The sequence below is a fragment of the Rhizobium azibense genome (assembly GCF_004342325.1).
Lineage (GTDB): Bacteria > Pseudomonadota > Alphaproteobacteria > Rhizobiales > Rhizobiaceae > Rhizobium > Rhizobium etli_B.
The window spans coordinates 1-43468 of record NZ_SMBJ01000020.1; the positions used below are offsets into that span (position 1 = coordinate 1).

43 protein-coding genes and 3 pseudogenes are annotated in these 43468 nt (G+C 58.7%); 30 read left to right on the plus strand and 16 right to left on the minus strand.

Going from position 1 to position 43468, the window contains the following annotated elements:
- A partial coding sequence (locus EV130_RS30580) for a 4Fe-4S dicluster domain-containing protein (protein WP_132554266.1) occupies nt 1–108 on the plus strand: 108 nt, incomplete at its 5' end.
- Nucleotides 109–147: 39 nt separating this feature from the next.
- The gene (locus tag EV130_RS30585) at nt 148–1293 is read left to right on the plus strand and encodes a CaiB/BaiF CoA transferase family protein (RefSeq protein ID WP_132554268.1); all 1146 of its coding nucleotides are present in this window, start codon (nt 148–150) and stop codon (nt 1291–1293) included.
- Between the two features lie 304 nt (nt 1294–1597).
- On the opposite strand, the gene EV130_RS30590 is transcribed toward EV130_RS30585, so the two are convergent.
- Both EV130_RS30590 and EV130_RS30595 read right to left on the minus strand, forming a co-directional pair.
- Nucleotides 1598–1945, minus strand: a complete 348-nt coding sequence (locus EV130_RS30590; protein WP_132554270.1) for a hypothetical protein — start codon at nt 1943–1945, stop codon at nt 1598–1600.
- Nucleotides 1935–2210, minus strand: a complete 276-nt coding sequence (locus EV130_RS30595; RefSeq protein WP_245520146.1) for a hypothetical protein — start codon at nt 2208–2210, stop codon at nt 1935–1937. Before EV130_RS30595 ends, EV130_RS30590 begins: the two co-directional genes overlap by 11 nt.
- A 746-nt stretch (nt 2211–2956) precedes the next feature.
- Here EV130_RS30595 and EV130_RS30600 point away from each other — a divergent pair.
- A complete protein-coding gene (locus EV130_RS30600; protein WP_132662506.1) occupies nt 2957–3340 on the plus strand; it encodes an ester cyclase in 384 nt (127 codons plus the stop codon).
- 202 nt (nt 3341–3542) lie between these two features.
- On the opposite strand, the gene EV130_RS30605 is transcribed toward EV130_RS30600, so the two are convergent.
- Nucleotides 3543–4490, minus strand: a complete 948-nt coding sequence (locus tag EV130_RS30605) for a LysR family transcriptional regulator (RefSeq protein WP_132554274.1) — start codon at nt 4488–4490, stop codon at nt 3543–3545.
- A 98-nt stretch (nt 4491–4588) separates the two neighbouring features.
- Between EV130_RS30605 and EV130_RS30610 the strand changes: the two genes are divergently transcribed.
- The 11 genes from EV130_RS30610 (at nt 4589) to EV130_RS30660 (ending at nt 14907) form a co-directional block, all read left to right on the plus strand.
- Nucleotides 4589–5746 carry a muconate/chloromuconate family cycloisomerase gene (locus tag EV130_RS30610; protein ID WP_132662507.1) on the plus strand — a complete coding sequence of 386 codons (1158 nt, stop codon included), beginning with the start codon at nt 4589–4591 and terminating at the stop codon, nt 5744–5746.
- Between the two features lie 2 nt (nt 5747–5748).
- Nucleotides 5749–6039 carry a muconolactone Delta-isomerase gene (gene catC / locus EV130_RS30615; protein ID WP_132662508.1) on the plus strand — a complete coding sequence of 97 codons (291 nt, stop codon included), beginning with the start codon at nt 5749–5751 and terminating at the stop codon, nt 6037–6039.
- 57 nt (nt 6040–6096) lie between these two features.
- Nucleotides 6097–7035 carry a catechol 1,2-dioxygenase gene (catA, locus tag EV130_RS30620; RefSeq protein ID WP_132662509.1) on the plus strand — a complete coding sequence of 313 codons (939 nt, stop codon included), beginning with the start codon at nt 6097–6099 and terminating at the stop codon, nt 7033–7035.
- Between the two features lie 109 nt (nt 7036–7144).
- The gene (locus EV130_RS30625; protein WP_074065326.1) at nt 7145–8503 is read left to right on the plus strand and encodes a Rieske 2Fe-2S domain-containing protein; all 1359 of its coding nucleotides are present in this window, start codon (nt 7145–7147) and stop codon (nt 8501–8503) included.
- Complete coding sequence (gene benB / locus EV130_RS30630) at nt 8500–8988, plus strand: benzoate 1,2-dioxygenase small subunit (RefSeq protein ID WP_074065325.1); 489 nt, start codon at nt 8500–8502, stop codon at nt 8986–8988. The genes EV130_RS30625 and benB overlap by 4 nt, the downstream gene beginning before the upstream one ends.
- Nucleotides 8989–9025: 37 nt before the next feature.
- On the plus strand, nt 9026–10048 hold the full coding sequence (gene benC, locus EV130_RS30635) for a benzoate 1,2-dioxygenase electron transfer component BenC (RefSeq protein ID WP_132662510.1): 1023 nt from the start codon (nt 9026–9028) through the stop codon (nt 10046–10048).
- Nucleotides 10045–10833, plus strand: coding sequence for a benzoate diol dehydrogenase BenD (gene benD / locus EV130_RS30640; protein WP_132554280.1), 789 nt, complete (start codon nt 10045–10047; stop codon nt 10831–10833). Before benC ends, benD begins: the two co-directional genes overlap by 4 nt.
- Before the next feature lie 40 nt (nt 10834–10873).
- On the plus strand, nt 10874–12208 hold the full coding sequence (locus EV130_RS30645; protein WP_207900915.1) for an MFS transporter: 1335 nt from the start codon (nt 10874–10876) through the stop codon (nt 12206–12208).
- 129 nt (nt 12209–12337) lie between these two features.
- On the plus strand, nt 12338–13135 hold the full coding sequence (pcaD, locus tag EV130_RS30650; RefSeq protein WP_132662512.1) for a 3-oxoadipate enol-lactonase: 798 nt from the start codon (nt 12338–12340) through the stop codon (nt 13133–13135).
- Between the two features lie 133 nt (nt 13136–13268).
- Nucleotides 13269–13454 carry a hypothetical protein gene (locus EV130_RS30655; protein ID WP_132662513.1) on the plus strand — a complete coding sequence of 62 codons (186 nt, stop codon included), beginning with the start codon at nt 13269–13271 and terminating at the stop codon, nt 13452–13454.
- Between the two features lie 70 nt (nt 13455–13524).
- Nucleotides 13525–14907: an adenylate/guanylate cyclase domain-containing protein gene (locus EV130_RS30660; RefSeq protein ID WP_132554284.1), complete on the plus strand. Its 1383-nt coding sequence runs from the start codon at nt 13525–13527 to the stop codon at nt 14905–14907.
- 230 nt (nt 14908–15137) lie between these two features.
- On the opposite strand, the gene EV130_RS30665 is transcribed toward EV130_RS30660, so the two are convergent.
- The 3 genes from EV130_RS30665 to dinB form a co-directional block, all read right to left on the minus strand.
- Nucleotides 15138–16346, minus strand: coding sequence for an MFS transporter (locus EV130_RS30665; protein ID WP_132554286.1), 1209 nt, complete (start codon nt 16344–16346; stop codon nt 15138–15140).
- 60 nt (nt 16347–16406) lie between these two features.
- Nucleotides 16407–17396 carry an AraC family transcriptional regulator gene (locus tag EV130_RS30670; RefSeq protein ID WP_132662514.1) on the minus strand — a complete coding sequence of 330 codons (990 nt, stop codon included), beginning with the start codon at nt 17394–17396 and terminating at the stop codon, nt 16407–16409.
- A gap of 116 nt (nt 17397–17512) precedes the next feature.
- Nucleotides 17513–18601 carry a DNA polymerase IV gene (gene dinB / locus EV130_RS30675; RefSeq protein WP_483475594.1) on the minus strand — a complete coding sequence of 363 codons (1089 nt, stop codon included), beginning with the start codon at nt 18599–18601 and terminating at the stop codon, nt 17513–17515.
- A 129-nt stretch (nt 18602–18730) separates the two neighbouring features.
- On the opposite strand from dinB, the pseudogene EV130_RS34095 reads away from it, so the two are divergent.
- From EV130_RS34095 to EV130_RS30690, 3 genes and pseudogenes are all read left to right on the plus strand, one after another.
- Nucleotides 18731–18897 (plus strand): annotated as a pseudogene (locus EV130_RS34095) (DNA polymerase ligase N-terminal domain-containing protein); the annotation flags it as partial.
- 143 nt (nt 18898–19040) lie between these two features.
- Nucleotides 19041–19631, plus strand: a complete 591-nt coding sequence (locus tag EV130_RS30685; protein ID WP_132554292.1) for a helix-turn-helix domain-containing protein — start codon at nt 19041–19043, stop codon at nt 19629–19631.
- The gene (locus EV130_RS30690; protein WP_132662516.1) at nt 19624–20850 is read left to right on the plus strand and encodes a type II toxin-antitoxin system HipA family toxin; all 1227 of its coding nucleotides are present in this window, start codon (nt 19624–19626) and stop codon (nt 20848–20850) included. The genes EV130_RS30685 and EV130_RS30690 overlap by 8 nt, the downstream gene beginning before the upstream one ends.
- Before the next feature lie 64 nt (nt 20851–20914).
- On the opposite strand, the pseudogene EV130_RS34100 reads toward EV130_RS30690, so the two are convergent.
- Nucleotides 20915–21043, minus strand: a pseudogene (locus EV130_RS34100) (ABC transporter ATP-binding protein); the annotation flags it as partial.
- A gap of 50 nt (nt 21044–21093) precedes the next feature.
- On the opposite strand from EV130_RS34100, the gene EV130_RS30700 reads away from it, so the two are divergent.
- Nucleotides 21094–21417 carry a type 2 periplasmic-binding domain-containing protein gene (locus EV130_RS30700; protein ID WP_132662517.1) on the plus strand — a complete coding sequence of 108 codons (324 nt, stop codon included), beginning with the start codon at nt 21094–21096 and terminating at the stop codon, nt 21415–21417.
- 96 nt (nt 21418–21513) lie between these two features.
- Here EV130_RS30700 and EV130_RS30705 read toward each other — a convergent pair whose 3' ends face one another.
- Nucleotides 21514–21858 (minus strand): winged helix-turn-helix domain-containing protein, encoded by a 345-nt coding sequence (locus EV130_RS30705; RefSeq protein WP_132662518.1) that lies wholly within the window; start codon nt 21856–21858, stop codon nt 21514–21516.
- A 107-nt stretch (nt 21859–21965) separates the two neighbouring features.
- Here EV130_RS30705 and EV130_RS30710 point away from each other — a divergent pair, with 107 nt between their 5' ends.
- Nucleotides 21966–22712 carry a glucose 1-dehydrogenase gene (locus EV130_RS30710; RefSeq protein ID WP_132554300.1) on the plus strand — a complete coding sequence of 249 codons (747 nt, stop codon included), beginning with the start codon at nt 21966–21968 and terminating at the stop codon, nt 22710–22712.
- Nucleotides 22713–22964: 252 nt separating this feature from the next.
- Here the strand turns inward: EV130_RS30710 and EV130_RS30715 are convergent, their stop codons facing one another.
- Nucleotides 22965–23858: a LysR family transcriptional regulator gene (locus tag EV130_RS30715; protein ID WP_074065286.1), complete on the minus strand. Its 894-nt coding sequence runs from the start codon at nt 23856–23858 to the stop codon at nt 22965–22967.
- A gap of 129 nt (nt 23859–23987) precedes the next feature.
- Here EV130_RS30715 and EV130_RS30720 point away from each other — a divergent pair, with 129 nt between their 5' ends.
- The 3 genes from EV130_RS30720 to EV130_RS30730 are packed head-to-tail and all read left to right on the plus strand — an operon-like array spanning nt 23988 to nt 26745.
- Complete coding sequence (locus EV130_RS30720) at nt 23988–25175, plus strand: MFS transporter (protein ID WP_132662519.1); 1188 nt, start codon at nt 23988–23990, stop codon at nt 25173–25175.
- A gap of 47 nt (nt 25176–25222) precedes the next feature.
- The gene (locus EV130_RS30725; protein ID WP_425375549.1) at nt 25223–25639 is read left to right on the plus strand and encodes a cyclophilin-like fold protein; all 417 of its coding nucleotides are present in this window, start codon (nt 25223–25225) and stop codon (nt 25637–25639) included.
- Between the two features lie 26 nt (nt 25640–25665).
- Nucleotides 25666–26745, plus strand: coding sequence for an alpha/beta hydrolase (locus tag EV130_RS30730; RefSeq protein ID WP_132662520.1), 1080 nt, complete (start codon nt 25666–25668; stop codon nt 26743–26745).
- Nucleotides 26746–27307: 562 nt separating this feature from the next.
- On the opposite strand, the gene EV130_RS30735 is transcribed toward EV130_RS30730, so the two are convergent.
- A complete protein-coding gene (locus EV130_RS30735; protein WP_132662521.1) occupies nt 27308–27574 on the minus strand; it encodes a hypothetical protein in 267 nt (88 codons plus the stop codon).
- A gap of 440 nt (nt 27575–28014) precedes the next feature.
- Between EV130_RS30735 and EV130_RS30740 the strand changes: the two genes are divergently transcribed.
- The 5 genes from EV130_RS30740 (at nt 28015) to EV130_RS30760 (ending at nt 34297) form a co-directional block, all read left to right on the plus strand.
- Nucleotides 28015–28896: a helix-turn-helix domain-containing protein gene (locus EV130_RS30740; protein ID WP_132662522.1), complete on the plus strand. Its 882-nt coding sequence runs from the start codon at nt 28015–28017 to the stop codon at nt 28894–28896.
- Nucleotides 28897–29029: 133 nt separating this feature from the next.
- On the plus strand, nt 29030–29686 hold the full coding sequence (locus EV130_RS30745; protein WP_132662523.1) for a 2Fe-2S iron-sulfur cluster-binding protein: 657 nt from the start codon (nt 29030–29032) through the stop codon (nt 29684–29686).
- 5 nt (nt 29687–29691) lie between these two features.
- A complete protein-coding gene (locus EV130_RS30750; RefSeq protein ID WP_132662524.1) occupies nt 29692–30678 on the plus strand; it encodes an FAD binding domain-containing protein in 987 nt (328 codons plus the stop codon).
- 9 nt (nt 30679–30687) lie between these two features.
- Nucleotides 30688–32970 (plus strand): xanthine dehydrogenase family protein molybdopterin-binding subunit, encoded by a 2283-nt coding sequence (locus EV130_RS30755; RefSeq protein WP_132662525.1) that lies wholly within the window; start codon nt 30688–30690, stop codon nt 32968–32970.
- 982 nt (nt 32971–33952) lie between these two features.
- A complete protein-coding gene (locus EV130_RS30760; protein ID WP_132662526.1) occupies nt 33953–34297 on the plus strand; it encodes a hypothetical protein in 345 nt (114 codons plus the stop codon).
- Nucleotides 34298–34695: 398 nt separating this feature from the next.
- On the opposite strand, the gene EV130_RS30770 is transcribed toward EV130_RS30760, so the two are convergent.
- Both EV130_RS30770 and EV130_RS34105 read right to left on the minus strand, forming a co-directional pair.
- Nucleotides 34696–36270 (minus strand): calcium-binding protein, encoded by a 1575-nt coding sequence (locus EV130_RS30770; RefSeq protein ID WP_132662527.1) that lies wholly within the window; start codon nt 36268–36270, stop codon nt 34696–34698.
- Between the two features lie 203 nt (nt 36271–36473).
- Nucleotides 36474–36869 carry a cupin domain-containing protein gene (locus EV130_RS34105; RefSeq protein ID WP_342635863.1) on the minus strand — a complete coding sequence of 132 codons (396 nt, stop codon included), beginning with the start codon at nt 36867–36869 and terminating at the stop codon, nt 36474–36476.
- A 336-nt stretch (nt 36870–37205) separates the two neighbouring features.
- Between EV130_RS34105 and EV130_RS30775 the strand changes: the two genes are divergently transcribed.
- The gene (locus EV130_RS30775; RefSeq protein ID WP_132662528.1) at nt 37206–37700 is read left to right on the plus strand and encodes a hypothetical protein; all 495 of its coding nucleotides are present in this window, start codon (nt 37206–37208) and stop codon (nt 37698–37700) included.
- Nucleotides 37701–38080: 380 nt separating this feature from the next.
- Here EV130_RS30775 and EV130_RS32800 read toward each other — a convergent pair whose 3' ends face one another.
- The 4 genes and pseudogenes from EV130_RS32800 to EV130_RS30790 all read right to left on the minus strand — a co-directional run bounded on the left by EV130_RS32800 (nt 38081) and on the right by EV130_RS30790 (nt 40657).
- Nucleotides 38081–38227, minus strand: a complete 147-nt coding sequence (locus tag EV130_RS32800; RefSeq protein WP_165918596.1) for a hypothetical protein — start codon at nt 38225–38227, stop codon at nt 38081–38083.
- 294 nt (nt 38228–38521) lie between these two features.
- Nucleotides 38522–39019: pseudogene (locus EV130_RS30780) on the minus strand (ParB N-terminal domain-containing protein); the annotation flags it as partial.
- Nucleotides 39020–39295: 276 nt separating this feature from the next.
- Entirely contained in the window at nt 39296–39841 is a 546-nt protein-coding gene (locus EV130_RS30785) for a hypothetical protein (RefSeq protein ID WP_132554322.1), read from the minus strand.
- Between the two features lie 288 nt (nt 39842–40129).
- Nucleotides 40130–40657, minus strand: a complete 528-nt coding sequence (locus tag EV130_RS30790; protein WP_132662529.1) for a hypothetical protein — start codon at nt 40655–40657, stop codon at nt 40130–40132.
- Between the two features lie 655 nt (nt 40658–41312).
- Between EV130_RS30790 and EV130_RS33910 the strand changes: the two genes are divergently transcribed.
- Entirely contained in the window at nt 41313–41444 is a 132-nt protein-coding gene (locus EV130_RS33910; protein WP_281032215.1) for a hypothetical protein, read from the plus strand.
- 1491 nt (nt 41445–42935) lie between these two features.
- On the plus strand, nt 42936–43268 hold the full coding sequence (locus EV130_RS30795; protein ID WP_132662530.1) for a hypothetical protein: 333 nt from the start codon (nt 42936–42938) through the stop codon (nt 43266–43268).
- The last annotated feature ends 200 nt before the right edge of the window (nt 43269–43468 follow it).

Here is a 43468-nt window from a genome sequence, read left to right on the forward strand (position 1 = left end):
GCCCAGAACTGCGTCCACTGCAAGACCTGCGACATCAAGGACCCGAACCAGAACATCAACTGGGTGCCGCCGCAGGGCGGCGAGGGGCCGGTCTATCAGAATATGTGAGGCGGATCGGCGAGCTTAGCAATGATCAGGGAGTTACCGATGCAATTTCCGCTTGAAGGCGTTCGGGTGGTGGAGCTGGCCCGTATCCTGGCCGGTCCGTGGGCTGGACAGACACTTGCCGACCTGGGAGCGACCGTCATCAAGGTGGAAAGCCCGGAGGGCGACGATACGCGCCGCTGGGGGCCTCCCTTCATCGAGGATGGGGAGGATGTCGCGGCAGCCTACTTCCATAGCTGCAATCGCGGAAAACTGGGCATCACGGCGGATTTCAAGTCGGCGGAAGACGTCGAAAGGGTTCGTGCACTGATCGCGAACGCGGACGTCGTCATCGAGAACTTCAAGGTAGGCGGACTGAAGAAGTTCGGTCTCGATTACGAGAGCCTGAAGGCGATCAATCCCACGCTGATCTACTGCTCGATTACCGGCTTTGGCCAAACCGGCCCATATGCCGGCCGGGCAGGATATGATTTCATCGTTCAGGGCATGGCGGGCATCATGGATTTGACTGGTGAGCCAGACCGCGAGCCGCAGAAAATCGGCGTGGCGTTCGGTGATATCTTCACCGGCCTCTATTCGGTCATCGCTATCCAGGCCGCATTGATCCTCCGCAACAGCACAGGTGAGGGGCAGCATATCGATATGGCCCTGCTGGACAGTACTGTCGCGGTGCTGGCCAACCAGGCGATGAATTTTCTGGCCTCGGGAAAGGCGCCGACGCGGCTCGGCAATGCGCATCCCAACATCGCGCCATATCAGGTATTCCCGGTATCCGACGGCAACATCATTATCGCCTGCGGAAACGACAGTCAGTTCGCACGCATATGCGATGTTCTCCGGCTTTTCGCTGTGGCCGCCGACGCCCGTTTCAAGACAAACGCGGACAGAGTGCGTCATCGAGAGGAACTGACATCGGTGATGGAAGCGCAGACAAAGCTTTTCAAACGGACGGATTTGCTGGCCGACCTCGCGCGTGTGGGCGTTCCCGCCGGGCCGATCAATACTGTGGAAGACGTATTCGCCGACCCGCAAGTCGCGCATAGGAAGATGGCGGTGGACAATGAAGGAATACCGGGTATCCGGACGCCAATCATCTTTTCAGGGGCGCCACTGACCTCGCATCACAAGTCGCCTAGGCTGGGCGAACACAACGGCATGGTGCGATCAGACTGGTCTCTAGCGGACTGATGCTTTGAGCGAGTAAAACGAAAAGCGATCTGTCCTTGTTGCAATGGGCCTCACTGCTATGAGAAACAGCATCAGATAGGAGTGGAGGGCGTGGTCGCTGTCGATCCAGCATCAGCTCTTTGGGAATTCTGTTGATCAGTCGATGAGGGTTTTCGAGTTGAACGACTTGAAACGGCGGAACAGCCAATCCGATCAAGGCTCGGCAGCTCGGCAGCTCGGCAGCTCGGCAGCTCGGCCGCAACATCGCTTGTTCGTCACGGGCTCGGCCGTCGCGTCGAGAGCACTCGCCATCCCAGCTTACACTTCAATGCACGGTAGCCTCCGGCTGGACCAAGAGTTTCAAGGCCAGTTTGATAATCTTGCGGAGCTGGCGCCAGTGGGGAAGATCCCGTTCGTTCACCCGCTCCTGGATGGCAGTCATTATCCAGCCGACGCAGGCGATGTCCTCGACCGCGCGATAGGTATCTGACCGTTCAATGCAGGCGACGATCCGCCTGCGGGCGTCACCGCCCTCGAGCGGGATGCCGGCGATCAGGGTTTGGGCTTGCCTATAGGCGGCCGCGATCCGCTGTCGCTCCTCGGGGTCGCTTTGCGCGATCACGCCGCATGTCCAGGCAAGTGTTTTCGACAGGGCTTCGACTTCACTCTCCATGGCCGATCGGACTCCCCATCATCAGAAAGCGGGTGTGGAGGAACGTTGGGGATAGGTCGAACTGCCAGGCGTGCCGCGCTTCATCGAAATTTTCTCCATATCCTTTGATCAGAAGACCTCTTTGCGCAAGCAATCCGACGGTCTGACGGATAGCGCCCCTGCCAAGGCGGGTCATTTCGGCGACACGCGGCATGGCGATTTGCCTGAGGCGGGCTGCTGGCGTTTCCCATTCGAGGGGGTTGGCCAGGACCTGGTTGAGGGTCATGGAATGCCTGCTCAAACTGGATTGGACGTAGTGCAGCAGCGCTTTTTTTCGCGCCCATGCGATCGACTTCCTCAGACATAGCACTGCCTCCTGATGAAGCGCCGCCGGCGGCGCGCCATACAATCATCGCGCAAGATGCGCTCGTCGATGCAATCGAACCGCATTCCGGCGCCATCGAAACTGCGGGGTTGCGACCGCCTTTCGTACGGTGTTGATCCTCAGCTGGGTTGCGACACTGCCAGCTGCGTCTCCCCATATTTCAGCTATAGGTAGCATTTTACAGGCTAGAAAGCAAGTGAAGCAAGATCTTTCAAAGTCTCTGCGGCGCTAGTGTTTGCAGGATTTTTCGCTTTCCCGCGTCCAACTTTCTCAGCGTCGGTCCTGCCAAACCGTCCCACCGATGGTTGTTCGTGGTAGGCACCTCTGAAACCGGAAGTGCTGTTGGAACCAAAACGCTCGCCGGGTGATCACGTTTTGTGCATCGCTGACGCGATACTGCTCGGTGCCTTCGGCACGAAGCCAGCAGAAACCGGTCCTTGCCCCCACGGGCAATGATCAGTTGAAGAGGAGTCGCTTCGCCGGCTTCGGAACACCAACTAAATGCAAGCGACAGATAAGCTCCTACGGGAAGAACCATGCTGCCCAATAGAGGCGCGAACCGCCGCATATGCGGAAGAGGGCAGTGCGCTATCTCTTGACGTTGAAAATCGGGTAGCTTTTGGGCCTTTCGGCAAAAGGAGACGTCTATGACCGGAGACCTCGTCGATATATATCGTGCCTACTTGGATTGCCTCAACCGGCAAGCCTGGGACGGGCTTGGCCGTTTCGTTGAGAACGACGTACAGCATAACGGTCGGCTGCTAAGGCTATCGGGCTACCGGGAAATGCTGGTGAAGGACTTCGTAGACATTCCGGATTTGCAGTTCAACGTCCAGCTGCTTGTCTGTGAGCCGCCGCGCCTTGCAGCCCGCCTTTTCTTCGATTGCTCCCCGAAAGGCGAGTTCTTGGGCCTGCGCGTCAATGGACGTCGAGCCTTTACGGAGCACGTTTTCTACGAGTTCGTAGGATCGAAGATCAGCTCAGTTTGGTCAGTAATAGACAAGTCGGCAATCGAGGCCCAGCTCCCATAGTAGGAGAGAGTTGATCAACGACCGCTTTCGGGCCGAAACAGCCTGCGTCCGGCGTCATCGCACAGCGGCAGCAACATTACGAGCCCTGTGCACGGCTTGTTGCGGAGGATGTTCGCGTTCTGGGCTAAAACGATCGCGTAATGTATCGTCGGGAACGACAGCGTCACGGCGGGCATTCGAATATTAATCCATCGATGGTTGTCTATTTTCTTCCGCTCTCGAGGGCGTCCAGACGAACACTGGAGAGCTGCAGCCAGGGTGGATTGTCGGCATACATTTCGCGGATAATCTGTTTTATCTCGTCGATCCGATCGCCCGCTTCGTTACGCCGATAGCTCATGATAACGGGCGAGGTGGCCTTCTCGTCGGCAATCATACGATAGCAGACATCGTCCGGCCGTTGGCGCTGCGAGGCCGCGGGGATGATGCACAGGCCGGCACCGGCCGCGACCATACCGAGCGCGGTCTGAATCTCACGAACTTCCTCGACATGGCTTGGATGGACGCTGATCTCACCGAGCAGGTTCAGTGTCTCGTCCGCGAAGCTTGGCCGGGGGGCCGAGGGATAGATGATCAGCGATTCGCCTTCGAGTTCGGAAAGGTCGATGGGCTCCTTGCTGAGAGATTTCGGATGGCCCTTCGGAAAGGCTACGACCAGTCGCTCCTCTCGCAGCGTCAGCCGTTCCACTTCCCTGTCGTTGAACCGTACTCTGCCGAAACCCAGATCGATGCGGCGTTCCTTAAGCGCAGTCATCTGTTCGGTTGACATCATTTCCAGAATCTCAATGTCGAGGTCGGGCCAGCGCTGACGCATGCGCCGGACGAGGTCCGGCATGCCTCCATAGAGGGTGGAGCCGACGCAGCCGATGATGAACCGTTCGCGCTGGGCCTTTCCTATTCTTTGGGTCTGTTCGCGGACATGTTCGAGCCGCGCCATGATTTGCGAGGCCTGCTCGAAGAAAAACCGTCCGGCTTCCGTCAAGCTCAGCGGCCGCTTGGACCGGTCGATCAGGTGGACGCCCATTTCCTCCTCCAACTGCTGGATCTGCCGACTGAGCGGCGGTTGGGCAATATGGAGGATTTCCGCGGCGCGTGAAAAATTGCGCTCGGTGGCGACCGCCACGAAGTAGCGGAGTTGGCGTAATTCCATTCCTACTATACCTCCCGGGTATAAAGTTCGACTTATATAGTTTTGGACCCGACACTAATAGGACGCTAGCCTTCCTGCAAATAAAGGGAGGAAGTGCGGTGTCCGTGGAAGTTCGTATCGTCTCGATCGAGGCTATTATACTCGATCTGCCGACTATCCGGCCGCACAGACTATCGATGGTCACCATGAGCGGCCAGAGCATGATGATCGTGCGCCTGCGCTGCTCGGACGGGGTCGAGGGCCTGGGCGAGGGCACCACCATTGGCGGGCTCGCCTATGGACCGGAGAGCCCGGAAGGCATGAAGCTTACGATTGACGAATACATCGCGCCCCTGCTTTTGGGTTTCGATCCGACGCGGGTGCAGGTTGCCATGGACCGCGTGCGCAAGGCAGTGAAGGGCAATCATTTCGCCAAATGCGCCGTCGAAGCCGCATTGCTCGATTGCCAGGCCCGCCGCCTCGGCGTCTCGATGTCCGAGTTGCTCGGGGGTCGCCGTCACAAGAGCCTGCCGATTGCCTGGACGCTGGCATCCGGTGATACCGCAAGGGACATCGACGAGGCGCAGGCGATGCTCGACCGGCGCCGCCACAAGGATTTCAAGCTGAAGATCGGCCTCAAGTCGATCGAGGAAGACATCCGTCACGTGGCTGCCATCCGCAAGGCGCTGCCGGACATGGCGTCAATCCGCGTCGACGCGAACATGGCCTGGCGGGAGCGGGAGGCACGCAATGCGATCGCGGCACTCGCCGAGGCGGGTTGCGTACTGGTGGAGCAGCCGGTCTGCGGCATCGCGCCGCTTGCCCGGCTGACACGGGTGTCATCGATCGCCATGATGGCCGATGAAGTGCTTGTCGGTCCGGAAAGTGCGCTCGAAGCGGTGACGGTGCACGCAGCCGACGTGTTCTCGATCAAGATCGAGCAGGCGGGCGGCCTGTTCGCCGCCGCCAAGGTCATCGCCATCGCGGAGACCGGAGGAATCAGTGTCTATGGCGGCACCATGCTGGAGGGGCCGATCGGCACGATCGCGGCTGCGCAGTTGATGGCCGGTGTAAAGGATCTGCGATGGGGCACGGAGTTCTTTGGCCCGCTGCTGCTGACGGAAGAGATCCTCGCCACGCCATTGGATTACAGCGATTTTGAGCTGACCGTTCCCGACGGACCCGGTCTGGGGATCGAACTGGACGAAGACTGCCTGGCATTTTTTGTTCGGGGCGGAATGCGCAAGACAATCAGCATTGCCGGGCAAAGAGGCTGACCATGCTCTTTCATGTAAGGATGAACGTGAACCTTCCCCATGACCTGCCGGCGGCGGAAACCGCCGACATCCTGGCCCGGGAAAAGGCCTATTCGCAGGAGCTGCAGAAGAGCGGCAAGTGGCGGCACATCTGGCGGATCGCCGGCCAGTACGCGAACTACAGCGTCTTCGACGTGCCGGACAATACGCAACTCCACGAGATCCTGTCCGGTCTGCCGTTGTTCAAATTCATGGATATCGAGGTGACACCGCTGCTGCGGCATCCTTCCGCGATCCGCGAGGACGACACATAGCGCGTGGATCGGCGGAGGACGAGATCCGCATCAACTTTCAATCAAGAGGAGGAAAAAATGAACGTGAAGATCTTCGACAGGCCCGACATCCAGGACTTTCTCGAGGTCCTGAGCGGCTTGGACAAGGACGGCGGCAATCCGCGCGTCAAGCAGATCGTCCATCGGATCATGTCAGACCTGTTCAAGGCGATCGATGATCTGGACATTACCCCCGATGAATATTGGACGGGCATCGCCTGGCTCAACGAGATCGGCGCCGCCGGCCAGGCCGGACTGATTTCGCCCGGTCTCGGTCTCGATCATTTCCTGGACGAGCGCCTCGACGCGATCGATGAGGCTCTCGGCATCGACAACCCGACCCCGCGCACGATCGAGGGGCCGCTTTATGTAGCCGGCGCACCAGTCGCGAAAGGCTTTGCCCGACTCGACGACGGCACCGATGCCAACGGTCACACCCTGATCATGCACGGCACCGTCTATGGTTCTGACGGCAGGCCGCTGCCGGATGCCACCGTCGAAGTCTGGCACTGCGATACGCGCGGGTTCTACTCGCACTTCGACCCGACCGGCAAGCAGGCGCCGTTCAATATGCGCCGCACGATCGTCACCGACGAAAACGGCTGTTACAAATTCCGCAGCATCGTGCCGCACGGCTATGGCGTGCCGCCCGGCAGCCCGACCGAGCAGCTATTGTCTGCGCTCGGACGGCACGGCCAGCGACCGGCCCATATCCATTTCTTCGTCAGCGCCGACGGTCACCGCAAGCTGACGACCCAGATCAACATCGAAGGTGATCCGTTGGTCAATGACGATTTCGCTTACGCAACCCGCGCCGGATTAGTTCCTGCCGTCATTGAACGCACCGACGAGGCGAGTATCTACGCCAACGGGCTGAATGGTCCGTTTGCCGAGATCGAATTCGATATCCGCCTGACCGCGTTAGTGGACGGTGTCGACAACCAGATCAACGAGTTGCGCAAGCGGGCGGCTGCATAAGCTGCAAGGGCGGCAGTCCGAACGGGCCGCACCTTTGAACACCATCGTTATCATGGAAATTGGCAAAGACTGCGCTCATGAACAGCGTGCTCTTTGCGGGAGAACCGCTATGTCTGCGATTATCGACAAGGCACGAGACCTCGATCATCTCCTCGCCACTGCCGTGCAGGACGACAAGGAAGCTGGCGTATTCCGTTGCCGCAGGGACATCTTCACCGATGAGGATCTGTTCGATCTGGAGATGAAGCATATCTTCGAAGGCAATTGGGTCTATCTGGCGCACGAAAGCCAGATCCCCAACAACAACGACTACTACACGACCTATATCGGCCGCCAGCCGATCGTGATCACCCGTGACAAAAACGGCGACCTGCATGCGGTGATCAACGCCTGCGCGCATCGCGGGGCAATGCTATGCCGGCGCAAACACGGCAACAAGGGAAGCTTCACCTGTCCCTTCCACGGCTGGACATTCTCGAACAGCGGCAAGCTGCTCAAGGTCAAGGACGAGAAGACCACGCAGTATCCTCCTCAATTCGCGCAGGACGGCTCGCATGACCTCAAGCGCGTGCCACGTTTCGAAAGCTACCAGGGTTTCCTGTTCGGCAGCCTCAAGGAAGACGTCTCCCCGCTTGGGGAATATCTTGGCGAAACAAAGATCATCATCGACCAGATCGTCGACCAGGCGCCGAACGGGCTGGAAGTGCTGCGCGGAAATTCCTCCTACGTCTATGACGGCAATTGGAAACTGCAGATGGAAAACGGCTGCGATGGTTATCACGTCAGCTCTGTCCACTGGAACTACGCCGCGACGATGGGCCGGCGCAAGGAGGAGGGCACGAAGGCGGTCGATGCCAATAGCTGGAGCAGGTCGATTGCCGGCGTTTATGGTTTCGAGAATGGCCACATCCTGTTGTGGACCAACACCATGAACCCGGAAGTCCGTCCGGTTTATAATCGCCGCGACGAGATCAAGGCTCGCGTCGGCGACATCAAGGCAGACTTTATCGTCAACCAGACCCGAAATCTTTGCATCTATCCAAACGTGTTCCTGATGGACCAGTTCAGCACCCAGATCCGGGTGACGCGCCCGATCAGTGTCGACAAGACCGAAATCAGCATCTTCTGCTTTGCACCGAAGGGCGAAAGCCAGGCGGATCGCACACTGAGGATCCGTCAATACGAGGATTTCTTCAACGTGTCCGGAATGGGCACGGCCGACGATCTGGAGGAGTTCCGCGCCTGCCAGTCCGGCTATGCCGGTACGGCGGCGCCGTGGAACGACCTGTCGCGCGGCGCGCCGCTTTGGATAGACGGACCAGATGAAAACGCGAAGCGGATGGGCATGAAGCCTCTCCTGTCAGGAGAGCGGAGCGAAGATGAGGGCCTGTTCGTCCGCCAGCATGAATACTGGGCGAAGGCGATGCGCGAAGCGCTGTCCGCTGAAAAAAGCGGAGTTGTCGCATGAGCATTTCCTATGGATCCATCTGCGCCTTCCTCTATCGGGAAGCGCGCCTGCTGGACGATCGGCAGTGGGACGAATGGCTGACCTGCTACGCGTCCGACGTCACCTACTGGATGCCAGCATGGGATGACGACGACCAGATCACTGAAGATCCCCAATCCCAGATCTCGCTGATCTTCTACCCGAACCGCGATGGACTGGAAGACCGCGTGTTTCGCATCAAGACCGAACGGTCCGGCGCTTCCACGCCGGAGCCGCGCACCAGCCACAACGTGACCAATGTCGAGGTGGTGGCCGATCGGAACGAGGAGGTGGACGTGCGCTACAACTTCCACACGCTGAACCACCGCTACAAGGTCACCGACCAGTTCTTCGGCACAATGTTCGTCACTCTGCGCAAGGATGGTGAGACCCTTCTGGTCGCAAACAAGAAAATCGTGCTGAAGAACGACTACATCCGCCAGGTCATCGACATCTACCACATCTGAAGGCCGGCTGGTGCAGTCGAGACCTTGAGGAGGACTCATGTGCTACAAGATCGCATTGAATTTTGAGGACGGCGTAACCCGGTTTATCGGGTGCAAGAGCGGCGAGAAGCTTCTCGACGCGGCCTATCGCGCCAAGATCAACCTGCCGATGGATTGTTCCGACGGCGTGTGCGGCACCTGCAAGTGCCGGGCCGAGAGCGGCAGCTATGACCTCGGCGACGACTTCATCGACGATGCGCTGAGTGCCGACGAGGCCGAGGGCGGACTTGTCCTGACCTGTCAGATGAAGCCGAAATCAGATTGCGTGATCGCCGTGCCGACAACATCAGTGGCCTGCAAGACGGGACAGCAGAAATTCGTCGCCACGGTCGCGAATATAGTGCCGCACAATGACACCGCGATCGTGCTCGAACTGGACGTGGATACCGATCCACCCGCATTCTTGCCCGGGCAGTACGTCAACATTGGTGTCCCCGACAGCGGTCAATACCGGTCCTATTCCTTCAGCACCGCGCCGGGCGAACAGAAGATCGCTTTTCTGATCAAGAAGATCCCCGACGGTCTGATGAGCACCTGGCTGGAGCGTGCCGAGGTCGGGGCAGAGCTCGAACTGACGGGACCGCTCGGCAGTTTCTACCTTCGGGAGGTGCAGCGCCCTCTATTGTTCCTGGCCGGCGGTACGGGCCTTGCGCCCTTCCTGTCGATGTTGGAAGTGCTGGCTCGCGAAAAGTCGCAACAGCAGGTTCATCTCATCTATGGCGTGACGCGGGATCTGGACTTGGTCCTCGCTGACGAGATCGAAGCCTACGCGGGGCGACTTGCCAATTTCACCTACAGCACCGTGGTAGCCGACGAAGCCTCCAGCCATCGGCGCAAGGGGTGGGTGACCCAGCACATTCCGCAAAAGGCGCTCAATGGCGGCGATGTCGACCTCTACTTGTGCGGGCCGCCGCCGATGGTCGATGCGGTGCGCAGATATTTTGACGACAACGGGATAAAGCCCAACAGCTTCCATTACGAAAAGTTCACACCCAATGTGGCCGTGAGGGAAGCAGCATGAGTTCGGCGCACTTCGCAGGCCGTTTTGCGGGCAAGGTGCTTGTCGTCACAGGCGCCGCCCAGGGCATCGGGCGGGCGGTTGCGCTGCGAGCAGCGCAAGAGGGCGGCGAAGTACTGTTCGTGGACCGCGCCGACTTCGTCACCGAAGTCGCCGCGGAAGCCGCCAGCGCCGATACCGCGGCCATTACGGTCGATCTGGAAACCTATGAGGGTGCGGCTGCTGCGATGTCATTCGCTGCCGAGAGATTCGGGGGCGTCGACATCCTGATCAACAATGTCGGCGGCGCAATCCGAATGCGTCCCTATGCCGAATTTGAGGCGCCACAGATCGACGCTGAAATCCGCCGGTCATTGATGCCGACGCTCTACTGTTGCCATGCGGTTCTGCCGCATCTCTTCGCGCGTGGCGGCGGCACAATCGTGAATGTCTCGTCAAACGCCACGCGAGGCATTCACCGCGTACCCTATTCGGCGGCGAAAGGCGGTGTGAACGCCGTCACGCAATCGCTGGCAATGGAATTGGCCGATCACAATATCCGCGTGGTTGCGACAGCGCCCGGTGGCACCGAGGCGCCGCCGCGCCGCATTCCGCGCAATGGCCAAGGCGATACCCAGGCGGAGGAGGCGTGGATGGCCGATGTCGTACGCCAGGTTAAGGCAACCAGTTTCATGAAGCGCTACGGCAGCATCGAAGAACAGACGGCGCCAATCCTATTCCTGGCGTCGGACGAAGCTTCCTACATCACGGGCAGCGTGCTGCCCGTCGCCGGTGGCGATACCGGCTGAAATTTCCTGACGGATTTGCGTAGTAACTCGAGGAGGAGCGATGATGCGCAGTATAGACGTGAATGAAACGATAGATACCAGCCCGTTCGGCGGCTTTCAGTGGATGGTGGTCGCCCTGTGTGGGTTGCTGCTGATCGTCGACGGTTATGATGTATTCGTGGCCGGAACGGTTCTGCCGACGCTGATCACGGAATGGGGCTTGAGCAAGCCACAGGCTGGCACGTTGCAGGCCTGGGCGTTGTTCGGAATGATGTTCGGCGCCCTGATTTTTGGCTCGCTGGCGGACAGGATTGGCCGAAAGAAGGGTATCGCGATCAGCTTCCTGCTGTTCACCATTTCCACGATGTTGACCGGCTTCGCCAGCTCACCCACTCAATTCATGATCTTCCGATTCTTTGCCGGTCTCGGTTGCGGCGGGTTGATGCCCAATGCCGTGGCGCTCATGAACGAATATGCACCCAAGCGCCTTAGAGGCACGATGGTGGCGCTGATGTTTTCCGGCTATTCGGTCGGGGGCATGGTGGCCGCGGGTCTGGGCATTGGAGTGATCCCTCAATTCGGCTGGAAGCCAATGTTCTTCGTTGCCGCAATCCCGCTGCTGATGTTGCCGGCCATTCTATGGAAACTGCCGGAATCGCTGGGCTTCCTTATCCGTCAGGGGCGACAGGAACAGGCGAAAGCGATCTATGCGAAGATTTCGCCTTCCTTTGCTCTCGCCAGCGACGACAGGCTGATCTTCTCCGAAATCAAGGGTGCCTCGGCGTCGGTTTTGGAATTGTTTCGGCATCAGCGCACCGTGCGCACCGTAATGCTCTGGGTGGCGTTCTTTTGCTGCCTGCTGCTGGTGTATCTGCTTTCTTCCTGGTTGCCGAAAGTTCTGCAGGAAGCCGGTTACGCTGAAAGGGCAAGTCTGCTTAGCCTCTTCTCGCTCAATTTCGGTGGCATGGTCGGTGCGATCGCCGGCGGTTGGCTCGGAGACCGCTTCGGTCTGCCCAAAGTGGTGATTGCCTTCTTCATGGTGGCTGCCGTATCAATCGCGCTGATCGGTTACAATCCACCATCGGGCATTCTGTTCCTGCTGGTCTTCGTGGCTGGCGCCACTTCGATTGGAACGCAGATCCTGCTCTATGCCAGCGTCGCACAGCTCTATAATCTCTCTGTGCGTTCAACAGGACTTGGTTGGGCATCGGGCGTTGGCCGCATCGGAGCAATCGTCGGCCCGACGCTCGGTGGCTTCCTTCTCGCGCAGCAACTGCCGCTGCAGCAGAACTTTCTGATCTTCGCCGTTCCCGCGGCCGTGTCGGCTCTGGCAATGCTGGTCTTCGCCGTCAGCAATGCGCGCCGATCAAGCGGCGCGCAGCTTGTCCCGGCGTAAAAATGGCGATCGGCAGCGGTCGCGAGCCACCTGGCGCGACCGCTGATAAATCCGATCAAAGCCAGATGTCCGCAATACTTACCAGAAAAGCCGGTGTCATATCGGCTTTCGACATCGAAGGCATCTCACATGGCTTATCTTGAACTTGCCGGACACCGTCTTCACTACCGTATCGATGGCGAAGGGATCGGTAGCCAGGAAAAGCCCTGGCTGATGTTTTGCAATTCACTCGGGACCGATCTCCATATGTGGGATGGCCAGATTTCCGAGCTTTCACGGGGTTTCCGCATATTGCGGTATGACAGCAGGGGTCACGGTCGATCCTCGGCTCCTTCCGGCCCTTATGCGTTATCGGACCTCGGGAATGACGCTATCGCGCTCCTGGATGGGCTGAATATAGATCAGGCGCATTTCTGTGGGCTGTCGATCGGGGGACTGACGGGGCAGTGGTTGGGTATCCATGCCGGGACGCGCCTTGGCAGCATCGCCGTCTGTGCGACAGCCGCGAAAATCGGCACCGCCGAAAGCTGGGCTGCACGCATCGATTTTGTCCGGGCCAACGGCCTTGCTGCCCTCAAGGACGCGACGGTCGAACGCTGGTTCACTCCTCAGTTCCAAGCCGCTCGGCCGGACACGGTTGCTGCCGTGATCGACAGTTTCGTCGCAACCTCGATCGAAGGTTACATTGGCTGCTGTGCAGCCCTTGCCGAGGCAGATCTACGCGAAAATCTCAGACAGATCGTCAATCCCGTGCTCGCCGTTTCCGGAGACTGCGACCCGGTATGCCCGCCAAATGATCTCGAAGACATCGCTGCGTGCGTGCAGCGCGGGACTCATCTGTCGTTGTCGGGTCGGCACATCGTCAATATGGCGTCGGAGCAGGCGTTCAACACTGCACTGATAAGGTTTCTTGACGATCGGACCTGACGGTAGAGCGGCGATGCCCGGAATAGCTCCCGAGATGGCCATGACGAGGTCCCATCGATCATCCGCAGGCCCCTGATGAACTCAGGCAGCGACTCCGCCATTGTCGCGACACCGCCTGTGACCCAACCACCAGATGCGCCTGCATGATCTCACCAACCTCGCCGCCCGCTTGAAGGTGAAAACCATCGTCACCAACGACGTGCTGTTCCATGAACCATCTCGCCACGAAGCATCAACAGCAACCCTGGACAAGGCATTGCGTGGTCATCAATGCCAGTCCGTTGTTGACGGGAACGGCCGGGAGCAATTCGCTTCGTGAAGCGAGTTCAGAGTCGATTGCCTGCGCCATATCGTGCTAAACTGACGTGGTGTGAGCCGTGTTCTGTACCATGATCAAAGTAACCGCTCTACCTGACCAGATGAATTTCGAGGTTGCCGCCGGCGAGACGTTGCTCGAGGCTGCTTTGAGGTCGGGTGTGCCGTTTGCACATGCCTGCGGCGGCCGGGCGAAATGCTCGACCTGCCGCGTCTGGGTTCTGGATGGCGTTGCGGGTTGCCCGAACCGGAATCGAGACGAGAGCTCGATGGCGCAACGACTGAGGCTGGCGGATGAGGTTCGACTGGCCTGTCAGCTCAAGCCGGAGGGCGAGCTTCGCGTCCGACGCCTGGTGCTGGACGAGACTGACTTGATAATAACCAGCCAGCTTCTCAGTTCTGCCGAGACGCGTTCCGGCGAGTCGAAAGAGGTTGCGGTCTTCTTCAGCGATGTCGCCGATTTCACGAAACTGTCCGAGCAGCTTTCGCCCTATGATGTGATGTATCTGCTCAACCGCTACTTCGCCCAGGTTGGCGACATCATAGAGCGAAATGGCGGGTTCATCGACAATCTCATCGGCGACGGGCTGATGGCGATCTTCGGAATCGACGATCAGCGGGACGCTCCGCTTCGAGCCGTCAACGCGGCGATTCAGACCATTGCCACAGTCGATCGCTTGAAGCCGTTCTTTGCCTCCATGTACGGCATCGATTTCGACATTCGTATCGGTCTTCATTATGGCGAAGCCGTTATCGGCACATTGGGCTTCGGCGGAAACCAACGCCTCACGGCAGTCGGGAACGTCGTGAACCTTGCCAGCCGGATCGAAGCCGCGAACAAGGATGCCGGGACACGATTGCTGATTTCCGAGGCGCTTCACGGCCAGATCGCCGACAAGGTGGAGGTCGGCGATTTTGTCAGGGTACGCCTAAGGGGTTCCTGCGAACGGACGAGCTTGTACGAAGTCATCAGGCTCAAGCCCGAATGCGACGCTGAACTGAACGCCAGGCAACCCCGCGAAACCATCCGCCATGCCGGCAGGAGGTGGGTCCGCGCATTTCCCGAGGACGAGCTCCAGCCCCACGAACGACGGATTCTCGATTTCGAGGATTACGATATCGTCGTCGTTCGCGGAACCGACAGTTACTGCGCCTTCAACAACGCCTGCCCGCATCTTCATCTGCCGTTCTACGAACGTCGAAAACCTGCCGAGGTCAAGACGCTCAATCTCCCACACACGGAGAGCACGATCACCAGTGATCACGGCCTCGTCTGCCGTTGGCATCAAAGCTGTTTCGACCTGTTTTCGGGCGAAATCAGGAACTGGGCGCAATTGCAGCAGGATGGTACTGCGCCGGGTTACGAACATACAGGCGACATCTCGAAAAATCCCACCAGGCTGACCGTATACCCCTGCCGAATACAGGACGGATACCTGTGGATCGGCCTCGACTGACAAGGAACGGTTAGGTTTCTTCGGCGGATTCGTTTCGCTCCAAGCGTCTGCCCGCTCGGAAGTTGCGACCGACTTCAGCCGCAGACTGTTCAGCTTGGGGATGGGAGCGCGCCCGCCGACAAGCAAACCAGTGTCGCGAACCGGACTGGCAACCAGATCGTACTTGTTTCCCATGGATACGGCGGAGGAACTGGCGGCCTTTTGACGCAACATAAGCCGCCAGAGCAATATCAACCGCGTGGCTGGAGCAGCGCCAGTGCGACCGTCGATGCGGCAAGGACGGCGGTAAGGATCAATGGGCCCGTAGCGCCATAGTTGTCCACGGCGTAGCCGCCGAACACCGCGCCGATACTGATGGCGACCTGGAAAGAGACGACCATCAGACTGCCCACTGCTTCAAGCGCGTCGGGCGCCCCGCGCGACAGATTGGTAGGCAGCACCACCGGCGCCATGCCAAAAGCGAAGCCCCAAAGCATAGCGAAACTGAAGGCGACGACGATATGCGCGCCCCAAAGCACCAAAGCTAAGGTAGCAAACGCCATTAACGCTGCGGTGGCCATGAGGGCAACTCGGATATCAGCGTCAGCCATTCGGCCACCGGCAATATTGCCGATCACAGAGGCAATGCCAAACCCGAGCAGCGCCAGGGCAATCGGCCAGGTTTCAAGGAGCGTCACTTGTTCGAGGAAGGGACGCACATAGACCGAGCCGGCAAAATGCCCCGTCATCAGCAAAAGAATAGCAAGCATTCCCAGTTGAACAGCACGCCGCCGTGTCAGCCGCAAGACGTCGCTCAGACTGTTGCTGGCGCTTGCGGGCAGCGTCGGCAGACTGAGCAACTGCAGCAGCATGGCTAGCGCGGCGAGCCCCGCCGTCATGGCCATTGCGCTGCGCCAGCCCAGCCAGTCGCTGATCAACGCGCCCATCGAAGGCGCAGCAATGGTGGCGAGCGAGACGCCGAGGGTGACGATAGCCATGCCCCGACCTGTCGCATTGGCGCCAACCAGCCTTGCCACGACGGCGACTGAAAGGGCCCAGAAACCACTGAGCGCGACGCCCAATCCGGCGCGGCCCAACAGCAACAGCCAGAAATCTGTCGCTAACGCCGCAAGAATATTGGAGCCGATCGCCAAGGCACTGAGACCGACCAGCACTGCCTTGCGGTTCAATCTGCCGATGAGAACATTGCTCAACAAGGCTGTCACGGCGCCGACGGAAGCGGTGGCGGTTACGACCTGTCCGGCCGTTCCTTCACTAATGCCGAGATCACTCGCCATTGGCGTCAGCAGACCTGCCGGCAGGAACTCGGCCGACACCAGGGCAAAGCTGGTGGCCGCCATCGAAAGGACCGCGAACCAGGTGGCCGCGCTCCATGCGGCTGGCTCAGCGGCATCAATGTCTATCAGCGTACTGTCAAACTGTGATGTTGTATCCGTCATTGAAGCATCTCCAAGGTGTGGAGACACTTCTTAGACTAGTCATTCAGGATGATATGTAGCTTAAAATCCGAAATCCATGTCCGTTCGTCCGGAATTGGTGCGGCGCACAACGCCGGGCGAGACGCTGGTGATGCGCTTGAAGGCCCGTGCAAAAGATGCTTCGGATTCATAGCCTAAACGGGTGGCGACCTCGGCAACCGACATGCCGCTTTGCCCCAATAACTCGCGGGCGAGCTGCATGCGCAGGCGAGCGAGATAACGTGCCGCACCTTCCCCTAAAATAGCGCTGAAGCGCTCTGCGAAGATCGAGCGCGACTGGCCTGCGACGCCGGCGAGGCTTTCGAGGCTCCAGTCACGACCGGGGTCGCGGTGCATGGCGGCAAGGACGCGACCGATATGCGGGTCGCGGATGGCGGCGAGCCAGCCAGTGGTTGAGGCTCCGTTGCAATTGACCCAGCAGCGGATGAGCCGCGCGACGAGCAGGTCCGCCATACGCGATAAGACGGTTGCGCTGCCCATCTGTGGCTGTGCGGCCTCTGCTGTCATAGCCGCCAGGAGGGGACCAACGATCGGGTCATTGCCGGCGACATCGCAGCCCTTGATGATCGACGGCATCAAGGCGATCAGCGGATTAAGCGCACCGGCGCCCAAGGCCATGGAGCCGCAAAAAAGCGTGCTGGTCTCACCCGTTCCTTCCCGCACCACTTCGCAGACGTTGCTCCCCAGCCTGGTCACTTGGCAGCTCTTGAGCGAGTCGTCCTCGATACCGGGCGCGCTGGCCAGCCGGTGGGCGATGCCTTGCGGCAGCAGCACCAGATCGCCATCGTGCAACTCCTGCCAGCCATGCGCTTCGGTATGGATCCAGCATGGCCCCTGGCTCACGAAGTGAAAACGCAGCGACGATTGTTGCGGGAAGGCGATGCTCCATGGATGTCGAAGCTCGCAGCGGCCGTAGTTGACGCCACTCAAGCGAAAGTCTCGTAGGACTTCGCTCAGCGCATCCATCGGGATATTTGGCGGCGAAGAGGGTTGCGACGAATGGTCAAGCATCTGCCCAATTTAGATGCCGCCCGTCCGGAATACAAGGTGGCCATGGTCAACACAGCCGGCATTGGTGACCCCGTGAAGGATGCTCCGGTGCCTCTTACGCGTCGGATCTTCATCTCTCACAACCCAAGATCAAGCTGGGACTGGCGCTGCGCATCGCCGTTTCCGGTAGTCGTCAGCGATGAGAGCGTCACCCCGAGCAGCCGGACAGGGCGCTTAAACGGGTAGACGGTCGTCAGAAGGTCTGCCGCCGTATCGAGAATGTCTGCCATGTTCGCCAACGAAATTGTGCTGGTTCGACTGCGCGTCGCCTGAGTGAAATCCGAGTATTTGATTTTCACGGTCACCGTCTTGCCGCTGATGCCTTGCGCCTCGCAGTAGCGCCAGACCTTTTCGGCAAGGGGCCTCAGCTCCGCGGCCGCGAGGTCGAGGTCGGCGATGTCCTCAACAAAGGTGTCTTCTGCACCCACGGACTTGCGAATTCGGTTGGGCTTCACCTGGCGCTCATCGATGCCGCGGGCAATGCCATAGAAATACGGGCCGGATTTGCCGAAATGCATCTGCAGAAATTCGAGCGACTTCGATTTCAGATCGAGCCCGGTCTCGATCCCATATTTCCGCATGCGCTCCGCGGTCGCCGGCCCCACACCATGGAATTTCTTAACGGGGAGGGACTCGACGAAGGCCGGCCCGTTCTTCGGCGTGATCACCGCTTGACCGTTGGGTTTGTTCAGGTCGCTCGCCATCTTGGCGAGGAACTTGTTGTAGGAGATCCCGGCCGACGCATTGAGGCCGGTGACTTGTTTGATCTTGGCGCGGATTTCCAGCGCGATCTCGGTGGCGATCTCCATGCCCTTGAGGTTGTCGGTGACATCGAGATAGGCTTCGTCGAGCGACAGCGGTTCGATCAGCGGTGTGTATTCCGCAAAGATGTCGCGGATCTGCTGGGACACTGCCTTGTAAACGTCGAAGCGCGGCGGCACGAAAATCAGGTCCGGGCATTTTCGTTTCGCGGTCACCGACGGCATGGCGGAATGAACGCCATAGGCGCGCGCCTCGTAACTCGCGGCTGCGACCACGCCTCGCGCCGCGGAGCCACCAACCGCAATTGGCTTGCCGCGCAGGTCCGGATTATCGCGCTGCTCGACCGACGCATAAAACGCATCCATGTCGACATGGACTATTTTGCGGATGGGGCTCGGGCTCATATCATTCATGGCTTCAGCGCTCGCGATGGGATCGGCGCATCATCCAGAAAATTTTGCCGAAACAAATAGAGAACTTACCAGCCTCTACCGCGATATCAACTGTTTCGACCGACCCCATGCCCACGCCTGCTCGACTACGGCGCGTTTGAAGGCACTCTTCCCAAGAGCCAGTATTGCGGCGGCAGGGTCATGCTCTGGGATCGTGGTGAATGGGCGCAAGTCACCGGATGAGGCTCCGGGGAAGGGCGGCTTTCGAGTCCACGCTCGAGGGAAAGCGGCTGCAGGGAAGCTTCGTGTGCTTGATATGCATGAGTCGTTGATATAATATTATGCATAAAGTGGTGAAAAGATATGGTTTTCTATATCATGGTTGCTCATATCGCGGACACGCCTATATATTATTCCGTATAGACGACGAAATACGATACAGGATAATGATTTGGCTTATAAAACCGAGCACATCACCCGGCAGATCCGCGCGACGCGCGAGGCTATGAAAATGAGCCAGCGCGAATTAAGTGCGCGCTCGGGTCTGACGCAAAGCCATATTTCCCATATAGAACGCGGCACTATGGAGCCGGGGCTATCGAGCCTTGTCGACGTAGCTCGAGCGCTTGGCCTCGAGATCGTCCTTGCCCCGAAAAAACTAATGCCGGCCATCCGAACCACGCTCGAAAGTTCATCGGTCACGACCGATACGCTGACATCGGATCAGCGCAAACTGGTCAGGCGACTTGAACGGTGGTTGTCAAAAGTCAGGGATAAGTTTGCCGTTACCTCGGATGCTGATGCATTCAAAGACAATCTCGCCCTCCTACGGCATTTGCCGCTCCCGGCCGACGAGTTGGAAAGGTTGAAGGACGTGACCGAACATCTCGACCGCTGGCAGACCGATCCACCGACCCGTCAGGAACTGAGCGAGCTCGCGCGCGCAGTGAGGCAGCTGCGAAACTCGGCGGTGCATCGTGACCGCAATGACGCGGTTCCCCGTCCGGCTTATGCACTGGATGAGGAGGACGACGATGCCTAAGGTCACGGTGCTGGATGTCAGGCTTTACGGCGAACCAATTGCGACCCTGACGAACCTGCAGGATGGGCGCACCATCTTTGCCTTCAACGAGGCCTATATCGAAAACGAGCAGCGGCCCACGCTCAGCCTTTCATATAAGGACCCGTTCGGTGCTCTCATCACCAAGTTCCGGCCATATAACATGGTGGTGCCGCCATTCTTTTCGAACCTGCTGCCGGAAGGCCCACTGCGCAGATATCTCGCTGATCGTGCCGGCGTTAAGCCGACTCGAGAGTTCTTCCTGCTCTGGATGCTGGGGCGCGACCTACCGGGTGCTGTGACCGTGAATCCCTCCGAAGGGGAAGATGCGCCTCAGGATGACGAGCAGGCCGGCATCGAAGCACGGCCGAATGCGCTGCGCTTTTCACTTGCCGGCGTGCAGCTGAAATTCTCGGCATTCAAGAACGACGGTAAGGGCGGCGGCCTGACCATTTCCGCGCAGGGTACGGGCGGCTCGTGGATCGTGAAACTTCCGTCGCAGCAATATGGTGGTGTGCCAGAGAACGAGTTCGCAATGATGACCATTGCCCGCATGATGGGCATGGACGTGCCGGAGATCCAACTGGTCGATCTCGACGCGGTGGGTGGCCTGCCGCAGGGCGTAGGGGAGTTGCGTGGGTCGGCGCTGGTGATCAAGCGTTTCGACCGTACGCCGGACGGACCGGTGCATATCGAGGATTTCGCACAGATCTTCGGCGTATTCCCCGACGACAAATACAGCAAAGGCAATTACCGGATGATCGGTCGTATTCTGGGGATCGAGACGGGCACGGCCGACGTGGCCGAGTTCATTCGGCGCCTGGTATTCAACGTGCTGATAGGTAATGGTGACATGCACCTGAAGAACTGGTCGCTCATCTATCCCGACCGTCGCACGCCTGCACTTTCTCCAGCCTACGACCTGCTATCGACGATCCCCTATATCGAAGGGGAGGATACGGCGGCACTCAATTTCTCCCGCACGAAGAAGATGGCGGCGCTGTCGAAGGACGAGCTTGTGCATCTTGCGGCGAAAGCGGAACTATCCGAGAAGCTGGTCCTCGACACGGCCCGCGAGACAGTCGAGCGCTTTAAGGAGGTGTGGGAAGCAGAGAAAAAGAACCTGCCGATGGCTGCGAAGGTCCTTGAGACGATCGATGCACATGTGCGGACCATCGAACTGTATCGTGAGTTTTCGTAAAGTGTTAGGCACGGTAAGACCGGTCCGAGATAACAGAGTGAACAAGTTTGTGGATGTAGGCCGACTAGAGCCGATTGGCGCGTAATAGGGTGTCACGAGACAGAAATCCAGCAAGTGTTCCGTTGGCGGCTCTGACGCGGAGACCCGGCATCTCGCCGGACAGGAGGAGCGCCAGAGCGTCGTGAACAGTGGCAGGACGCGAAGCTCGATCGCTATGTTGAAATGCGCCATATGGTGGTTTCGTTGAGCGGCGATCCACACGGCTTCGTCGACACGGTGCTCGAACAGCACGGGCACAGAAGGCGGACCGTCCTCACGGTGCCGAACTTCATGTTCGCTCTCGCCATCGCCGGCGAGAGCGACATGCTGGTCGCAATCCCCCGCCGCTTCGCGACAATTTTCGCCTCACGCTTTGGCCTAACGACGGTCAATGCTCCCTTGCCACTGCCGCGTTTCAAGCTGAGCGCGGTGGCGCCGCGCGCAGCGATGATGGACGCCGGCCTGAGCTGGCTGTTCGGGATGCTTTCGTCGGTCTGTGAGGTCGACCGTTCTCCAGGGCTGCTTTGACCTGACTGGTATGGCCGCCTCCGGGCCTAAGCGGTCGCTATGATGCTCGAAAGATAAGCTCAAGAGAGATAGCTCGCCCAATCCGATATATAGCTGTCAATGCGTCTTCGCCTCTCCGGGAAGCCATCCGTAAGCACTCAGAATAGCCATAGCGAGACCTGGGAAGCGTTCATCCAACTCCGAGCAGCGCGAATGGTTATGCATTTCCACGCCATGACGCTCGCAGCGGATAAGGCCGGCCTCGCGCAGCACTTTGATATGGTTCGATAACGATGACTTCGGGATTACGCGCTCGCGCATGTTGGCAAACGCAGCACATGTTCCGCCGGAGCCGGCGCCCGCAATTTGCGCGAATATCGCTGCGCGCTCCGGATCGGAGAGGGCATGCAGGATCGCTTCAGGCCGTACGTCCTCTATAGCTGGGTGAAAGAGCGGTCTCATGATTTTTGTATATGGGGGCTTGAAACCGAGATCAACAGTTCCGAATTTCCGAACTACGGAACAATGCCGCCAATTCCGACGGCACTCCGAGTTTAAAGGAACGCGCCATGAGTAAGCTTGCTGGAAAAGTCGCCGTCGTAACGGGGGGCTCCAAAGGGATCGGTGCTGCGATTGCCAAGGCACTCGCAGCGGAGGGTGCACAGGTGGTGGTGAACTACGCTTCGAGCAAGTCGGGAGCGGACGCGGTGGTCCAGACGATCACGGCGGCTGGTGGCAAAGCCATCGCGGTCCAGGGCGACGTTTCGAAGGCCGAACAGGCGCAGGGACTGGTGGACGCTGCAGTCAAGGAATTCGGCCAGCTCGACGTGCTGGTCAACAACTCCGGGGTCTACGAATTCGCGCCGATCGAGCAGGTGACCGAGGAACAATATCGTCGCATGTTCGACGTGAACGTTCTGGGCGTCCTGCTGAGCACCCAAGCAGCGCTCAAGCATCTCGGTGAGGGCGGCAGCGTCATCAACATCTCGTCGGCGGCGACCAGTCTCGCTCCGCCAGCCTCCAGCGTCTACACGGGGACCAAGGGCGCATTGGACAGCATAACGAGCGTGCTTGCCAATGAGCTAGGCCCGCGAAAAATCCGGGTCAACGCAATTCTGCCGGGCATCGTCGAGACCGAGGGTACTCATACCGCGGGGTTTATCGGCTCGGATTTCGCGCACAGCGCAGTGTCCCAGACCCCGCTCGGCCGCATCGGTCAGCCGGACGACATCGCTGGGGTCGCTGTCTTCCTCGCTTCCGACGATGCCCGCTGGCTGACCGGCGAGCGATTGGTCGCCAGCGGCGGTTTTCGCTAATGATCAGTTGATGGTGTGCGTGCTCCTTCACGGGCACGCACACCGCCTCGCAGCTGCAGCGCGGTGGCTACGACGCGGGTTGCTGCGCTCTCTGCAGCTAACGGTTCCCGATAGCCCCTCCCTTTCGAAGAGAGATGGCAACGGTCTTTGGCAAATGGGAATGGCTCCATGTCGGCATTGGCGCATTCCTGAAGAGTGGTTGTCCGCCTGTCGACCCATAGCGGTCAGCCGCAGGAGGCGGGCTCGGCGGGATCAACCACGATGCCGCAGAGCCTCGACAATCACCGCCATCGCCGGCGAGATCTGACGCCTGCTTGCGTAATACAGGTGATAACCTGTGAAGGGCTCGCACCAGTCGTCGAGAACCGCCTGCAGTCGACCTGCCGCGATGTGTTCGCTGACAAGGTCCTCCGGGATGTAGGCGATCCCGTAACCCTTCACTGCCGCGTCAATCTGAGAGATTGAGGAGTTGAAGCTGAGCTGGCCGTCAACCCTCACCCGCAACTCCCGCCCGTCTTTCTCGAACTCCCAAGTATAGAAGCCGCCCCATGTTGCTTGGCGCGTGTTGATGCAGTCATGCTCAACAAGATCCTGTGGCGTATTTGGGATGCCGCGCTGGGAAAAATAGTCGGGCGAAGCGACGGCGCGCAGGCGCCAGTCTGGACCGATCCGGACCGCAATCATGTCCTTGTCGACGCTCTCGCCGAGCCGCACGCCCGCGTCGAACCGCTCCTCGACAATGTTGCGCATGCCGTTGTCGCTGTAGAGCTCGACCTTGATGTCGGGATAGTTGGACAACACGCGGCTTAGCTTCGGCCATACCGTCATCTGCAGCGCGTGGTCGGATAATGTCAGGCGCACGGTGCCGGACGGCTTGTCCCGGAATGCGACCAGACCTGCGAGATCGGCCTCGATCTCTTGAAACCGAGGTGCGAGAGACTGGAAGAGACGCTCCCCCGCCTCCGTCGTGGCTACGCTACGCGTGGTTCTCGTGAGGAGCCGCACGCCGAGCCGGGCCTCCAACTGCTTGATCGTGTAGCTCAAGTTCGATTGCGAGGTGCCAAGCGTTGCCGCGGCCTTGGTGAAGCTCTGCTCCCTCGCGACCTCCAGAAACCAGAGCAGGTCCTTCATGTCCTCGCGCTGCATCGGCTGCACCTCGATTGATATCGGATTTGGATAAGTTCATGCGAATTAGCATGGATTGTCCGCAAAGTCCTTCGTCAATATCTTCCTCGCAGGAAGAAGCAATAGAAGTTTCGACAGGGATCGAGGCACATGACGCTGACTTGCAATGAGAACATCGACAGCCGCCGCCCGGCGTGGAGCGCCGTCTTCTCGATGGCTCTGTGCGTGTTCGTGCTGATCGCTTCGGAGTTCATGCCCGTAAGCCTGCTGACGCCGATCGCGGCCGATCTCGGTGTGACGGAGGGCAATGCCGGACAGGCAATTTCAGTTTCCGGTATCTTCGCGGTCTTGACCAGCCTGTTCATCGCCACTCTTACCCACCGCTTAGATCGGCGTGTGGTGGTGCTCGGCCTGACGATAATGTTGATGCTGTCGGGCGTCTTGGTTACATTCGCGCCGTCATACCTCATCCTAATGCTGGGCCGCGCGTTGCTCGGCATCGCGATCGGCGGATTCTGGTCGATGTCCACCGCGATCCTGATGCGTCTGGTCTCCAGCGATCAGGTGCCGAAGGCGCTGGCATTGCTAAACGGTGGCAACGCGATCGCAGCCACTGTCTCGGCTCCGCTCGGGAGCCTGCTTGGTTCGCATATCGGATGGCGGGGAGCATTTTTCCTCGTCGTTCCTGTCGCGCTATTTGCTCTTGTCTGGCAATGGATCAGCTTGCCTGCGCTTCATCCGCGACGCGACCGAGGCTCGCTTGATGTTTTTCGGCTACTGCGGCGTCTGCCGGTCGCTCTGGGCATGGTCGCAATCCTGCTGCTGTTCATGGGACAGTTCGCACTTTTTACCTATCTTCGGCCGTTCCTGGAGCAGGTGACGCATTTTGGAATAGAGACTCTCTCACTCGCGCTCCTTGTCGTAGGATCGGCAGGTATAGTAGGGACCTGGGTTATCGGCCGGCTGCTGGAACATCGCCTGTTCGGCATTCTCATGATCATCCCGTTCATGATGGCCTGTATCGCTCTGTCGATGATCGCCACGGGCGACATGGAAGTTCCCGTCTTCGCGGCCCTTGTCGGCTGGGGTTTTCTCGGCACTGCCGCGCCAGTTGGCTGGGGAACTTGGCTGAGCCGCGTTCTTCCTGACGACGCCGAGGCGGGCGGGGGACTACAGGTCGCTGTGATTCAACTCGCTATTACAGCCGGGGCGTCGGCTGGCGGACTCCTTTTCGACGCCATGGGCTGGCGGTCCACATTCACGCTGAGCGCGATCTTGCTGTTCGGCTCCTCCCTTGCATCCTTCGTCGCGTGGCGAGTGACAAGGAGAAGATCATGAGCATGCGACTGCCCCTGTCGACCCGCCGTGAACTGCTGGTGGTGGCGATGGTGATCTGCGCTTTCCCCGGCCGTAGCTTCGGCCGGAGCGATCCCAACAACCAGGAGCGGACTGACGTGAGAATCAAGTTCACTTTCGCAGACTATACCATGACCGCGACGCTGTACGACAATCCGTCGGCGCGCGACTTTGCCTCCATGCTTCCGCTCAATCTCAAGATCGAGGATTTCGGGTCCAACGAGAAGATCGCCTACCTCCCTCGAAAATTGACGGTGGAAGGTCATGGGCCGTTCAGCAACGAGCAGCCCTACGACCTCTGCTACTACATGCCCTGGGGTAACCTCGCGATGTTCTACGCCGACTACAAGTACCCGGGTTTGATCCGCCTGGGACGGTTCGACGAAGGTTTTCAGGCGCTGCACGTTCCGGGGGAATTCCCGCTGCGCATCGAGCGCATCCAATAGACATCATTGGCACAGGAGAAATGACTATGAGCAAACAAATCGCGACTGCCGACACCTGCAATACGAGCAGGCGGAGCCTGATGAAAGCGACGGGCGTCGCCGTCGCGGCGATGAGCATGATCCCGGTTGCAACAGCGACTCAGGCACTCGCCCAGACCTCCTCCTGGGACAAGGTGTTCCCGAAGAGCGACAATGTCGATCACCAGAAGGTATCGTTCAAAAATCGGTACGGCATCACATTGGCTGGAGACCTGTACCTGCCGAAGAAGCGCGGAAACGAGCCCTTGGCAGCTCTTGCCGTCGGCGGTCCTTTCGGTGCTGTGAAGGAGCAGTCTTCAGGATTGTACGCTCAGACGATGGCGGAGCGTGGATTCGTGACGCTGGCGTTCGATCCGTCCTACACCGGCGAAAGCGGTGGCGAGCCCCGCAACATCGCCTCGCCGGACATCAACACGGAGGACTTCAGTGCCGCCGTGGATTATCTGGGCCTACAGTCCGTCGTCGACCGCGAGCGGATCGGTGTCATCGGCATCTGCGGCTGGGGCGGCATGGCGCTGAACGCCGTCGCCGCAGACAAGCGCGTCAAGGCCGTCGTGGCCAGCACCATGTACGACATGACCCGGGTCATGTCGAAGGGCTACAACGACAGCGTGACGCCGGAACAGCGTGGGCAGACGCTGGTGCAACTCAGCCAGCAGCGCTGGCGGGACGCCGAGAAGGGTAACCCCGCCTATGGCCCCGTCTCACTCGAGCTGAAGGGTGGCGAGCCTCAGTTCGTCGTAGAATACGCCGACTATTACAAGACACCGCGCGGCTTCCATCCTCGGGCGGTCAACTCGAACGCATCGTGGAGCCTGACGACGCCGCTGTCGTTCATGAACATGCCGATCTTGACCTACATCGCTGAAATCTCCCCACGCCCGGTGCTCCTCATCCATGGCGAAAAGGCTCATTCGCGCTACTTCAGCGAAACCGCTTTCGCCACCGCGGCGGAGCCGAAGGAACTCATGATCATTCCGGACGCCAACCACACTGATCTCTACGACCAGATGGACAAGATTCCGTTCGACCGAATCGGCGAGTTCTTCGGCCAGCATCTGGCCTAGGCGAAATCAATCCATCACACCGGCCGTCGGCGAAAACATTCGCCGATGGCAACGTAGCGGCCAATCCTCGCCATCACCAGACGGACAGGTCATGCTCCCGGCCATAGTCGGCGCGGGCGGTTTCCAATCGCCTTTCAAACAACTCTAGTTCAGCACGCCGCAGCCCCACTTTGAATCCGATGACCACGTTGAGAGCTCGGATTTCAGTCGAGACTTTATGTCGCCCGAAACTCTTCACGAAAGCGGACTGTCCGCTACACGGCCCCATAACAGGACGTTGATTGTCTCCGCGCTCAGCCTCAACAGTTGGCGCGACCGAGGTGGTCGGCGCATAGGCTCGGATTATACCGCAATGGAGCGTTCTGTGTCCCAACCGGGTGGTAAGCGGAAGTCCAGCGTGAACGCGCGGAATAGTTGGCTTGCGGACATGAGCCGGCATCAGGTCGCGCAAGCTTGGGCGGCTGATCTTGGCGCGACCGAGACCAACGTCGGCGCTCACGCGCAGAAACGCACAGCAATCGCTGACCAACCCTTCTAACCTTGGCCAGAGAAGCAATCACCTTTACGTTTCGACCAGGATCACCAGGGACTCTGGCACCACTCCGTCGAAGGCCATCGCATCCGCGGCTTCCTTGCTCTGCATAGCTTTCATCATGGCGTCCATGTCCGGAACGTCCATAAGAACGGCCACCCGAGTGGGATTTTGTGGATCTACAAATGTTCGTATGTTGGTCACCCCGAGCGGACCAAAAAGCTCGTTGCGCTTCGGTGAGTCGAGCCAGTGCTTCGTGCCCTTTGTAATGTTATGGTGGCCAATGACTGTCGGCATTGCATCCTCCCTATCGTGACAGCGAAGGCCGGCATCAACCAAGAGTGCCAAGATCCATCCCCGTCGTTCCACGGAGCGCCGTTTTGGTTGGAGTGTCAATCATTTCGTTGAGGGGGGAGAGGGCGGTTCTTTCGGACGGTTCGACCTTGTCTGGATCCGGCGCGGGGGTCGGAAAGGGCAGTTGCTGGCGTAGGGCTGCCATTCTTGACCCGGCGGGCCAAGGTCGGCTTCGGTGAAGATTTTTCGATGCCGGCCGCGGCGCGGCGGTGGCGGCTGCAGCTCATCGATGGTCACAGATCGTTGAACATTCTTGAGCGGCTGGTGGCTGTTATGGCCAAACCGTTGTTCCTATGACTGTCGCGTGTGTCGACGACGCTCCGATGCAACGAGCTGCTGGGGCAGTCGCCAAAGTGCCAGAAGCAAGCCAACGGAGTTCAGCGATGTCATTCAGACCATTGGTTGGCGACGGACGTATCCGGGCCCGGGAAGAACAAACAGTACCGCTGCAAAGTGCGTCCTGGATCGGTTCCTCCGTCGTATTCGACAGTCGGCGCTGGGTTTGCCAGGAAGCAGAACTTCGCTGGACGGCGCCCCACCATCTGATCGTGCTGACGGACGGGGGAAGCACCTCCCGGACATCGATCCGCACCGAGGGCAAGGCTCTTTACGACGGGCAGGACCGGCCCGGGGTTCTCACTTTTGTTCCCGCGGGTGCCGAACGCATCGGGTTCTACCGCGACGTAGACCTCTGTTACTCCGCCTTGTGGATTGATCCCGAACTTGCGCTGCCGGCTTTGGAACGTCTGCGCGACATTCCAATTCTGGTAAACGGGAGCGACGCGGTCATAGGCACGCTTTTGCGATCGCTTTGCACCGAGATGTCATTCGGCCACCGGCCGGACACCGTCTATGTCGAGCATCTGGTATCCCTCGTCGGTTTGCGTATGGCTGGCTTGAGCGGGAATCGGTTCCCGACCCAGAATCGCGGCCTTGGACGCCGGACGTTCGAGCGTGTCCGCGACTACATCGAGGCCCACATCGCCTCCGATATCTCGCTGAGGGAAGTGGCAGCCATTGCCGGGATGCCGGTGGATACCTTCGCGCGTCGTTTCAAGGAGACGACCGGCCGGCCGCCCTATGCCTATATCCTCGAGGAACGCGTAAGAAGGGCGGAACTGCTGCTGCGCGATCCCAGTGTGGCGATAGGCGCGATCGCATTCCGCCTCGGTTTCTCCAGCCAGAGCCACCTCACCACAACCTTCCGCCGCCTCAAGGGCATCACCCCGCGGACATACCGACTGCACTTTTCTCCCGGATCCTGACAACGTGTCCGGTTTCTTGCAAGAAAGCGGTCTTCCACACTCCCAAGTCCCGCATGTCGAAGCAAACAAGCACGCCAGCTCGCCGGGATGGATACCCTTGCCGGTTCGAGCTGCTGTGACTGGGAGATCATTCATGGCTGAAACGGACTACTGGATTACGCGCCGGGCGGTGTTGGAAGGCGGAGCAGCGACCTGCCTTCTCGTGGCATCCGGCTTGCCCGTCGGCGCTCAGGACGCTGTCGCCACCATGGCCGCCGAGCGCGTCACGACGCCGATATCGAGAATACCGATGCGTTTCAGGATCAACGCGACGGAGCATGCCCTGGAGCTCGACGCGCGCACGACCCTGCTGGATGCCCTGCGAAACAATCTCGGCCTGACCGGCTCGAAAAAGGGTTGCGACCACGGCCAGTGTGGCGCCTGCACGGTTCTCGTGAATGGCCGACGGATCAATTCCTGCCTGTCGCTTGCAGCCCAGCATGAAGACGATGAGATCACGACAATCGAGGGACTCGCCGACGGCGAGAAATTGCATCCTGTCCAGGCCGCCTTCATCGCCCATGACGGCTTCCAGTGCGGCTATTGCACACCGGGTCAGATCTGTTCGGCCGTGGGAATGCTCGATGAAGTCAGGGCTGGCTGGCCGAGCCATGCAAGTATGGATGTGACCTCCGGGCCGGCGGCGCTTACCGAAGCAGAGATCCGCGAGCGCATGAGTGGCAATCTGTGCCGTTGCGCCGCCTATCCCAACATCGTCGCCGCCATCCGCGACGCAGCCGAAGAGGTTTGAGCCCCATGCAGCTCTTTACCTACGAGCGCGCAAGTAGCGTGAAGGAGGCAGCCGCTGCAGTGGCGGCCAAGCCTGAAGCCATGTTCATCAGCGGCGGCACCAATCTTCTCGATTTGATGAAGCTGGAGATCGAGCGGCCGACACACCTCGTCGATGTCAGTCGGCTGCCACTCGACCAAATCCAGGAGACGCCGGAGGGCGGCCTTCGGATCGGGGCACAAGTCCGCAACAGCGATCTCGCCGCCGATCCGCGGGTGCGATCTCGATATCCGATGCTTTCGCAAGCGCTTCTGGCGGGAGCGTCCGGCCAGATCCGCAACAAGGCCTCGACCGCCGGCAATCTCCTGCAGCGCACGCGCTGTCCCTATTTCTACAACCGCAATATGCCCTGCAACAAGCGCGAGCCAGGTTCGGGCTGCGCGGCCCTTGACGGCTTCAACCGGATACATGCGGTGCTTGGCGCCGGTGAGGCCTGCATCGCCGTGCACCCTTCGGACATGGCCGTGGCCATGTCCGCCCTCGACGCTCTAGTCGAAACCATCCTCCCCGACGGCACGACCCGGACGATTCCCATCGGCGACCTCCACCGGTTGCCGGGCTCGACCCCGCATATCGAGACGGCACTCAGTCACGGCGAGATGATCGCGGCTGTCACCCTGCCTCCCCCGCCACCCGGCCGGCAGCTCTACCGCAAGGTGCGCGACCGCGCTTCCTATGCCTTTGCGCTCGTCTCGATCGCGGCGGTTGTCGAAAAGAGCGGCGATCTCATACGGAGCGCGCGCGTTGCGATGGGCGGCGTTGCGCCGAAGCCGTGGCGCGCGACGGAAGCGGAATACGTGCTCGCCGGAGCGGCAGCCGCCGATCCCGCCTTTTCCGAGGCCGCCGAAAGCGCGCTCGCCGGAGCGGTGGGGCGCGGCGGCAATGATTTCAAGATCCCGCTGGCAAAACGCACGATACGGCAGACGCTCGCCGCGGCCGTCGAAGGCGCATGAGGTAAGACGATGGAAGAGACCACGACCCCGGAAAACCGTTCTTCCGAGACCCGCCTTATCGGCCAGCCGATCGCACGCGTCGACGGGCCGCTCAAAGTCACCGGCCGTGCGACCTACGCCTATGAACATGCCGTGGAAGGTGCAGCGTACGGCTGCATCCTCGGCGCGACCATCGCGAAGGGGCGTATCGTCGAGATCGACACTGCCAAAGCCGAGCGGGCCCCCGGCGTCCTTCATGTCATGACCTATCGGAACGCACCGGCCCAGCCGGAATTCGGACCAGCGGTCACGCCCACAGTGCCGGAGGTCTTCACCCGCGCGAGGCCCATGCTCAACAGCGATCGGGTTCGCTTTTACGATGAGCCGGTTGCGCTCGTCGTCGCGGAAACGTTCGAGGCGGCCCGCGTCGGCGCGGGGCTCGTCAGCGTGCGTTACGAAGAGGAGCGCGGCGCATTCGATCTTTCGGCGCGTCTCGCCGACGCCTACACGCCTAAGCGCACCAATGCCGGTTTCGAGACAGACAGCGCAATCGGAGACTTCGATGACGCCTTCGATGCCGCTCCGGTGAAAGTCGATGCGACCTACAGAACGCCCTACCAGCACCACAATCCAATGGAGCCGCATGCGACGCTTGCCGTCTGGTCGGGCGACGAGGTGACGATCTACACCTCCGCGCAAACGCTTGCCAACTTCCGCGCCGGCCTCGCCAGCACGCTCGACATTCGGCCGGAGCATATACGCATCGTCAGCCCGTTCATCGGAGGTGGTTTCGGTTCCAAGCTCATTGTTCACGCCGACACCGTCCTGGCGGCGCTCGCCGCAAGGGTGCTCAGGCGACCGGTCAAGGTCGCGCTGACACGGCAGCAGATGTTCGCCAACGCCGGTCACCGGGCGGAGATGGTTCAGCAGGTGCGCCTTGGCGCGGACTACGACGGGCGGCTGACGTCGATGGGGCATGATGTCTGGTCGGCGACATCCAGCTTCGAGGAGTTCTGCGAGCAGACTGCGGTATTCGCCCGCTCGCTCTATGCCGCACCGAACCGTTTGACCCGTCACCGGCTCGTCCCCGTCGACGTCAATCGCGGCGAATGGATGCGCTCGCCGGGCGAAGCCCCAGGCATGCTCGCCTTCGAATGTGCCGTGGATGAGCTTGCCGAACGGCTCGGCCTCGATCCGATCGAGCTCAGGATCCGGAACGAGCCTGCCAAGGACCCGGAGCGCGGCGTTCCGTTTTCAACGCGCAACCTCATCGCCTGCATGCAGGAAGGTGCGCGGCGCTTCGGCTGGGCACGCCGCAACCCGACCCCGGGCAGCATCCGCGAAGGCCGCAACCTTATCGGTTACGGTATGGCGGCGGCCATTCGGCCGAATTATATCGGCGCAACGACGGCCAGGGTGGCAATTGATGCGACTGGCCGGGTCACGGCTGAGCTCGACATGACCGATATCGGAACCGGCACCTATACCATCCTCACCCAGATCGCGGCAGAGAGCCTCGGCGTGCCCATGGCGGCGGTCAAGATCGAGCTCGGCGACAGCCGCTTCCCGCGCACGTCCGGCTCCGGCGGCTCATGGGGCGCGTCGAGTGCGGGTTCGGCACTGCACCACGCCTGCAATGCGCTTAAGGAGAGGATCACGGAGGCCGTTCGGTCCAGCGATCGTTCACCGCTCCGGGGCGCGGGCGGCGTCAAGCCGAGCTTCGTCGGCGGAGAGGTCAGGCTCGGCGACCATTCGGCAAGCCTGGCTGATCTCATCGGCAGAATTGCCCCCGACGGCATTGAGGCCACCGGCTCGGTCGCCGCCGGCCGCGACACGGAGAGCTATAGAACTTATTCCCAGCACTCCTATGGAGCGCATTTCGCGGAAGTCGCAGTCGACGCCGACACGGGCGAGATCCGCATGCGTCGGATGCTGTCGGTGATCGGCGCAGGCCGCATCCTCAACGCCAAGACAGCGCGCTCGCAAATCCTCGGCGGCATGGCCTGGGGGATCGGTGCGGCGCTGATGGAGGAAACGGTGCTCGATCCGCGCTCCGGGCATTTCGTCAACCGCGATCTCGCCGAATATCATGTCCCCGTAAACGGCGATGTCGCGGAAATGGAGGTCGTCTTCCTCGAGGAATACGATGACAAGGCCAATCCGCTTGGTGCCAAGGGGCTTGGCGAGCTCGGCGTCTTCGGCTCGGGTGCGGCGATCGCCAACGCCGTCCACAACGCCACCGGTATCCGCGTGCGGGAGTTTCCGATCACGCTCGACAAGCTGCTCCCCGACTTGCCGGTCGCCGCCATCTGACTCTGCCAACGCGATGGAGCTCTCCGGCAGGGCGCCGCGCTCTTTGCGTGATGTGCTCGCAGCGCCTCACAACGAAGGCTGCACGATCATGAATCGGAACGGCTGAGGAAAGGGGTCGCACGCAAAGCACGGCGGCCTGATCAATGAAACGATGTTGTGCCTGCTCGGCAGGCACAAAAAAGGCCGGGCAAACCCGACCTTCCTCACATCGCTTCAATTCCAGTGCCAGTACATCCGTGGTCAAAAGTCTTGAGCGACTTGCGGCCCCGCGGACGTCCTCAGACGCTCACCAGCAAGGCCGATGTGCAGTCATATAGAGGCACATTGTGTTCGTAACAAGGTGATCATTCAAGCTTGCGGCAGCGATTTTTGTTTCCGCATCAGACACGCCGCTCGAAGCGCATGTTTATCACCTTCGGCGATCTTGCCGTCCGAAGGTGTGCCGACTGCGTTCACCCGCTGCGTTGGGTAGCGCGAGGCCCTTCCTATCGTAGATGCCGCCTTCCTCAACATCTGATAATTGGCATCTTCGCTGCGGCAGATAGGCCTCTGCTCCACTGGAATGATTGTCGACCCTGGCCAGATCGTCTCCAAAGCCAGACCAGCGCGACCGCCTGCGCCAGCAATTCCAATCCGATCACGTCAAGATCGGCCGGTTCGCCGCCGAATTCGTGAAGAACTTCCGCGGGAAGCTGGGGGAGATCCGCAGGCGGTTCATCGACAATCCAGAGCAGAAAGCTCGCTGGTATCCAACGAGCCGATCTGACTGTCCGGCCAACAACTTATTCCTGAGCGCGACAATGCGTTCCGGGGTGGTTCAAGCCGTATTTGCAAAGTCCCACTAAAAATCCGTCCGGTGACCCCTTGCCCCGCTTCACACCATTCACATCTATTGATTGCATCCCAGCATTGATTGCGCTCACTCTCGCGTACTCAATGCTCGACGTAGTGTGTCCCAGCGACGTTTTGAGAACCGTGTGCCATGAATGACCCCAGCTTCCTTTCCTACAGCTCCGAAACTTCAGCTCAGCAGCTAGACGATAATTTGAAGATCGATCCGGTCTATGGATTCGAGTTGGTCGCCGGGATGGCGGACGAACTCGCATACGAAGCGACCGAAGAGGCGGCTTACAAGGCTGCACTGGCACACCGGCAAGAACTCCTTGCGCGTGATGGCCTGAAATTCAAGGAGCCGACCGCAATCTACAAAGTTTGGCTGAAGCCAATCCACGCTGCGTTGCTTCTCGATGTTATGAATTTCCCCGACGAACGCGCCGATCATCGGCTCGTCAAACGCAAACAGCGCATTGGACTGGTGACGGAATGACACCCGTTATCCGCGCAAGACCACATACAGATTGCCATGCCATCGGGCGATAGCAGCGCTGCGCTCGCCGCCGATTTCTCGGCTCTGGCCTGTCGCACGAGCTGATCAGGCTCGCGTGAAGCCCTTCGGGCATGGAAGCGCGGCACTCAACCCATTTCCAGCCTTCGCGCCTCATGCAGATGCTTGGTCAAGCTGATCGCCGTCGCGTCTTCGGCCTCACGCTGTTTACATTCAGCGGGGAAGTCGTTCCCGATCTCGCCTGCCTCGGCAAGAAGAAAGAGTGCCGCGCAACGGCGACCGCCAGCCGTTAGGAAATAGCGACCCCTCTTGTCGCCCTTCCTAACGATGAGGTTCTGCAACAGCCTGTACCCGTCGGCTCGGATGGTCGCGTCTTCCTTTCAAATAACAAAGAAATCTGCGTTGGTGAGCGCAAGCCCCACTGTCAGCGTGGCGAAGTGGAGGCCTCCACCGGCAGCGCTGCCGTTAGCATCATAATAGAGCTCACCTGTATCAGTTTCGTAGATGACGCGGTCGCTGCTGTCGCCGGCAAGCCCGGTCGTATTCGCTCGAAAGGCGGCAGAAGCAAGCGTACCCGTGCTGAGGGCCGTGAATATCGCGTTCTCCAGCCGCATCGTGTCGTTCACATTGAAGAAGTCGCCGACCTTATCGATATTCGTCGAGCCGAGTACACTGTTGAAGATAAACGTATCATTGCCTGCACCTCCGATCATAACATCGTTGCCCAGTCCGCCATTGATGAGATCGTTTCCCGCCCCGCCGGATAATGTGTTGGCATGATTGCCGCCATATATTTGGTCGTTGAATTGCGTCCCAATGACATTCGGTATGTTTTTAACTGTGTCCGTATTTCCGAACCCGTCCTTTGCAGTATCTGCCGGCAAGCCGCCCTGCGAACCATTGCCCAGCAGATTGACGATAACGCCCAAAGTACCTCCGCTCGCGGCATCCTTGCTGTAGTCGACCGTATCCGAGCCGGAATTGCCATTGAGGAAATCGTTACCCCGCCCCCCGATAAGCTTGTCGGCACCGCCGCCGCCCCGGATGATGTCATTGCCGGCCCCGCCGTTCAGAATATTGGCGAGGCCGTCGCCGGTCAGTGTGTCGGCACCGGAACCACCGGTGACGTGCTCGACGTTACGGATGGTGTCTTCGGCAACGCCGGCGACCGTAACCGTTGCATTGGTGGCGCCGTTGAGGGTCAATGCGATAGCAACTGCCTTGTCATTGTACAGAACCGTGTCGCTTCCGCTCCCACCATCGATCACGTCCTTTCCAACTCCGCCCACAATTGTATCGTTGCCAGCGGCGCCCATGAGTTTGTCATTGCCGGCGCCACCTACGAGTCTATTGGCAAGCGCATCGCCGATCAGCGTATCAGCGGACGAACCGCCAGTGACGTTCTCGACGTTGCGAACAGTGTCTTCGGCAACGCCCGCAACGGTGACGGTCGCGTTGGTGGCACCATTGAGGGTCACCACAACGGCACCGTTTTTGTCGGTATAGAGCGCCGTGTCCACGCCAGTTCCGCCATCGAGGACATCCTTGCCGCCGGCACCCTTTAGCGTATCGTTGCCAGCATAACCGCGCAGAACGTCGGCCAATGACGTCCCAGTCAGCGTGTCCGCACCGTTCAGGACCAGGCCCAAAAGCCCCTGAGTGTTATTTTGCGAAGCAAAGGAGTGGAACGTCGTAGCGGAGATACTCAAGCCGGCAATCTGCAGGGCAGTGCTGCCATTTATGACATATCGCACCGACGTAATGGTTCCACCAGTCGGTACGTCGTCCGCATTGAAAGTGAAACCACTGCCCTGAAATAGGGTGTAATTTGTCGAATTATCATAATACTTCGCTGTCGTAGACGATACTGTCGCAAAATCATAGTCGAATAGCTTTTTAACTTGAAGCGTGTCGAATCGTATCGGAACCGTAGTTCCACCATTCACAACAGCCATCTCAGCCTCCAAACCTAAGAAATATAGTAGGCTTTTTATTATATTAGGTGAAATTAAGATAGATTGCCCATTTGAGGTATCCTCCGTGCGAGGGGAAGCAGCGTATTTCGGATTAGTCCGTCATTTGACTTTTCTCGGTGCTTCGCGTGGACTGATGATAAAACGTGGCCTTCGTAACCCAGCAGCCGCTGACATCCAAAGGATCAGGTGTTGACTCTGTCGGCTAGGCTAGGTCTTTTGCAGCAACTGCTCTGACGATGGGAGCCAGCGCCGCACAGGTTCAGGGGAGCCTTCAAACGTTGCCTCGAACTTGCTGACGCGAGGGAAGCGTGTATGCGAAGGATCGCCGAGCCAACATTTCGGAGGCCATGTTTCCGATGAGCTGGAACAATAAGCGATTGACCGCTGGTTAGGATCACATCGATCCACATCTTGGTTTCCCCTGCGATCACGGAAAGGACTTCCTCCACCCAGGATGCCAATGCGTTGACGGTCCGACAGTGGTTGCGCCTCGGCGGCGCTGATGAATGAGTGTCCGCCGTCCTAAGTCTTGTAAAGGCTCCAGTCGGCGGCGATGCCGCAGTGCCATAGAAGGACATTCCGTTCTTGAATTGCTCGGTCCATCAAAATACAAGGCTTATTAATCGGGGATAACGCCATTGTAATTTGACGACTACAGTTGCTAGTCAATCCATTACAACGTACAATATTAAGTAAAATCGAGGTACGCAACTCAACTATTCTAATCATTTCACAGGATTTATCCAGAACTAAGGCAAGATCAAAATTGGATCCGATTTATACGTGTAGACCCCGGAGATCTACAATATCTCGTTATATTAACGAACTTTGGTCATAGTCGATTTAGAATATAGACAAGAACGTCTGCTTATGCCATTGCTCTAATCTGTGGAATTGTACAAAGGGGGGGACCCATGAGAGTAAAATTTTTGGCTGTCGTTGCGATGCTCATGCTCGCGGCGCCAGTTACAGCATCGGCATTCGACGACACGGTGACAGCAAGCAAAGGTACTGGCTTCGACCACCTCTTCAGCCAAGTCTTTTCTTTGGTTGCCGGGTCTTACAATTTTGGCCTAACCGTTGGGCCGCACTCAAATCCGAGTAGCAACCCGAGTGGCACCATCACGGCCACGCTGCTTGACTCCCTCAACAATGCTGTGGCCCAACTAACTGGTACCACCAGCAATGGAGCAACGGCCTCCAGCAGCTCTCTCCTGTCGCTATCAGCGGGCAATTACAAAATTGCGTGGAGTGGCGCAGCTTCAAAAGCGACCATACAGGGCGTGGCTTCGGTAAATGTTCAAGCCGTTCCAGGCCCGGAAGCCGGCGCGGGGCTCGGCGCTCTCACCATGGGTGGGATAGCGCTTTGGCTGAAGCGTCGCCGTAGAGACGAAGACTTAACCACTTAGTAAACGCACTGCGATGACTGGCCCCTTCGGGGGCCATTTTCATTGGGAGCGGCGAAATTTTTGACAGCTTGTGTCTACCACACAGCGCCAGTTTCCGGCTTTTTATCGGCGCGTTGACGTAGCGGCCATTGGCGATGTCCGTCACGTCCAGTCTTGCCGGTTGGGAACGCCTCCGACGTAATCTTCACGGAAAAACACCTTCGCTCTTCCATAGAAAACCGATCACAGATCATGACGCCGGCGGCAATATGGGCAAAACAGCCGCTTGACTGCACCTAAGGTCAGACTCATCCTGATTGCCGCGCTATATCAGACGAGCCGGCGATAGACGCGCAACGCTCTGAGCGCGGCCGGGAAGTGCCGGGTCGCCAGCGCGAGCCCTAGTCCACCCGGCCTATCTTCAGTCTCGGTGTCAATTCCTGTTGGTGATCTGCTTCGCGCTTCGGCTGCGCCGGCCGGTCTCTATCGACCATCCGCCACTCGCGCTCGAGCCTTTCAACGACACTTGCTGGAATGACTTCTGTCATGTTCTCATCCAAAGACTATTTCTCTAGGACGTTAAATAGACATACTGCAGTCGCTTGCAACTGGACTTTAATGTTAAGGTTAGCGCGCAAGGTAAACTTCGCGTGCAATAACGCTTATCTTCTGCTGCGACGACTGAATTTGAAAAACTCGGGACGCGGGCGGGCGGCCCATTCATTTTTGAGGGGTCATTGAGATCGGCGGGATCGAGGAGGGTTACGCAATAAATGCTGGTAGGGCGGTCTTTCGCTGTCGATATACCGCCTTCTCGCGCGGGCTCGTTTGGCGTCCCGCTGCTATGCCGCGGGCCGTTTGAAATATTTTCGGATATAGTCGATGTAACACTCACCGGTGAGGGTGCTCCCACCAGCGCTTGCGCATCGTCTTAGGGGGCGCCCGTAAAGAGCCGATCCTTGCCGTTTTTGAAGCAGAAGCACATTTGACCGTAAAAATTGATTATCATTTTCGATGAGGCGAACGACACCATAGACATAATCCGGAGAAAGGCCGATTTTGGACGCGATTTCCGGAACTCCGTATCCACGACCTTTCATTGCGCCGATGTCATGCAGAAGATCAGTTGAGCAGTCCTCCACGAGGCTGGCAACCAGACAATCCTCGGCATTGGCATCAACGACCAATGCAGGCACCTCCGCTTCGCCCTGCATCTTGAAGGCTTCCAGGCGACCTTGCCCGCAGATAAGGTCATAGCCTGACTCGCCATTTTCGGTCCTTCTAGCGACGGTGATAGGCCGCTTCAGTCCAATTCTGTCGATATTCGCGACAATCGACTTGAAGTGTTTCTGGTTTCTCTCTCATGGGTTCTCGATCGTGATGCGATCAATCGGAATCATCTCCACGTGTTGTGCGGGTGAGCCAACTATCAAGACATGACCGCTCAAGCTTGTTGAGAATTACCACATCGTGCATGCGCGAGATCCCGACCGTCGATTAAAGCCCGCGGCTGCCCGAGCGTCGCTCGTGACAGAATATGGCGCCGGGAGTTTTGTATGATGAGAGGCTCTGCAAGGGAGCCTCTCATCGGTCGTTGATAATAGAGGCCAGCCGAATTAAGCAGCCGCGGCACCGCTCTGACGGCGACGTGACATCCAGAACGCAACTCCCCCCATGGCGAGCGCGCCCAGGCCTGCGCCTGCCTCGGGTCCTGGAACTGCGACGGCGGTTGCCTTCAGGGAAACATTGTCGACGAGCGCGTTTTTGCTCGTGAAGCTCAGGGAATAGGTGCCGGCATCGAGATCGAGTTTCTTGGAGAACGAGCCATTGATACCGGCGGCAAGATTCGTAGACCACAAGATCGTGTTCGACGAGAGGTCCGTGATTGCGACGGACAGCTTCTTTATCGATGCGAAGTCAAAGGCGAGCTTATAGATTCCATCAGTTGCGATGGAGAAAGCTTGGATAATTGAACCAAGGCCAGAGCTTCCAATTGCCGCAGCATCGGAGCCGTTAAGGGTGCCGATATTGCTTCCGACTTCAGTCCATTTTTTGAAGTCGTTTTCAAATTTGCCGTTGTTGATTTCGTTCGTTGCCGCGTTTACCGCGGACGTGGCCGTTATGACGAGTGCTGCTGCTAATACGAAAGGTTTGATGTTCATGACTTTTGATTACCGTGTTTGGAAGGCGTAGTTATCAGACGGTTAATATTCACACACTTTAATAAATGTCTATGGCCCAACTCCGACTAATCTTGGGGTGTTCGCCCAAGAACTGGGGATAGTTCTATCTGATTAGAAAAGCCACGTCCTTACCTGCCCGTGCGGCAAAAGTGACGGAAACTCGGAATGCAATCGCCCAAACTTTAACTCGCTTGGTTCATTGCGTAGCTTCAACGACGACAAGAGGCCCCATTTCCAGGGGCCTCTACAATCATCATCAAGGCAAGCTTAAGCAGCGAGAGCTTCCTGATCCTTGCGGCGGCGTACCATCCAGATTGCCATTCCGCCCATCATCAGGGCGCTCAAGCCGGCGCCAGCTTCTGGGCCAGGAACGGCGACAGTCGGATTGCCCTGAACCGTACCACCAACAGACTGGCTGCTTCCGAAAGAAACACTCTGATTGGCGGTGTTAAAGTTCAGTTCCCCATACCAGTTGGAGACGGCGCCATCTGACTTCTTGGCTGTGAAGGTGATCGATGGCCAATCGTAGTCATCAATGTCGAGGGCGAGGCTTTTGAAGCTGTTGTAGATCGACGTGTAGCCGTTCGCGTTGAAGGCCGTGACGAAAGCGCTCCAGAAGCTCTGGGCCGTCGTAACCCTTGTCGAAAACTCGCCGTCTTGTTTGTAAGTCAGTTTCAGGTCGTCAATGGGCGAGGTGGCTGCATAAGCTGTGCTCATGCTAGATGCAGCAATCACCGCAGCCAAAGCAATTGATTTAAGGTTCATGTTATTACCCCAAGTTACGGAAAAATTCACCGCAATGCAGCAAAAGACGAAGTTTAAGAAACTGTCAACTATAAAGGACTGTCGCAGTTAACGGGCACGGCGGATTCTTAAATTGTGATGTATTGTTGCCCCTCCGATGTGACATCGCTCTCGATTAACAGCGACGAGTCTGCTTGTTTACCAATTGCGCAATGACGCCCCCGGCCCCAAAGACAGACAATCGCCAGCCAAAGTTCCACAAAGCCGCGCTTGGCTTGGCGTTCACGCAAAGCGTACAACAGCTGATCTCGGAACCGGAAGTGTGATGACGGCGTGAAAGCTTTGCAAACTGACATTAACTTCGCATTAACAATATCTGCTGTACCTTTAGTTGCGCGTCCAGTGTGTAGATACCTGTAAGATTGTGGAGGCCAACTACAGCGCAGTTCCGTTCTTGCTCAGCCTGTTCGGCTAGAAGTTTAACAATGCCGCCGAGCGTGCCATGTGCCGAACGGATATCCTGCAGCGTTCTGTGACGCAGGTGGCTGGAGGTATGTTTCAGGGGATTTCGGCGAAGTGCCTGCTGTTCCCCCAAGTGGCGAAACAATCAAGTGGTGTTTTACTATGGTGCAGACTTAACTGTATATTGACCGAAAGATCGGCCGTGCGGAGAAGCGAATCGCGCATCCGACTAGGCTTGAACGCCATGACAAGAAGATTGAAATATCTGATCCTCCTGTTCGCCCTGTCGCTCCTGATGTGGAGCGGGGTGATTTCCGGTACGCTTTGGGTTTTGAGCGATGGCACCGATTATAGTTTCACGGCTGGTACACGTTAAGGGTCATTTCGGCCGTGGTGGAGGTCAGCGCGGCACAGGCGTCCATATCAGGTTCCGAACTAAGGCGTAATGGAGGAGCAGACCCAGATGGGTTGCTTGGATGGTCGTAACCACGGGGCTCGCGATCGGATCCCGGCGGGCTTTCCTTGGCCATTTTTGGGTGATTCTAAGGATGGACCATAAACAGTAGTCTGATCATCATTTGCTAGTCTCGCAGGGGCAAAGTCCATCCGGCAGAATCAGGAAATCGGGCTTCAAGCATATTTGTTGTCTCGGGCAGCGATGTGGGGCAGGGGCATAGCCTCCCATATACCGTGGCCGCGGCCGTCCTCTTTCTTTCTGTGGTCGCCACGGATCGATGCGATGGAACTCTATTCGTGCATTGTTTTTCAACCGGCATTTACCCGCAATTAACTTCGCCCGCTATTACGCCGCATCGTCAACGCTTTGCTAGTATATCGGCACCTAGTCTTCCGCAGGCAAAGGTCCAGGAGAAGGTGATCAGATGACACTCAGGCTGAAAGCATTGTTGGCTGCCGCTACCGTGTCCGTGGGCCTCTGGGTCGCAATTATAGCCGCCGGAACCTGGTTATATGAGAGCAGTGTGGACACGACTTTCACAGCAAGTGTCCGGTGACAAACTGACATGAAGACCGCCCCGGGTCGTCGTTCTCGCGATCCTATAGCGAAAACTATCTGCTGCGAACGTCAAGATCGGGTGCGGACTCGTTGCAGACGGATTGCCAGGGCTTTGCGCGGGTCATCATCCTGGTTTCGTCGCTTACATCCTTAAGGTCGACGGCAGAACGGTCCAGGATGACGATTTCGACGGCATTTGCCTGGATCGCGAGCAATGCTGCAGTCGTTACCGGGAATACGCACCAGCGACTTTGCTGAGGTTGTCGCGCGGTCTCGCACAGCGTCGGTCACCTGGCGCAAGGTGTTTTACACTGCGATATCAGAGATGATCGGTCACTGGCTGCGGGTGCGACAACGATCACCTCAAGGATATCGACGTGACGTAGTTAACGGCAATGAATATCTGACTGTATTGAAGTTCTTCGCGGCGTGTATTTGAATAAGAAATGCCGGACGGATACCATAGGCGACGTCGGCCGCCCCGCCCAATATATACTTTGTTGTCCGACAAGCGCTCCGCATCGGGTGCGGTGATACCGTGCGGAGCGCCGGTGGATCGCGTTGCGATTGCGACACGCGCTAGAAATACCGAAACTCTGTAAAACTCAATTGAAAGCTTCCCATAGCCTTACCAAGTAAGGTTACTAACAACGAAGGATCCGGCTTGTGTGGCGGCCCGACCGAGGGCAGTCTTTGCGCTGGCCAGGTAGGCGAGCATCGTCTCGGGATGGAACAAAAAACGTCTGATCCGTAAAATTGGATCTTTCTGCTTAAAACCGCAGAAAACGAACACGTGTAGGGTCTTTATCCATGGACGAACGACCGCTATTAGGTCACACAACGGGGACAGACATGCTCAGAACGCTTCTACCAGTTCTCGCTATCGCAGCTGCAACTTTCAGCCAGCCGGCATTCGCTTTCGGTCCCGCTGCCATGGGTCGCGATCTCATGCATACGGCCTCCATCGGTCACGCAGCCGAGGATCTGCAGGTCACTCGGGTCGGTTTCGTGAGGCCCAACGTGCCGCAAGTTCTCGGTGAAGCAACGCAGGTCCAAGGTGTCGACCAGGATGTTTCGGACTACTCCCGTCAGCTCGGCACCGTTGTCAGCTTCGCATTCAGAAGCATGTTCGCTAAGACGGCGGATGCTCTGAACGCCGGCCAGTTGCTTGGGTCGCTTCGTTGAAAAACGGGTATATGAAAGAATGCTGAGCCCGCCGGCGTTCGACAGTGCCTGAACGGGCCGAAGCGGCGGGCCAAATGGTGAAAATTTCGGCGCGCGCTATGCGCGCTCGGTCTTCTTGCCGACGGCAAAGTGGCTGAAGCCGTGGCGCGTGATTTCGGCGACGGGATAGATATTGCGCAGGTCGACGACGACCGGGTTGT

Bases quoted from the DNA above. Each gene is read 5' to 3' on its own strand.
- EV130_RS30585 (WP_132554268.1), top strand. From the start codon at position 148: ATGCAATTTCCGCTTGAAGGCGTTCGGGTGGTGGAGCTGGCCCGTATC.
- EV130_RS30590 (WP_132554270.1), bottom strand. From the start codon at position 1,945: ATGGAGAGTGAAGTCGAAGCCCTGTCGAAAACACTTGCCTGGACATGC.
- EV130_RS30595 (WP_245520146.1), bottom strand. From the start codon at position 2,210: ATGACCCTCAACCAGGTCCTGGCCAACCCCCTCGAATGGGAAACGCCA.
- EV130_RS30600 (WP_132662506.1), top strand. From the start codon at position 2,957: ATGACCGGAGACCTCGTCGATATATATCGTGCCTACTTGGATTGCCTC.
- EV130_RS30605 (WP_132554274.1), bottom strand. From the start codon at position 4,490: ATGGAATTACGCCAACTCCGCTACTTCGTGGCGGTCGCCACCGAGCGC.
- catC (WP_132662508.1), top strand. From the start codon at position 5,749: ATGCTCTTTCATGTAAGGATGAACGTGAACCTTCCCCATGACCTGCCG.
- catA (WP_132662509.1), top strand. From the start codon at position 6,097: ATGAACGTGAAGATCTTCGACAGGCCCGACATCCAGGACTTTCTCGAG.
- EV130_RS30625 (WP_074065326.1), top strand. From the start codon at position 7,145: ATGTCTGCGATTATCGACAAGGCACGAGACCTCGATCATCTCCTCGCC.
- benB (WP_074065325.1), top strand. From the start codon at position 8,500: ATGAGCATTTCCTATGGATCCATCTGCGCCTTCCTCTATCGGGAAGCG.
- benC (WP_132662510.1), top strand. From the start codon at position 9,026: ATGTGCTACAAGATCGCATTGAATTTTGAGGACGGCGTAACCCGGTTT.
- benD (WP_132554280.1), top strand. From the start codon at position 10,045: ATGAGTTCGGCGCACTTCGCAGGCCGTTTTGCGGGCAAGGTGCTTGTC.
- EV130_RS30645 (WP_207900915.1), top strand. From the start codon at position 10,874: ATGATGCGCAGTATAGACGTGAATGAAACGATAGATACCAGCCCGTTC.
- pcaD (WP_132662512.1), top strand. From the start codon at position 12,338: ATGGCTTATCTTGAACTTGCCGGACACCGTCTTCACTACCGTATCGAT.
- EV130_RS30655 (WP_132662513.1), top strand. From the start codon at position 13,269: ATGCGCCTGCATGATCTCACCAACCTCGCCGCCCGCTTGAAGGTGAAA.
- EV130_RS30660 (WP_132554284.1), top strand. From the start codon at position 13,525: ATGATCAAAGTAACCGCTCTACCTGACCAGATGAATTTCGAGGTTGCC.
- EV130_RS30665 (WP_132554286.1), bottom strand. From the start codon at position 16,346: ATGACGGATACAACATCACAGTTTGACAGTACGCTGATAGACATTGAT.
- EV130_RS30670 (WP_132662514.1), bottom strand. From the start codon at position 17,396: ATGCTTGACCATTCGTCGCAACCCTCTTCGCCGCCAAATATCCCGATG.
- dinB (WP_483475594.1), bottom strand. From the start codon at position 18,601: ATGAGCCCGAGCCCCATCCGCAAAATAGTCCATGTCGACATGGATGCG.
- EV130_RS30690 (WP_132662516.1), top strand. From the start codon at position 19,624: ATGCCTAAGGTCACGGTGCTGGATGTCAGGCTTTACGGCGAACCAATT.
- EV130_RS30705 (WP_132662518.1), bottom strand. From the start codon at position 21,858: ATGAGACCGCTCTTTCACCCAGCTATAGAGGACGTACGGCCTGAAGCG.
- EV130_RS30710 (WP_132554300.1), top strand. From the start codon at position 21,966: ATGAGTAAGCTTGCTGGAAAAGTCGCCGTCGTAACGGGGGGCTCCAAA.
- EV130_RS30715 (WP_074065286.1), bottom strand. From the start codon at position 23,858: ATGCAGCGCGAGGACATGAAGGACCTGCTCTGGTTTCTGGAGGTCGCG.
- EV130_RS30720 (WP_132662519.1), top strand. From the start codon at position 23,988: ATGACGCTGACTTGCAATGAGAACATCGACAGCCGCCGCCCGGCGTGG.
- EV130_RS30725 (WP_425375549.1), top strand. From the start codon at position 25,223: ATGGTGATCTGCGCTTTCCCCGGCCGTAGCTTCGGCCGGAGCGATCCC.
- EV130_RS30730 (WP_132662520.1), top strand. From the start codon at position 25,666: ATGAGCAAACAAATCGCGACTGCCGACACCTGCAATACGAGCAGGCGG.
- EV130_RS30735 (WP_132662521.1), bottom strand. From the start codon at position 27,574: ATGCCGACAGTCATTGGCCACCATAACATTACAAAGGGCACGAAGCAC.
- EV130_RS30740 (WP_132662522.1), top strand. From the start codon at position 28,015: ATGTCATTCAGACCATTGGTTGGCGACGGACGTATCCGGGCCCGGGAA.
- EV130_RS30745 (WP_132662523.1), top strand. From the start codon at position 29,030: ATGGCTGAAACGGACTACTGGATTACGCGCCGGGCGGTGTTGGAAGGC.
- EV130_RS30750 (WP_132662524.1), top strand. From the start codon at position 29,692: ATGCAGCTCTTTACCTACGAGCGCGCAAGTAGCGTGAAGGAGGCAGCC.
- EV130_RS30755 (WP_132662525.1), top strand. From the start codon at position 30,688: ATGGAAGAGACCACGACCCCGGAAAACCGTTCTTCCGAGACCCGCCTT.
- EV130_RS30760 (WP_132662526.1), top strand. From the start codon at position 33,953: ATGAATGACCCCAGCTTCCTTTCCTACAGCTCCGAAACTTCAGCTCAG.
- EV130_RS30770 (WP_132662527.1), bottom strand. From the start codon at position 36,270: ATGGCTGTTGTGAATGGTGGAACTACGGTTCCGATACGATTCGACACG.
- EV130_RS34105 (WP_342635863.1), bottom strand. From the start codon at position 36,869: ATGTCCTTCTATGGCACTGCGGCATCGCCGCCGACTGGAGCCTTTACA.
- EV130_RS30775 (WP_132662528.1), top strand. From the start codon at position 37,206: ATGAGAGTAAAATTTTTGGCTGTCGTTGCGATGCTCATGCTCGCGGCG.
- EV130_RS32800 (WP_165918596.1), bottom strand. From the start codon at position 38,227: ATGACAGAAGTCATTCCAGCAAGTGTCGTTGAAAGGCTCGAGCGCGAG.
- EV130_RS30785 (WP_132554322.1), bottom strand. From the start codon at position 39,841: ATGAACATCAAACCTTTCGTATTAGCAGCAGCACTCGTCATAACGGCC.
- EV130_RS33910 (WP_281032215.1), top strand. From the start codon at position 41,313: ATGACAAGAAGATTGAAATATCTGATCCTCCTGTTCGCCCTGTCGCTC.
- EV130_RS30795 (WP_132662530.1), top strand. From the start codon at position 42,936: ATGCTCAGAACGCTTCTACCAGTTCTCGCTATCGCAGCTGCAACTTTC.